A 57,671-nucleotide genomic window follows, 5' to 3' on the forward strand; every position below is an offset into this window, starting at 1 on the left:
CAGCCTCAACAACCAGGCCGGCCAGATCCAGCACGCCGGCACCGGCCTTTTCCGCGTCAACACCGCCAGCCTCTCCGGCAGCCAGGGCGACATCCAGGGCATGGGCACCGCCGACTGGGCGTTCGGCAAGGTCGACGGCCTGGGCCGCGTGCAACTCAACGAAGTCCTCACCTACAAGAGCGACCAAGGGCTGACCCTCAAGGCCGGCGACCGCATGGCCAGCGGCAAGGGCTTGGTCCTCAACGTGGCCAGCCTGGACAACGGCGGCGAACTGCTCAGCGACGGTGACATCAGCATCACCACCGGCGACCTGACCAACAGCGGCCGCGTCTCGGCCCTGCAAACCCTCACCGTCGGCGCCAACAACCTCAGCCAGAACGGCGGCCGCCTGGCCGCCACCAATGCTCGCCTGACCCTGGGCGGCACCCTGGACAACCTCGGCTTCCTCACTGCCCGCCAGCAACTGGATATCGCCGCCGCGCAAATCAACAACCGTGGCACCCTCGGTGCCCAGGGCGCGGTGAACCTCACGGCGGTCAACGGCATTACCAATGCTGCCGATACGCTGCTGTTCAGCGGCGGCGACATGACCTTGCGCAGCAATGGCTTCAGCAACAGCTATGGCGACGTCTACAGCAAAGGCAACTTGAGCTTCGCCGCACGGGATGGCGGGCGCGCCGTGCTGTTCAGCAACCGTTCCGGCACCGTGGAAAGCGAAGGCTCCATCGGCATCAATGCAGGCTTCATCGAAAACGCCAAAGACGAATTCGAACTCGGCCAGACGCTGACCACCGGCAGCCTGTATTGGGTCTGTGGCCAGCACTGCGACGAGAGCGACAACTGGGAACGTGGCGAGATCACCATCTACGAGACGTACCTTGAGGCGGCGACCAAGGATTCGGTCGCGGCGCGCCTGGTGGCTGGCAAAAACATGCTGCTGCAAGGCGACAACGTGCAGAACCGCTACAGCCTGATGGCTGCCAATGGCGACCTGAGCATCACCGCCGGTGACCTGCTCAACCAGGGCGCCGCCACGCGCACGGGCCAGCGCAAGCTTGTCATCAGCACGCCAGGGCACGTTCCCGACGATCTGTTCGAACGCATGCGATATGTCGACGTGCCCGCGTTCAATGCGGCCACGGCGGCTGGCAATTTCGACAAGGCGCGCTTCGAAGAACTGAAAAGCCGCTCACCCAATAGCCGGCCTTTCGCCTACGCAAGTGACGTCACCACCTGGACCAACAACGGCGGCCCCGGCTACGACGCCACCCTGCAAGCGGGCGGCACGGTCAACCTCAACGTCGCCCGCACCCTGCAAAACGGCACGCTGCACAACAACACCCTGGCCCAGTTGACCGGCACCCTCGGCGACGACCAGACCGGTATCCCCGTCGGCGGCATCAACATCAACCTGAGCAAACACGCCAACGACCCGAGCGCCCAGGCGCCAGGCAGCGTGTTACCCGTCGTGGGCGTGGCCCCCGGCGGCGGCTTCGTGCCCGTGGACTACACCGGCACCGCTTTCGCCCCGGTCGATCCCACCACCTCGCCCACCTTCCAGTTGCCCAAGGGCGAGTACGGCCTGTTCGTCAAGAGCGCCGACCCCACCAGCCACTACCTGATCGAGACCAACCCCGAGTTCGCCTCCGTATCCGGCTTCCTCAGCTCCGACTACATGCTCGGCAAGCTCGGCTACACCTCCGACGACGCCTGGCGCCGCCTCGGTGACGGCCAGTACGAAACCCGCCTGATCCGCGATGCTGTACTCGCGCAAACCGGCCAACGCTTCCTCGCCGGCGGCCTGTACAGCGACGCCGACCAATTCCGCTACCTGATGGACAACGGCCTTGCCAGCAAAGACGCCCTGCGCCTGAGCCTCGGCGTGGCCCTCACCGACCAGCAAGTCGGCGCCCTGACCCACGACATTGTGTGGATGGAAAACCGCGTCATCGAAGGCCAGACCGTGCTCGTGCCGGTGCTGTACCTGGCCCAGGCCGACTCGCGCAACGTGCGCGGCAACAGCCTTATCCAGGGCCGCGACCTCAACCTGGTCACCGGCGGCGACCTGATCAACGTCGGCACCCTGCGCGCCAGCAACAACCTCTCCGCCATCAGCAGCGGCAGTATCTACACTGGCGGCTTGGTCGAAGCTGGCAACAACCTCAACCTGCTGGCCCAAGACAGCATCCGCAACGCCATGGCCGGCGAAATCCGCGGCAAGCAAGTCAGCCTCACGGCGCTCAAAGGCGATATCACCAACGACACCACCGCCATCCAGGTTCGTGACGGCGTCGGTATGCGCACCCTCACCGACACCAGCGTCGGCACCATCGTCGCCCGCGAAAACCTCGCCATCGACGCCGGCCGCGACCTCACCAATCGAGGCGCCCTGACCGCTGGCAACGACGCCAACCTAACCGCCGGCCGTGACCTCAACCTCATCGCCGCCAGCGACACCAGCGTCAAACACGAGACCCGCGACGGCGGCGAGAAATCCAGCATCACCACCGACGTCAAAAACCTCGCCGCCAGCGTCACGGCGGGGGGCAACCTCAACCTGCAGGCCGGGCAAGACGTCAACATCATCGGCAGCACCGCCACCGCCGGCAAAGACCTCAACATCGCCGCCGGCCGCGACCTCAACGTCGCCTCGGTCAGCGACATGCACAACGTCGAGGGCAAGGAAAAACACGGCAAAAAACGCATCAAGACCGCAGACGACCAAACTACCCAGGTGGCAAGCGTGCTGACGGCGGGTGGGGATTTTGTCAGCCAGGCGGGGCGTGACACCACGATCGTGGCGAGCAGGATCAGTGCGGGGAATGAGGCTTATCTGTATAGCGGGGATAAGTTGAACCTGCTGGCGGCGCAGAACAGCACCTACAGCCTTTACGACATGAAGGAGAAGGGGGGCTGGGGCGCGAAGAAGACCAAGCGTGATGAGGTGACCCACGTTACAAATGTGGGGACTGAGATCAAGACTGGTGGTGATCTGGTACTCAAAAGTGGAGGCGACCAGACCTATCAACTTGCCAAGCTTCAGAGCGGCCGGGACATCACTTTGGATAGCGGTGGCGCGATTACCTTTGAGGCGGTCAAGGATCTACATCAAGAAAGCCATGAAAAAAGCAAGAACAGCCTGGTTTGGACCAGCGCCAAAGGCAAAGGAAATACTGACGAAACGTTGCGCCAGAGCCAGCTGATTGCGCAGGGACAAGTGGTTATTAAAGCCGTAGATGGCTTGAAGATTGACGTCACGCATGTTGATCAGCAAACGGTTAGTCAGGCCATTGATGCAATGGTGAAGGCAGATCCGCAGTTGGCTTGGCTGAAAGAGGCTGAGAAACGTGGGGACGTAGACTGGCGCAGGGTTCAGGAGGTTCACGATAGCTTCAAGTACGACAACTCCGGCCTCGGCGGAGGCGCTGCGTTAGTTATTGCAATCATCGTTACATATTTCACTTGGGGAGCGGGGGCTGGCCTTGTGGGCGCCGCTTCCACGACCACAACCGGACTTGCTGCTAACTCTGTTGTCACCGCCGTGGCAGTAAAAGGTGCGACAAGCACTATAAATAATCGGGGTAATATTTCAGACATTGCCAAAGATGTTACCTCTGGAGATAGTATTAAAGGGTACGCAATTGCGGGGCTGAGCGGCGCAATTGCTAAATTCGCGGGCGTTACGGGTAGCCTTACAGCTTCAGATTTAGGGCGGCAACTTGCTGTTAATTCTGCCTTGAGGACAGTCACGAGCGGCGGCAGTTTTACAAAAAATGTTGGTCAAGCAGCAATCGATCTGACAGCCAGCGTTCTTTCTGGAGTGATTTATGAACATGTGGGCACAGAGTTAAGCGGTACGGGCCTAAGTACAAAAGTTGCTGTACATGCGATAGTTGGTGGGTTGATAGCAGAAGCCGCTGGAGGAGATTTTACAGCGGGTGCCATCGCGGCAGGTGCGAACAAAGCACTAATACAGACATTCGGCGCTGAAATGTTTCCTGGCGAGGCACATGACCGCGTGCTAGCGATGACCTCGCAACTAATAGGAATGACAGCGGCAGCAGGGTTAGGTGGCGATGCCAAGGATCAGGAGGTTGCTGGGTGGGTAGCACAGCAAGGTACAGTTTATAACTATCTTGAACATTCGGATGTGAAGTCTTTTGCGTCAGATATGAAAGGCTGTGGAAAAAATGGAATATGCCAGGAAAACAGATGGAATAATGAACGCTATAATGAAGAGAGTATTTATAATACGGAGAATGCGCTCAGTATCACCAGCTCCATGTTGGCAAAAGATAAACTCCCGGGCGTAATTGTTGCGCTTGATGAATTGATGTCGATTGATTGCCAAACTACGGTATGTGAAGGGTATAAAACCGAACTCATTAGTCGTTCTGTCCTCGTGGCAGGGCATCTGGCGAAACAGATTGCCGACTGGGGGCCGTCAATGGATCGGCTAGCTTTGTTAAGTGGAGGTGCAACTGGTGGTGGTAAGGTTGAGCCTAGGTCCCGGTTGCCGGGAGAGGTCGATCCCGCTGGATTGGTCCAGCTTGAGAAAGCAATAAAATATTTGAAAGATACAAAAGGACCTTCTTCAGGCTTGGTGTTCGGAGATACGAAAGTTGTAGGCACCGGCAAGCCTGCTGCAAATGATGCGAGCTTCAGTGTTCCCAAAGGGTACACGCAGGGGGCAGACGGCGTGGTGACAGGCCCCGGTGGAGGAATTTACAAAGCCACCGGAACGCTTGATAGCAGCGGCAATCAGATCTATCTGGGTGGCAACGGCAACTACTACACGCTTACAGCAGAGAGCTCAACGCGAATCGTTTCACCCAATCCGTCGCTAGAAATTGGAGCAACGGGAAGAATTGGAGAGGAAGCATTGAAACCTCTAGGGGGCCAATCTCAGGTAACCTTCCAAACAACACAGGGCGCTCGTGTTGTTGATCAACTAGCTCCAGGTAGCATTGCTCATGAATCTAAGGTCGGATACACATCGCTTGATGCAAATACAGCGTTGCAAGTTGCTAAGGACGCTGAGTTATTGAGACGCGGCTTGGTCAATGGGGTAACATGGAACTTCTTCAAAAGTCCCGTTACAGGCCGTGTTGGACCCGCAGCGGCACTAGAAAAAGCGCTGTCCGAAGCGGGTATTAAGATAAAGGTGCATTAACCATGAACTTCACAACAGCCTATTCGCCAGTTACAACAGCATTTGTATCTATGAGCGCCAAAGATAGAGATGCTTTTTATAAATGGTTCATGCTTAACAAACCTTACTGTTTGGATGAGTTGATCCACACCGTTTGGCAGACCCCTGGATATGAAGGCTGGAGTGCGGATTTCTCACCTGAGTCGCTGGGTTTGTTAGGTGAGTGGCTTTTTTTCATAATTACTACAAAACGTCATTCCCTAAGAGAACATCACGTTGAGAAGAATTTTCTAAGTGGCGTGGATAAAGTCGAAGCTGACCTTTTGTCAGATCAAGAAAAGTCATTGGCTGTTATGGTTGGTATGTATTACGGGGATGTTGCCGTTAGAAATAATCCAGAGCTCAGTTGGGTTCAATTAAAAGGCAGCAAAAAAGAGGCAGATTATGGCCAGCCTGTCATATCTGGTCCAGGCTTACTACCTACAAATCCTGTAAGAATTTCTAATGCATTCGCATGCGGGATTGCCGATGGATCCAGAAGTGGAAGCCGACTTCGAGAGACATACGAGTATTGGATGACTTTGGTAAAGAGGTATAATGCGTAATTGAGATCATAGTGAATTTTAATTTTAGAGCGACATCGCGTCAGGTTCCTTTGTTTTTGGTTTGATATCTTTTTGAAAATTGTAGGGGTTGGGAATAGGGGTCAGACCACATTTTTGCGCTGGGACCTTCGCGGGACAGGGAGCTAATGGTGCGCGAGGCAATGTCTCTTTTAGAATTAAGGGCAATGATGTCGTTGTGACCAAGCCGAATGGTACGTTTGTGACGATTTTGAAAGATGGCGTCAACCAAAATCCATCAGTAAAAAGTGCGCTGGAAGTGAAGGTTAGATGATGAAAGATTCTTCGTTGAAGGCGTGGCTTATACTTGCCATCGGAAGAATAGGGGTCAGACCACATTTTTGGAAGGGAATAGGGGTCAGACCATAAGGGAATAGGGGTCAGACCACATTTTTGCGTTTTTTAGAGTTCAGCAGAGTTGCTCTTTAAAAATATGATTTATTTTTTGTAATTATTCTATTTGGTTGGCCAGGAATAGTGGTCTGACCCCTATTTTTCTATTTTTCTTCGATTTTGTCACATTGCCGGATGGGACTATCAAGGTCAGCCGCCCAAATGTGAATGAGCAATTTTCAACCCATCTGGGGCTTAGCGGGGGGGGGGGAAGTTAAATATGCCGGGTCTATACGCTTTGGTAATAATGACGGTCCAGAGCGAGGAAAAATAACAAGATGGGATAATAGCTCCGGTCATTATCAGCCACCTGCTACCCTAAAGGCTAACTCTGGGTTACCGGAAAACTCATTTAATCCAAGGAAATAGTTTGGTATGGATTCAAGATTGATATCACTCTGTAAAGAGTTGGCGAAAATGACTTCTGATCAGGCGGCAGCTTGGATATTGAGCCGGTACCCGCTTGCTTCAGATAATTGGGGTGAAGCTTTATTACTCCTTCCTCATAGATCTTGGAAAAAACCAGAGCAGAAACGTTTAGCGGATTATTATTTTAAGAAAATTCCGTTCTCTAGCGCTAGAGGATATGAAGCGTTCGCGTCAATTATGTCAGTTAAGTTAATGGTTGCATGCATTAACGATGCTTTGCCCAAAGATCCTAGCAGGCTCGAGTTATTGTTTTATCATCTTGTCCCAGTGCTTAAGCGTTTTGCAAAGAATGATGCAGATCGAAAAATTATTGAGGCTTTCCTTTCGGCTTTTTCGATAAGTTTGCCAAAACATAATTGAGAACAAAAAATGCGGTTTGTTTGATCTGGCTAGAGAAGTGAAAAAAGGGAGCGGGAAAAAAGAGAGCAGATTTATTTGAGTTAGGGGAATAGGGGAATAGGGGGCAGACCACGTTTTTGCGTTTTTTAGAGTTCAGCAGAGTTGCTCTTTAAAAATATGATTTATTTTTTGTAATTATTCTATTTGGTTGGCCTGTTGATGGGCAGCTAAGCTGTAAACTCTTATCCAGTTAGGAGGTTATATGGCTCGCCGTCCTAGGGTTTTACTGCCGGGTATCCCGTTGCATATAATACAGCGGGGAAACAATCGGTCTGCGTGTTTTTATTCAGATGAAGACTACATTTTTTACATTGATACATTAGCCGTGCTTGCTCAATTGTACGGCTGTAAAATTCACGCATTGTGCTTGATGACAAATCACGTTCATTTGTTGTTGACTCCCACCTGCTGCGCAGGGGCTGGCCTACTTATGCAGGGGCTGGGGCAGCGCTATGTTCAATATGTCAATCGAACATATCAACGAACGGGCACATTGTGGGAAGGCCGTTTCCGCTCCTGTTTGGTTCAACAAGAAAACTATGTTTTAGCTTGCTATCGATATATCGAAATGAATCCGGTAAGAGCGGGTATGGTTACTCATCCGGGCGACTATCGCTGGACCAGCTATAGGGCAAACGCACAGGGCGAGCTATCAGGCTTTATAAGTCCGCATGCGGTTTATAGCGAGTTAGGTAGCGGCACCGCGCAGCGAGCCGAAGCTTACCGATCTATATTCAAGGATCGGCTTTCATCTGGATTGATAGAACAAATTCGATCTTCTACCAACGGCAATTACGTTTTGGGCGATCAGAAGTTTGCGTCCGAGATCGCGGAGATATTAGGTAAAAGAGTTTCACCGGGTGCGTCAGGACGCCCGAAAAGTGTGAGTTAAAAGAATAGAAGAATAGTGGTCTGACCCCTATTTTTCTAGAGTTCAGCAGAGTTGCTCTTTAAAAATATGATTTATTTTTTGTAATTATTCTATTTGGTTGGCCAAGAATAGTGGTCTGACCCCTATTTCTCGTTTTGGGCGATCAGAAGTTTGCGTCCGAGATCGCGGAGATATTAGGTAAAAGAGTTTCACCGGGTGCGTCAGGACGCCCGAAAAGTGTGAGTTAAAAGAATAGAAGAATAGTGGTCTGACCCCTATTTTTCTAGAGTTCAGCAGAGTTGCTCTTTAAAAATATGATTTATTTTTTGTAATTATTCTATTTGGTTGGCCAAGAATAGTGGTCTGACCCCTATTTCTGAAATGTTTTATAGGCTTTTTGGATGGTGCAGCATCTTGGAAGATGGCAACTATGCGCCGCCGGGGCAGTTTTGGGATGATGAATAAGTTGAAGAAAAGGGGACTGAAGAAAAGGGACAAGAAAAGAGGGCAGATTTATCTAGGTTAGAGTTTAAAGGCTGTCTAGTCCTGAAACAGGTGTAAACCTATTTCAGGACTAGACAGTCCCCTTTTTTCGTTGATTCGTGACAAAAACATTGGAAGGGATTAAGTCAGAAGCAGTAATCGTAGGTAGTGAAGTTAATAAATGGCTTGCGAAGGACTGAAATGAGATATTACTTAATGCGACAAGATGTAACTGTTTGCGATAGGTGGGTGCTTGGAGATGTACATCATGTAGATAACTGGTATTTCAGTGATCCTCCAGTTAATTTTATGGAGCCAGGCATATATACTCTCGATGTAAGATTCGACGGTAAAGAAGTTGATTATTCCCTTGCTGGATACGCCAGTGTTCCTGTTTTAAGCGAGAGCGCAAAAAACTCGCTCGCCGGTTTGCCAGAGATAGACGAACCTTATCAATGTGTCGTTTTTGAGCCGGTTAAGATAAATAATAAAGTGGTTTGCCAGAGCTATTTTTTGATGATTATAGAAACGCAAGTCGATTGCGTGGATGAAAAGCGCTCTCGCTATAAAAAGTTTGAGGTAGATGATCCTGTTAGGCCAGATATGGCCGGCAACTATCGTGCTTTCTACAATTTGGTGGTTGACCCGGGCAGGGTCGGATCAAGTCATATATTTAGACTTAAAAAATATTTGGGTGCGGTCATAGTAAGTGAAGAGGTGAAACGGCGACTTATGGCGGCTGGTGTTGTCGGCGTACTGTTTGATTCTGTTAATGGTGATCAAGAAACCGTTACCTAGTTGGTCAGGTAGTTGGGGGAAGGCGGCGAATTTGTTTAATTCGTGGTGGTAGTGCAAAGACCATTGATTAAATCTGTCCCCTTTTGTTTTCTTGCAGAATGCTTTCGAGCTAATGACTGATTTGAAAAACCAAGGGCAGAAAAGAAAATGGAATACACACTTGAAATTCGTGAACTCATCAACCATATCACTTCTGCTGAACTGTACGAGGGTGATTACGGAAGCCGCCTGGTTGACCATGAATCTATACTGAGTGGGGTTGATGCAGCGGACCGCGACAGTGTTCCTGTAGACTATCTGGCTTTTCTAGGCACCTTTGGGTTTGGCGATTTAGACAGCGCGCTTTATATCGAAGACGGTCCGGCTAAATACGCTGCTATCGCCGGATGTGAGGTGGATGCTTATAGCCGGATGTATGTGTTTGCGGCTACTTCCAGTGGTGTGCTTTATGCTTTTGATGTAGGTAATAATTGGTCGATAGTAGAGATTGATTCGGAAATCGATGAGGTGGCGGTGTTGGCCGATAACTTTTCAAGCTTCATCCGTAATCAGCTGATTGTGGTGAAAGGTTATGTCGATTGGCGCGCGGAGCAATAAGACGCTGTCAGGTGGGGAGATGTGATTAAAAAGGGACGGATTTATTTAGTTTGCGCTGATCACGCACAAAGCGGGCGACACAAAGGCCGCCCGATTTTCACTCAGGACGGATCGGCGTTAAGCCTGCGACTGATGACATCCAGCAAATCACACCCATCGCGTAGCGGAATGGCCAGCAAGTGGGCGAAGTCTGAAAGCACTACGGCATCGCTGCTGAGTTGTTCGCGGAAGGCCAGGTTTTCCAGCAGTTGGGTGACGGCCCGAATGCGGTGCACGGCGGCGTCGTGAAGGACGTCGAGAGGTGCCTGGGTGTCGATGATCAGCGCTGGGACGGTGCAGTCGTGGCCGGTTAGGGGCATGTATCTATTCATGGGTACAACCTCGGTCAGTAAGTGAGGCTGTCACCTGTCGTCGCCAAACGAATGGGTGACAGCTGTACGCAGGTTGGCGAACCGGGACCGAGTTCCGGCAGACCCGAAGGTCTCCCGCGCACAGCTGCCATAAAGCAGCAATGCGGGTACGGAAGCCCCTGCAAGCAAGCAGAAAGCTTTCGCATACGGTCAACGGATCGCCAAATCCGATCGCCCTGTTGAGCGACCGCCGGACTATAAGCCCCTCACCCAAAACCGCGCAAGGCATCACCGCAATGGCACCCCCCGTCACGCAATGGCATCCATCGTGAAGCGTCTTCCCCTTGGGCTTTGAACATTTCGTATATCCCAGTGTCTTTACCCCGCCCACCCGCAATCGGTCGGGCTGCATGGACTGCAGCGTTTTCAATAACATTAAGGATTAATGTGAACCTCTCCCCTTTACGGCCCCCTTTCTGCCACCGCTCGCGGTGCATTGGCTCGCGCCCGGAATTTGCAGGGGCGCCCGGGGGGCCTCATTCGGATCGATTGATCCTTTCGCACAGCACACCTACTACCGCCGGGCGTATTGGCGGCTTTGACTGTAGTTCATGGAGTTTGAAATGAAGCGTAAGCAGTTCCAGAAAAGCCTGTTGGCAATCATGGTCGGCGCCATCAGCACGCAGGTGCTGGCAGTCGAGTTCGACCTGGGGCAGGGTAAGAATATTTGGGCCAGTGAGTCGTTCAATGAGCCGGTGACCATCACCGGTCAGTTTTCCCGCGTGGTCGACACCAACACCACCGACCCCGCCGGCCTGGGATTTGCCAATACCCAAATTCAAGGTTCGCTGATCAATCGCGCAGACATCACGCTGGACTCGCAAGGCCGCACCATCCGTGCGATCGCCATCGACCCGATGTTCTGGACCGGCCCGAGCGGTTTGGCCCCGAGCACTGTCACCGGGGATGTGGTTCAGGCAGGCAACGTGCTGATGCGCAACGGCGCCTATGAAGGGCTTGAGATCGGCCCCACCACCATTGGTGGCAGCCTTATCAACTCAGGCACCATTCGCTCCACGCCTCCGGTGGGTACCGTGACGACGCCCGGCTACCTGGGCGGCGGTGAAGGTATTTACCTGCACGGCACCACCATTGCGGGTGACGTATCCAACACCGGTGTGATCGACATGGCCGGCCCGGGCGCGATTGGGTTGATCCTTGACGTCAACGGCGACACGCCGACCACCATCGGCGGCAAAATCCTCAACTCGGGCTCGATTACCGCCACAGGCGAAGGCGCTTGGGGTGTGGAAGTGGAAACCGACACCAGCCCCCTGCGTATTGAAAACAGTGGCCTGATTTCCGCCAATGGCGATGAGGCCAAAGGGCTGTTTCTCTACGGCGGCACCTTTGATTACATCCTCAACACCGGCACCATTGAAGCCAAGGGCGCGTCTGCCAATGCCTTCGATCTTTCCGGCGCCAGCTTTGCGCAGAACAGCGCCACGGGCGCACGCGGCATCGTCAACCGCGGCCTCATCGCGGCGGACGGTACTGCGATCCATGTGGATACGGCCGAGCAGGTTGCGAGCTTTGAAATCAACCAGCAAGCCGGCGAGATCCGCAGCAACAGCGGTATCGCCGTCGACGCCAACAACCTTGCCAGCCTGAACTGGACCGGTGGCAAAATCACCGGCGATCTGCTCAACCTCAGCGCCGTCAACATCGGCGGTCAGGCAGGTTTCAGCGGTAGCCGTATCATCGCCCCGGTGTCGGTCAACTCGGGTTCGCTGAACCTCTCCGCACCTGGCACCACCATCACCGGCGATCTCAATGTGGCCAGTGGCGCGGGCATTGATATGCACCTGGCCGACAGTGTGGTGCCGACCACGCCGTACCTCACCGTTAACGGCACCGCCAACCTGGCCCAGGCTTCCAAGCTGACAGTCAGCGCCAACCCGGGCGACTTCGCGGCGCCTAAAGCCGGCACGCAATACACCTTGCTGCAAGCCACCAGCGTGCAGAACAACGGTGTGGCCGTCGCCAGCGCGTCGTCGTTGCTGAACGTGCTCAGCTACTCGGCCGATGCGCAGACGGTCAAGGCCGTGGTGGCGGTGAAAAGCGATCAGCAGGTGCAGCAGGAGTTGGCGGGTGTGAGTGCGGGTGCGTCGGCTGCAACCGCAGTCAACGTGTTGAAAAACGATGTGCTCGGCCAGCTCAACCAGAACGACCCGGTGTTCCAGAGCCTGGCCAACGCCGGGACTGCACAACAACTGGCGCAGCTCGCCGACCAGCTCACGCCCGACGTCAACCGTGGCGCTCTCGACGTGGCCCTGTCGGGGCAAACCGTGGTCAACGGTGCGATCTTCAACCGCCTCACCGACCAGCGTGAAAGCCATCAGGTCGGCGGTGTGTGGGTGCAGGGCCTGAGCAGCAACATGGACCAGGACGGCCGTGGCGGCAACAACGGTTACTCGGCCAATAGCAGCGGTATGGCGGTAGGTGTGGACGGTCGCTTGAACGACACCACCACCCTGGGCGTGGCGTACAGTTACCTCAATTCCAACATTCATTCGGACCTGGGCAACAAGACCGACGTCGAAGGCCACGCGCTGTCGCTGTACGGCAACTGGGCGCTGCAGAACTGGTTCGTGGATGGCAGCCTCAGCTACGGCCATAACGAGAACGACAGCAAGCGCCACGTCGCGGGCACTACGGCCAAGGGCAGCTACGACAGCAATGTGTTGTCGGCCAGCGTGATCGGCGGCTACAGCTTCAAGCCGACCCAGGCGGTGGTGATCGAGCCGCGGGTGGCTGCACGTTATGCCAACGTGCGCATGGATGGGTTTACCGAGAAAGGTTCGTCGGCGGCCTTGAGCACGGCTTCGCAGCGTTATGAAGTAGGTGAGTTGGGCGCTGGTGTGCGTTTGGCGGCCAACCTGCCGCTGAGCGCCGGTACGTTGCAACCGGAAGCGACCTTGATGGCCTATCACGATTTGATGGGTGACCGCGTGGCGCAAACCTCCAACTTCGTGGCCGGTGGTTCGGCGTTTACCGTCACCGGTGCGTCGGTGGCGCGTGACAGCTACGAGGCCAGTGTGGGTGTGAATTACAAAGTGTCGGACTTCACCGTCGGCGCCAGCTACACCCGCCAGGCACGTAGCGGTTTCGATGCGGACGGCGTGATGCTCAAGGCGCGCTACGCCTTCTAAGCAACACCGCAAAACAAAGTGTGGGAGGGGGCTTGCTCCCGATAGCTGTGAATCAGTCAATGATGTGTTGGCTGACTCACCGCCATCGGGGGCAAGCCCCCTCCCACATTAGATTTGTGTGGATCCGCAGCGTTCGGCACGGGGCAACTTGCGCTGGCTCAGCCCGCTTACGTAGGGCGCGACGCTCTGATACCAGTGTGGGAGGGGGCTTGCTCCCCGATAGCTGTGAATCAGTCAATGATGTGTTGGCTGACTCACCGCCATCGGGGGCAAGCCCCCTCCCACATTAGATTTGTGTGAATCCGCAGCGTTCGGCTCGGGGCAACTTGCGCTGGCTCAGCCCGCCTACGTAGGGCGTGACGCTCTGATACCAGTGTGGGAGGGGGCTTGCTCCCGATAGCGGTGGTCCAGCCAATGGATATGTTGGCTGACTCACCGCCATCGGGGGCAAGCCCCCTCCCACATTGGGTTTGTGTGAATCCGCAGCGTTCGGCTCGGGGCAACTTGCGCCGGCTCAGCCCGCTTACGTAGGGCGTGACGCTCTGATACCAGTGTGGGAGGGGGCTTGCTCCCGATAGCGGTGGACCAGCCAATGGATATGTTGACTGACTCACCGCCATCGGGGGCAAGCCCCCTCCCACATTGGGTTTGTGTGAATCCGTAGCGTTCGGGTCGGGGCAACTTGCGCTGGCTCAGCCCGCTTACGTAGGGCGTGACGCTCTGATATCAGTGTGGGAGGGGGCTTGCTCCCGATAGCGGTAGTCCAGCCAATGGATATGTTGACTGACTCACCGCCATCGGGGGCAAGCCCCCTCCCACATTGGGTTTGTGTGAATCCGCAGCGTTCGGGTCGGGGCAACTTGCGCTGGCTCAGCCCGCCTACGTAGGGCGTGACGCTCTGATATCTGTGTGGGAGGGGGCTTGCTCCCGATAGCGGTGGACCAGCCAATGGATATGTTGACTGACTCGCCACCATCGGGAGCGCGCGCCCTCTCACATTGGGTTTGTGTTGGATTTCACTACTCGGGCCGAAACATCTTGAGAACCGCTCTCAACCCCGTAAAATGCCGCAGCCGTTGCATCACAGTCTTTCAGGGAAGAATTCAGGCCAGCGTATTGTCAGGCTGCCTAACTCCTTGGAAAACCCGGCAACGCTGATTTCCTCACCCAAGGAGCACCCTGTGAAGACACTGTCCAAAATCCTGCTGTCGGGCCTCACCGCCGCGGCGCTGTTGACCGTGGCCGGTTGCGCCACCGAGAGCAACCGCGCGATGCCGGTGGAGCAAGTCGCCAGCGCCCACGTGGCCTATTCCGGCGTACGTGTGCCGATTGCCGTGGGCAAGTTCGACAACCGCTCCAGCTACATGCGCGGCATCTTCTCCGATGGTGTCGACCGTCTCGGCGGCCAGGCCAAGACCATCCTCATCACCCACTTGCAGCAGACCAATCGCTTCAGCGTGCTGGACCGCGACAACATGGGCGAGATCTCCCAGGAAGCCAAGATCAAAGGCACCGCGCAGAAGCTCAAGGGCGCTGACTACGTGGTAACCGGCGATGTGACCGAGTTCGGCCGCAAAGAAACCGGCGACCGCCAGCTGTTCGGCATCCTCGGCCGTGGCAAGACCCAAGTGGCCTACGCCAAAGTCGCGTTGAACATCGTCAACATCAACACCTCCGAAGTGGTGTATTCCACCCAGGGCGCCGGTGAGTACGCGCTGTCCAACCGTGAAGTGGTCGGCTTCGGCGGCACCGCCAGCTACGACTCCACCCTCAATGGCAAGGTCCTCGACCTGGCCATGCGCGAAGCGATCAACCGCCTGGTGGACGGCATCAACGCCGGCGCCTGGAACCCGCGCAACTGATCAGCAGCACCTCAAGGAGCAGTACACGGATGAGCAAGGCAGTTAAGTTGGCGCTGATGCTGACAGCAATCGCGACGGTAGCCGGGTGCCAGACGGCGCCCCAGCCCCTGTATCAATGGGAGAGCTACCAGCCGCAGGTTTACGAGTACTTCAAGGGCGAGCCCAAGGAAGCGCAGGTGGAAGCATTGGAGCGCGACTTGCAGAAGATCAACGCCAGTGGCCGCAAGGCCCCACCGGGTTACCACGCGCACCTGGGCATGCTGTACATGAACATGGGCAAGGATGACCAGATGGTGCAGGAGTTTCGCACCGAGAAGGCCCTGTTCCCTGAGTCCGCTGCGTACATGGACTTTCTGCTGAAAAACGCCAAAGCCGGAGTGGCCACCAAATGAGCCTGTTAAAACTTACCGGCGCCTTGCTGGCCCTGGCGTTGCTCGGCGGTTGTGCGGCGCCCAAGACGGTCGACTACTCGGCGTACAAACAGGCGCGGCCCAAGTCGATCCTGGTACTGCCGCCGATCAACGAGTCGCCGGAAGTGCAGGCGTCCTACAGCCTGGTGTCGCAAGTCACCTACCCGTTGGCCGAAGCCGGCTACTACGTGCTGCCGATTGCCCTGGTGGACGAAACCTTCCGCCAGAACGGCCTGACCACCGCCAATGATATCCAGGCGGTACTGCCCGCCAAGCTGCATGACATCTTCGGTGCCGACGCGGCGCTGTACATCACTGTCAGCGAGTACGGCACCAAGTACATGCTGATCTCCAGCGACACCTCGGTGACGGCCTCGGCCAAACTGGTGGACCTGCGCACCGGCACCACCTTGTGGACCGGTACTGCACGGGCCTCCAGCGAGGAGGGCAACAACAACGGCGGCGGTCTGGTGGGCATGTTGATCACGGCGGCGGTCAAGCAGGTGATCAACAGCTCTACCGATGCGGCGCATCCGATTGCCGGTATCACCAGTGCACGCCTGCTGTCGGCAGGGCAACGCACCGGGCTGCTGTACGGCCCGCGTAACCCCAAGTACGGCACGGACTGATCAGCGGCAACCGGTAAACCGCGTCACCTCTGACGACGGTGCTGTTGGATCAAGTCGGTGCGGGTGGCCGTGCCCATGGAGTCGCGCTGCCCGTTTACGCTGGTGCCGATGGAGCCGTTGTGCAAGGCAACGATCTCGCCCGTATCGACGCTGATCAGCGGTGAGCCAGAGGTGCCGGGTTTCTTGAAGGCGTCGTGGTAGACCGTGCCCTGATAACGGCTGTCCTGGTCGTATCCCTTGAGCGTGGTGGGTTGGCCCTTGGCATTTAGAAATGAAATGCCGAGGGCCTCTTGCCCATGGTTGGGCATAAAGACTTTCTGCCCAGGCGATGCTTGGGGGCCGGAGGCCAACTTGAGCGGCCGGAACTGCTCGGCCAAGGCTTTTTTCTCGCCGGCGGGCAAATCGACACGCAGCTCGGCGTAGTCCAACCGCGCGTCGCCACTGAGCGGCTTGGGGTCCAGCGGTACTTTGCGCTCTACCTTCATCCGCCCGCTACTGTCTTGTTCATAACCCAGCCAAAGCTCGAGCTTGCTGCCCTTGGCCAGCGCGTCGCGCACATGTTGGTTGGTCAGCACGCTGTTGCCATCGTTGATCAGCGAGCCGGTACCCAACGAACGGGTATGCACGCGTTCGTAGCCCCATGAGTCCCGTGTGACGCTCACTTCGCGAATATTGCCCACGGCCCTGGCCGCTGCATGCATCGGTGTGCCCTTAAGGGATGCGTTGGCGTGGTTCTGCAAGGAGAACGGCGCCTGTTGCGGCGCGGCTGTTGGCGTGGGGTGGGGCTTGTACGGTGCGACATCCGCTGGCGACGGCGGTCGTGGGGTTGGCGGTTGAGGCGTAACCCGGGCGGGTGGGGTTGGCATACGGTTCGGCTGCGAGGCTCGGCTGGTCACGTCGTCTGGCTTGATTGGCCCTTGGCTCTTGATATACAGGCCGGCTTGGCCCGAGCCGTTCAGGTCAATGGCCAGGCTGTGCTGGCGCGTGTTCGGGTCATAACCGAGCAACGCCTCGCCCGGCCGACCGCTGAAACGACGCACAAACTGCAGGTCCTTGATACCGGCGGCCTGCAGCGCTGCAGACACATCGATCTTGTCCTGCCCGCTGGTGAAATCGGTGATCAGGTCGGGGCGCTGTTGGGTCGACTCGCTGGCGTTGTTATACACAAAGGTATCCTTGCCCAGCCCACCGGTAAGGGTGTCCTGGCCCGGGCCACCGGTCAGGCGGTTATCGGCGTGGTTGCCGATAAGTCGATCAGCGCCCGTGCCGCCGATGGCATTTTCCAGGGTCACGCCTTTGGCAATGGAGACGTTGCCTTTCATGCCGCCGACATCGGAGAAGTGTTCAGCCTTCAAGTTGATGGTCTGGTCCTGATGAAACCGCGAGAAATCCAGAGTGTCGTTGCCGCCCCCATCCCACACGCTGAACACGGGCGCGTCGTCCGCTGAGTTGAGGCTGAGGAAGTCACGCCCGGTATTGGAGTTGAAGCCGTACACCGTGTCGGTGTCGCGGGTTTTGTAATTGGCGCCGTAGAGCTTTTGGATGGCCGTGATGTCGTCCATCAGCGGCGCGCTGGCATAGTGGGTTTGGCCGTTCTTGTTATGGTCATGGCCCAGGTGACCAGCCCACCAGTAACTCATCAGGCTGTAGGCGCGATTGTCCTCGGCATAGCGGGCGTTTTCAGCGTAGCTGCCGCCATTGTTGTATTTGCCGGGGTGCATCAGCCCCAGGGTATGGCCGATCTCATGGGCCAGCAGATAGCGGCTGAAACTACCCTGAGTGAAGGGGCGATTCATGCCATCGGACGCGAACCAGGCCTGTGTGCCATCGCTGTAGATGCCTGGATAAGACGCACGGCCCGAATGGCCGGTCTGGTTCGGGTCATTGCCCAGTAACAGTTGCCCTTTGGCCTCTGGTGCATTCTCAGTGAAGGTGATATTGGCGACATCCGCCCAAGACTGCATGGCGCGCCTGGCCTGCTCTTTTTGCGACGGGGAGAACTCGTTAGCGCCGGTGGGCGTGTTGTAGGTGGCTTGCGCGGGTGTGAAAAAACGGTAGCCGATAGGTGTGATGCCGTCTTTGTCTCGCTCTTTCCAACGATAGCCCGTTCGGGTGATCTGCTCTGCCGCTTGCTCGGTGGTGTAGGAGGGCTTGCCTGAAACGGCCCCGGTATAGCTGGGCCGCTCAGCGAATGAGGGCGGCTGATAGCGGTGTGCGAGGGTGTTTACGGAGTTCATCGTGGTTTCTCTGAATTAAAAGCCTCCAAAGCACTCAAGAAACAGACGGTTCTGACAGGGAGGCGGACCCTCGATATGTGGTGGGTGGTGATGGCAGGTTCAGTTGGTTGTGTCTCGAAAGATGACGCAGCGAGCTGACGGCGCAATATCCGTGTTTAACCCGTAGGGAGGTTGGGCTACGTCTGATCGGTTGAACGGATCATTCATTCACGAGGTTCAGCCCATGTCCCGCTCTCTGCTTTTGCTGCGTCCCGCTGCCCAAGGCTTTGCCGTTACCCTGCTGGTGATGCTGGCCGGGTGTGGACTGTCGTCGTCCCCGGATGTCGCCAAGCCTGTTGAACCGGCGCCCATCGCCGAGCTGCAAAGCGCGCCGGCCCAGGGCGCTATGGTCAAACGCATGGCGATGCCGGCACCGATGAGGGTGCGGGAAATGGCGACGATGGACTACCGCAGCGAACCTCGCGAGCAATACGCCAACCTGCCGGACAACCCGGTGCATCGCGTCGCCGAGACCCCGGTTTCCACTTTCAGCGTCGACGTCGACACTGGCAGCTACGCCAACGTCAGGCGTTTCCTCAATCAAGGTCGCCTGCCGCCCGAAGGCGCTGTGAGACTGGAGGAAATGGTCAATTACTTCCCTTACACCTACGCGCTGCCCACCGATGGTTCACCCTTTGGCGTCACCACCGAGCTCGCCGCCACGCCCTGGAACCCGCGCACAAAATTGTTGCGCATCGGCATCAAGGCCTCCGACCGCGACGTGGCGGACCTGGCGCCGGCCAACCTGGTGTTCCTGGTGGACGTGTCTGGCTCCATGGACCGTCGCGAAGGATTGCCGTTGGTGAAAAGCACGTTGAAATTGCTGGTGGACCAACTGCGCGATCAGGACCGCGTGTCATTGGTGGTCTATGCCGGTGAATCCCGCGTGGTGCTCAAGCCCACCTCCGGGCGTAACAAAAACACGATCCGCAACGCCATCGACCAACTTACCGCCGGTGGCTCCACCGCAGGCGCCTCCGGCATCGAGCTGGCCTATCAGATGGCCCGCGAAGGTTTTATCGACAAGGGCATCAACCGCATCCTGCTGGCCACCGATGGCGACTTCAACGTGGGCACCAGCGACTTCGACAGCCTCAAGCAAATGGCGGTCGAGCAGCGTAAAAGCGGCGTGTCCCTGACCACCCTGGGCTTTGGTGTGGATAACTACAACGAACACCTGATGGAACAACTGGCCGATGCGGGCGATGGCAATTACGCCTATATCGACAACCTGCGTGAAGCGCGCAAGGTGCTGGTGGAGCAACTCAGCTCGACCCTGGCCGTGGTCGCCCGGGATGTGAAGTTGCAGGTGGAATTCAACCCCGCCCAGGTCAGCGAATACCGCCTGCTGGGCTATGAAAACCGTGCCTTGAAGCGTGAGGATTTCAACAACGACAAGGTCGATGCCGGTGAAATCGGCGCAGGGCATACGCTGACTGCGCTGTACGAAATCGTCCCCAAGGGCGAGAAGGGCTGGTTGGAGCCTTCGCGCTATGCCGCCGCGCCTGCGATTGAAGGTAAATCCGACGAGCTGGCGATGCTACGGGTGCGCTATAAACCTGCTGCGGGAGGCAACAGTCAATTGATCGAGCACCCCATCGCCAACCAGCCCACCCCAGCCAGCGAAGACCTGCGCTTCTCAGCCGCCGTGGCCGCGTTCGCCCAACAGCTCAAGGGCGATGGCCGCTACACTGGCAACATGAGTTTGCAGGACACCGCCAAACTTGCCCGCTCGGCCCGCGGCGATGACCCGTTCGGCCTGCGCAACGAATTTGTGCAACTGGTGGAGTTGGCCCAAAGCCTCAAACCCTGATCCGGCCCGCAACAATGTGCAAATGGGGGAGGGTGCAAGCCCTAATGCCGAACGAAATGCTCAAAGCAGCGAAGATCAAATGTGGGAGGGGGCTTGCCCCCGATGGCGGTGTGTCAGCCAGCCTATTTTATCCTGACCCACCGCTATCAAGGGCAAGCCCCTCCCACAGTTAGATCAGCTTCGACTGAAAGAAGGAGTTCACTATTAGATGGCCGTTCCAGACGATTCACCCAGCGACGAATCGCTGCTGGCCCGCTACCGAACCGGTGACGCTGGCGCATTCGAAGCCCTGTACACGCACCACCGCCAGGGCCTGTACCGCTTTCTCATGTCCCTGTGCAACAAGGCCGAACTGGCCGAGGAAATCTACCAGGACACCTGGCTAAGCCTGATCCGCAGCAACACCCAGCCACAGGGCCGGGCGAGTTTTCGTACGTGGTTGTTCCAGATCGCCCGCAACCGCCTGATCGACCACTGGCGCAAGCACGGCATCCACAACCCCCTGCACGACAGCTACGATGAGCAACTGCACGCCCAACCCGACAGCAGCGCCGGCCCCGAGCAACAGCTGAGCCTGAGCCGCGACCAGGCGCGCCTCGACGCCGCCCTGCAAGACTTGCCCGAAGACCAGCGCGAAGTCTTCCTGCTGCGCCTGCACGGCGAGCTCGAAGTACCGCAGATCGCCACCCTCACCGGCGCCCCGCTGGAAACCGTAAAAAGCCGCCTGCGCTACGCCCAGCAGAAACTGCGCCGCCTGTTGGCCGAGGAGATACCCGCATGAACGACTCCCGACACGACCCAGACACCGACGACGGGCTGATCCAGCACTTTCGTCAACACAGCAGCGGCGAGCCGCCGGCGTCACTGGACACCTTCATCCTCAACGCCGCCCGCCGCGAAGCCCCGGCGCCGCAGCCGAGCCTGTGGCAGCGCTGGCTGCAAGCCTGCCAACGCCCGCGCTGGCAGATGGCATTCGCCACCGTCGCCGGCTTGGCGCTGATGATCGGCGTTGTCATGCGCTCCCCCGTGCCGCAGCCCGAGATCTCCACCGCGACATTCTCCGCGCCGCGCCACGAAGAAGCCGCTCACCCGGCCCCCCAAGCCTTTTCCGCACCTGCGCCAATGGCCCGGATGGCGACGGCACCCAGGGCTGAAAGTGCCCCGGCCCAGGCTGAAATCGCTGAAGTAATGGCGGCCCCGCCAGCGGCCAAACTCAGCAAGCCTGCGCCGGGTGCATTGCCCTCCTTGGAGCAGGAGTTGCAGGCCATCGTGAAGCTGCGCGAGGCGGGAGATACCAAGGCCGCCGATGAAAAGCTGCTGGCGCTGCATAAGCGCTTTCCAAACGAAGATTTGCCGGCGCGGTTGCAGGCGTTGCAGAAGCGCTGAACCTGCGAAAAAAGCCCCAGGTCTTTTGGCCTGGGGCGTCTTCATGCGTAGGGGGCGCTTGCATTGTCTAGCTGGGTATATGTCAAAGTCTGCCAGATGCGCGATTTACCCATCTGTGTGAAATAGAACATTTTTGGGCTGAAAAAAACACAGGGGCAAATACGCATATACTGTGCACGATGATGGTAATAGTTGTCTGATGTTGTGGCATGAGGTCTGTTGAGCGTCGATGAATAAAACTGATCTACTGAACTATTTGAAAGAGACCAGTTACGCGATGACCCAAAGTGATATGGGCGAAGCTATTCTTCTCCACTTCGAACTGGTAACGCAAAGCTATAGAAAAAAGCCGTTTTTCTACAAGACGTTGTTGAAATACGACAGGTACATGGTCGCGCTCTCTTTATTAAGCTTCAGTTATGAAGATGGTCGCGTTCCCTTGTCTAAAGTCAAGGCCTTCTGTCAGGAGCGAGGCTATCTTTCGCGCAATAGCCTGGATGCCTATTTTTCTTTTTTTTTCATCTCCGGGTATATGCATGTTCACCTGCACAACGAAGATGGAAGGCAGCGTATTTTCGGACCGACACAAACGGCATTGTGTGAAACCGCGAGTATGCTCAAGGCGTATCTGTTGCCGTCGCAAATGATCGTGCCTTATTTGGGCCGCCAGGTGAACGCCTTAAATTCCGAAGATCTATTGCGCTATTTCTTCAGAGGCTTTTCCAAGTTGCTTGAAGCCGACTTGATGCTTGACAAACTAATGCCCGAGACAATGTGGCTCGTCAATCGAGCCGGGGGGCATCTACCCATGCTCGCGCTTTACACAGATGCAATGAGGAACGGTTCGTTACACTCTAATCAGAAAGTCTCATCCTATGTTGAGCTTTCGAAACGTTTGAGTGTTTCAAAGACGCATTTGATACGTATGGTTAAAGAAGGCGAGGTGAAAGGTTATTTTAAGTGTCACAAACATTCGGTAGAGCTGCGCCCGGTGTTTCTGGAACTGGCGCGTAAGATCATGTCAGTGCATTTTTCTGTCGTGTGCATAAGCATTGAATTGGGCATGGATATGAAAGCCGAAAAATACGCATGCTAAGGCTTTCGGCGTTCGGTGAACCGTCAGGCCTTTAGATGTTTGCAGATGACGGGTGACTGTGGCGGTGTAGTTGATGGGCGGCCTCAAAGATTGACGAGCATATTCGATGGTCTTGGGAAAGGAGTTTATCAATGCCGGCGATTTTCAAGATTAGACCGAGAATGCGAACGCTGTTATCACCAGCAGTCATAAAAATTGAGTTGGTAGGTATATTGGCGTGGCTGGGGGCGCTTTTCATTGATTCGGTATCTGCACTGAATGTGATACACCTGTTGATCACGCTTTGCTTGTTGAGCGTTTGGTACGTTCATCGCGTGATACGCAGTTTTTTAATGTGGAGGGTGATGGGCGGTCTTTACATTTTTGTTCTTTCAGTCGGGTTTGCCTACGTGATTCGCTCGCATATGGAGCTGCGAATATTTGCCTTGCCGTTGGCAGTGATCATTGTACTCAGCAGCGCTATCTTATTTATAACCGTTGGTGATTATTTGCTGTCCAGCGTGCAGGTCTGGCTATTGATGTGGACCCATATTGATATCGATATATACCGCGGTCAAGAGTTGTACTTACTGTTGTTTTGCCTCTCGTCTGTGTCGATTGGCTTTACCCTGAGTTTTACTTATTTGAGAAATTTGCGCTCGGTGTTATTGGTAGAGAGTGAGATCAGGACGCTCGCCGAGACTGACTTTCTCACGTCTTTGCTGAATCGTCGCGCCTTTATGGAACTCTTCCAAAAGCTATTGGCGGATGGGCGGTACGGCTATTTCATCATGTTAGATATCGACGGCTTTAAACTGAAGAATGATCAGTACGGTCATGATGTCGGCGACAAGATCCTGTGCGCCATGGCCAACTGCCTGAAATCAACACCGGGCAGTTACTGTGTCGGACGAATCGGTGGTGAAGAGTTCGGGGTCCTGGTGTTGGACGGCGACGATTCGATGGTTCAGGAATACGCGTTGCGTTTATTGGGTGCTATCCGGGCCAGTGTGGCGCCCCCGCATCATTACACCTGCAGTGCAGGAATAGCGCGATTCTCGGAAACCTCCGACATGTCGGCGGTGCTCAAGTGCGCCGATAAAAATATGTACAGGGCCAAACATAACGGCAAGGATCGCGTGTTTCAGGATGGCGAACAGGTTGGCGCACTCATGCTTCCTCTTTTTGCGCAATAACCTTCAAACGTGGGTGTGATCATGAATATCGAGATTAACTATATTGAATCGCCGCCTTGCTACGTCTTGACGATGGGTGAACTGACTCTGATGTTTGAAACGCGTGACGAGGCGGAAGAGTTTGTTCGGTTCCTGCGCGGCTACGACGATGAAGAAGAAATCGTCAAGGATTAGATGGCTTCATCTGGGCGTGGAAATGGTTTAGCAACTGTTTTTTGTCGGGAGTGATCAGCGCTTTATCACTGAAGCCTCCTCGCCAATAGGTCGGTGCATCTTTTAAATAACCTGAGCACATGCAATGAAGTGGATAAAAAATGCGAAGCTTGCAACCAAGCTGTTGATGTCCTTCGTTTTGGTTGCGCTGATTACGTTGGTGGTCGGGGGCATTGGCTGGAGTGGCGTCAAGAAGTTGGGTTTTGCACTCAATCTTACCTTTTCAGACACCTTGGTTTCGGCTTCCAGCGTGTCCGAGGCGAAAGGCTTGATCATGACGCACAACCGCAATCTTTATCGTTTGTTGACGTTTGCGGCATCGGGAGCCGACAGAGCGGATGTGGAAGCGGTAGCGCGAGCATTGAATGACACCCAGCAACAGGTCGATAAGGTCTTCCACCACTATCGCTCAACCCCAATGGGCACTGAAGAGCGCCTGGCAGGTGAGGCATTCGAGAAACTCTGGGCAGCTTATCTGGTAAGCGCCAAACAGGTCATTGAGGCCATTAATCAAGAAAATTTTTCATCGGCCAGAAACCTGTTGAGCAATGAAAATGTACGCGCCATGAGTAACGCCCGCGAGCAGCTGGACGTTATCTTGGGCATCAACAGGGTTGAAGTAGACAAGCAAGCGCAAGCCGTTAACGCCACGATCAGTGAGTCGACGACTCAGTTGTTCGTGGGCGTATTGCTGTCCTTCATGATCGCCATTGCGTTGGGGGTGTGCATTACACGCAGTATCACCCGTCCGATCGCCTCGGCGGTCATCAGTGCCGAGCGGGTTGCTCGTGGCGATCTGACTGAAATGATCCGCACCCATCGTGAAGATGAAGTGGGGCAGTTGCTTAACGCGCTGAGCGCAATGCAACGGAGCCTGAAAAAGACGCTACAGGAAATCGCGAGTGCCTCGGATCAATTGGCTGCCGCTGCAGAAGAGCTGAGCGCCGTGACCGATGAAAGTACCCAAGGCTTGATTCGCCAGAACGATGAAATTCAGCAGGCGGCGACGGCGGTCAACCAGATGACCGTGGCTGTGGAAGAAGTGGCGCGCAATGCTATTTCCACATCGCAGGCTTCTGAAGAAACGCGCAGCGAGGCAGTAAAGGGGCACGCTCACGTCGATGATGCGGTGGTCGGGATCACGCGAATGGTCAGCGAGATTGAAGGCTCGGCCGGTAAAGTCGAATCCCTCGCCGGGCAAGTTCGCGACATCGGCAAGGTGATTGACGTTATACGCAGCGTCGCAGAGCAGACAAATTTATTGGCATTGAACGCTGCGATCGAAGCGGCCAGGGCCGGAGAGCAGGGCAGGGGATTTGCCGTGGTTGCTGATGAAGTACGCGCTTTGGCCCATCGCACCCAGTCATCGACCGTTGAAATCGAAGGGATGATCAATGCCGTACAGCAATGCGCGGATGAGGCCGTTGCCGCAATGGGCGATAGTCGGTCCTTGGCTACGCAGACGCAGCGCTTGGCCGCACAGGCCGGGGAAGTGCTGCAAAGAATTTCGCTCGGCGTCGCGCAAATCAATGACCGCAATATCGTGATAGCCAGCGCCTCTGAAGAACAGGCCCAGGTAGCGCGTGAGGTTGATCGTAACTTGACGAACATCCAGGACTTGTCCGCGCAAACAGCTGCTGGCGCGAATCAGACCAATGCCTCCAGCCATGATCTTTCGAGACTGGCGCTGTCGTTCAATGATCTGGTATCCAAGTTCAAGCTCTGAATGAAGGCCTGCTCTGTGTCGGCAGGGGTGGGTTCTCTAGGTTTTATAACCCGCCGTGGGCCTTGTACCAGGCCACCGTGTCAGTGAGGGTCTGTTCCAGCACGCGAAAGCTCAGGCCCAGCTCTTCTTCACTTTTGCGGTGGTCAAAGCAGGTACGGTGCTCCTCTCGTATCAACAGCCGCAACGTCGCCATGCTCAGCAAGATGGGCTTGCCGGTCAGGTAGGCGTAGGCCTCTTGCACCGCTGCCAACAGGTAGAGCGCAGGCAGCGGCAGTTGCCGGGACGGTGTCTTGACCCCGGCGATACGCCCCAGCACTGGAATCAGCTGGCGCATGGTCAAGTTGCGGCCGGCCGCGAGATAACGTTCGCCCCGTCGCCCACTTTGTGCGGCGGCAATATGCGCCCAGGCCACATCGCGGGCATCGACCAGGGAAAAGGTGCCGGGGATCAGCCCCGGCAGCTTGCCGTTGGCGACGTCCTTGACCAGTTGCCCGGAAGAGGTCGGCCCACGGTCGCCCGGCCCCCACATCCAACCGGGCAACACCATGCAGGCGTGCATCTGCGGATGGCTGTCGAGAAATCTCAGCACCTCCCGCTCAGCCAGGATCTTGCTGCGATAGTAGTCATCCGCATCGGCTTCGGCCCGCAGGCACGTCTCGTCGATGGGCGTGCCGGGGGCACCGTCGAGCACGGCAATCGATGACGTGTGCACAAACCGTCGTACACCGGCGTCATAGGCATGCTCAAGCAGTGCTCGCGTACCGACGACATTGATCTTTTCCAGCGCTTCCCAATGGCTGCCGCCCTTGTAGTTATCGCGAAAGAACGCTGCGCAGTGAAACACCGTATCGCAGCCTTGCAGGGCAGCCGCGAAGGCGCCCACATCGGCCATGTCCCCCACCACCAGCTCCACGCTTGGCAAATCGCTGAACTGCTGCTCGCCCTTGGCCGGCGAACGGACAAGGGCTTTGACCGCGTAGCCACGTGCGACCAGCTCCCGTACCAGGTTGTTGCCCAGCAAGCCGGTTGCACCCGTCACAAAGGTACTGCGCAAGCGGTTGGGGTTCGTCTTCATACAGGCCATTCCATTCGTTTAAAGGCCTGTAGATATACCGGTGAGACCGCGCCTGAAAAACGGCGACTGCTGCATAATGGCTTTGCACATCAGCAGACCAGGGAAGCTCATAGATATGGCGTTGCAGGCAAATTGGGACGATCTTCGCCTGCTGTTGGCGGTTTCGCGGCGTGGCAGCTTTTTGCAGGCGGGGCAGATGCTCGGTGTGGCGGCATCTACCGTTGCCCGCCGCCTCACCCAACTGGAAACCGCCCTGGGCGAGCCGCTGGTGGAACGCGGCGTGGAAGGCTGCCGGCTCACCTCCCGAGGCCAAGCCCTGGTGGACGTCGCCCTCGCGGCCGAATCCGGCCTGCGACGCCAGACCGCGGTCGACGGCGCGCAGGCAACGCTAAACGGCACGGTGCTGGTCAGCGCCGGCGAAGGGTTTTCAGCGAGCGTACTGGAAGCCGCCAGCCGCTTTACAGCGCTGCACCCAGGCTGCTCCGTGGAATTGCAGACCACCACCGACTTTCACAAGATCGTACGAGGCGTCGCCGATATCGCCGTACGCACAGCCCACCTGGGTGAACCATCCCTGATCTATCGAGGGCTCGGCAAGCTCGCCTATGGCGTCTTCGCAACCGCCGAATACCTGGAACGGTTCCCCGCGCTAACCCCCGCCACCGCAGCCAACATCGCCTTGCTGCCACCCCTGGACCTACTACCGCAAATGCGCGCCGCAAAAGCCGCCGGGCTCGACCATGCGCCGATCAGCGTGAGCTCGTTTGCCGTGCAGCTTGAGTCGGTGAAGCGAGGGATGGGTGTGGCGGTGTTGCCCCGAATTCTGGCAGCGGGGTTGAGTGAGGTTTTCCCGGAGATAGCACTGCCGCCGATGGAGGTTTATCTGGTTACACGGCCACAGGCGTTGAAGCAGGTGCATATTCAGGGTTTTTTTGGGGTGTTGGAGGGGGTGTTGCGCGATGAAATCTCTAGCCTGGATAAGTAGCGTTCCAGGAATTCATCGTGGGAAGGCAGGCGTGACCCATCCCACTGCCTGACTTCAGCGCCTGTCTCGCCTTTATCAAGCGGCCCGTTGTCAGCCAGTCCGTTACTTGTGGTAAGAGCTAATACGTGTACACGTCTTGCTGGTGACTTTCGGCAGCCGATGTGCCGCTGCAGGCCGTGCCGCTTGGATAATGCAGTGTTCCTTATGACCATCTCCGTAAACCATCACTGCCGAGGTGGTAGAGGTACCATCTTCGTTCAAATACGTTGTGACATTTTCACTGCTCTCTGGGCGTTTATCAGGGCCGCCATAGGGGTCAGGGATCACAGGGGACTCGGCCGCATAGGCAGCCTGGGCGAGCAATAGAAATGTGAATGTGCAGATGAATTTCACAATAAGTCCTTCGACAGGGTTGGCGGTTCGGTAAATACGATTTGGGGCTGCTATGCAGCTTAGACCGCGAAACCTCTTAGGAAATTTTTGCCACTTTCTCGGCTTGCCTCTCAGACACCGAAAAACGAAAAGAAAAAGGGGATATTTTTATTTTTACAGCGAAAAAGGGACAGAAATCCCGTACAGCTCATACCGAAGGCCTGAGCGAGTAACTCCCAACACCTCGCCTCATCACCGCCCAAATCCAAAAAACAAAAAAGCCCCAAATCTCTCGACCTGGGGCTTTTTCTTTTCATATCTGGTGCACCCGGCGGGATTCGAACCCACGACCCCTGCCTTCGGAGGGCAGTACTCTATCCAGCTGAGCTACGGATGCTTGTGCGGGCGACATCATACCCATGTCGACCTGATGCGTCCATGCTGGTCTTTGGGCGTTTAAGCGTAGGAATTCGCCGCGTGCAGGCCCTGGGCCGGGTGTCAGCGATCAGTGCGGTGAAACCAAGCGCAACTATGCTGATCATAAGATTTAGTCAGATGTGCCGTTTTCGTTCTTTTTTTCGAACATCCTATTGCCCTATACCCCCATTGATCCTAGGATTCGTTTGAGATTTCAAACGCTCTGTCTCCCGTGCGCTGTATTTTTCTCCCGCGCGCTGGGGCTGATTTCCCTGACGGCAGCCCACAAGGCGCCTTTCAACAACTCTAATTCGCTCCGCGTGCGCGCGGTGCTGTTAAGGAAAGCCGACATGCAGCTCAAAGATACCCAGTTGTTCCGCCAGCAAGCCTTTATCGATGGCGCTTGGGTCGATGCGGACAACGGTCAGACCATCAAGGTCAACAACCCGGCCACGGGTGAAATTCTCGGCAGCGTGCCGAAGATGGGCGCCGCGGAAACCCGCCGCGCCATCGAAGCCGCCGACAAGGCCCTGCCGGCCTGGCGTGCCCTCACCGCCAAGGAGCGCGCCAACAAGCTGCGCCGTTGGTTCGAACTGTTGATCGAAAACCAGGACGACCTCGGCCGCCTGATGACCCTCGAGCAAGGCAAGCCGCTGGCCGAAGCCAAGGGCGAAATCGTCTATGCCGCGTCCTTTATCGAGTGGTTTGCCGAAGAAGCCAAGCGCATCTACGGCGATGTGATCCCCGGCCACCAACCCGACAAGCGCCTGATTGTGATCAAGCAGCCTATCGGCGTGACCGCGGCGATCACTCCGTGGAACTTCCCGGCCGCCATGATCACCCGTAAAGCCGGCCCGGCCCTGGCTGCCGGCTGCACCATGGTGATCAAGCCAGCCTCGCAAACCCCATTCTCGGCCTTGGCTCTGGTTGAGCTGGCCCACCGCGCCGGTATCCCGAAAGGCGTGCTCAGCGTGGTCACCGGCAGCGCCGGCGACATTGGCGGCGAGCTGACCAGCAACCCGATCGTGCGCAAATTGTCCTTCACCGGCTCGACCGAAATCGGTCGCCAGCTGATGGCCGAATGCGCCAAGGACATCAAGAAAGTCTCCCTGGAGCTGGGCGGTAACGCACCGTTCATCGTGTTCGACGACGCCGACCTGGATAAGGCCGTCGAAGGCGCGATCATCTCCAAGTACCGCAACAACGGCCAGACCTGCGTCTGCGCCAACCGCCTGTACATCCAGGATTCGGTATACGACGCCTTCGCTGAAAAGCTCAAGGTGGCCGTGGCCAAATTGAAGATCGGTAACGGTCTGGAAGAAGGCACCACCACGGGCCCGCTGATCGACGAAAAAGCCGTGGCCAAGGTTCAGGAGCACATCGCTGATGCCCTGGGCAAAGGCGCCAAGCTGCTGGCCGGTGGCAAGGCGATGGAAGGCAATTTCTTCGAGCCGACCATTCTGGTCGATGTGCCGAAAGACGCCGCTGTCGCCAAGGAAGAAACCTTCGGCCCGCTGGCGCCGCTGTTCCGCTTCAAAGACGAAGCCGATGTGATCGCCATGGCCAACGACACCGAGTTCGGCCTGGCCTCGTACTTCTACGCCCGCGACCTGGGCCGGGTGTTCCGTGTGGCCGAGGCCCTGGAATACGGCATGGTCGGCGTCAACACCGGGTTGATCTCCAATGAAGTGGCGCCGTTCGGCGGCATCAAGGCCTCGGGCCTGGGCCGTGAAGGCTCCAAGTACGGGATCGAGGATTACCTGGAAATCAAATACCTCTGCCTGGGCATCTGACCGGCAAGAGCTTGCAGCAAACGCAGAGGGCACGAGAGCGCTGCCCCTTTGCGTGTTTCACATCGTTATTCGTAGTGGCCGGGAAAGCTGTGGCAGTCGATCATCGCATGCTGCCGTAGTTGCCTCCCCGCCACGTATGCCTTGGACCACGCCACCCGATGAGTGGCGAATGAGGACTTTATGAGCAAGACCAACGCTTCCCTGATGAAACGCCGCGAAGCCGCTGTACCCCGCGGTGTTGGCCAGATTCACCCGATCTTCGCCGAATCCGCGAAGAACGCCACGGTGACCGACGTAGAAGGTCGCGAGTTCATCGACTTCGCCGGCGGTATCGCCGTGCTCAACACCGGTCACGTGCACCCGAAAATCATCGCCGCCGTGACCGAGCAACTGAACAAGCTGACCCACACCTGCTTCCAGGTGCTGGCCTACGAGCCCTACGTAGAGGTGTGTGAGAAAGTCGCTGCCAAGGTGCCAGGCGATTTCGCCAAGAAAACCCTGCTGGTCACCACCGGTTCCGAAGCGGTCGAGAACGCCGTGAAGATCGCCCGCGCCGCTACTGGCCGTGCCGGCGTGATTGCCTTCACCGGCGCCTACCACGGTCGCACCATGATGACCCTGGGCCTGACCGGTAAAGTCGTGCCGTACTCGGCTGGCATGGGCCTGATGCCAGGCGGCGTGTTCCGTGCGCTGTACCCCAACGAACTGCACGGTGTGAGCGTCGACGACTCCATCGCCAGCATCGAACGCATCTTCAAGAACGATGCCGAACCGCGTGATATCGCCGCCATTATCATCGAGCCGGTGCAGGGCGAAGGCGGCTTCTACGTCGCGCCGAAAGCCTTCATGAAGCGCCTGCGCGAACTGTGCGACCAGCACGGCATCCTGCTGATCGCCGATGAAGTGCAAACCGGTGCCGGCCGTACCGGTACCTTCTTCGCCATGGAACAGATGGGCGTGGCCGCCGACCTGACCACCTTTGCCAAATCCATCGCTGGCGGCTTCCCGCTGGCCGGTGTGTGCGGCAAGGCCGAATACATGGACGCCATCGCCCCGGGCGGCCTGGGCGGCACCTACGCCGGCAGCCCGATTGCTTGCGCGGCGGCCCTGGCCGTGATGGAAGTGTTCGAAGAAGAGCACCTGCTGGACCGCTGCAAGGCGGTCGGCGAGCGCCTGGTGACGGGGCTCAAGGCCATCCAGGCCAAGTACCCGGTGATCGGTGATGTGCGTGCCCTGGGCGCGATGATCGCAGTCGAGCTGTTTGAAGAGGGCGACAGCCACAAGCCTAACGCGGCGGCCGTTGCCGCGGTGGTGGCGAAGGCGCGTGACAAGGGCCTGATCCTGCTGTCCTGCGGTACCTACGGCAACGTGTTGCGCGTCCTGGTGCCGCTGACCTCGCCGGACGAGCAGTTGGACAAGGGCTTGGCCATCATCGAGGAGTGCTTCTCCGAGCTGTAAGCTCAGCGTCTGCATCGATATGAAAAAACCCGCTTCGGCGGGTTTTTTTATGCTCACTGCGGCACATTCAGGCCTCGTTCATTGTACGCAGGCGCCTGCATTGTCTAAGGTGCAAGCATTGCCGATGGAGCGTGCTGGATGACTGCTGTTGATTTACCTGCTGTACCCCGAGTGCTGATTGCCGAAGCGGACCCTTGGTCGCGGGACCTGCTCAAGCAAGTGTTGTTGAATGTGCGTTGTGATGCGCGGCTGGATGTGTGCGCCGATGGGCAGCAGGCCGCCACGCTGTTGCGGGAAAAAACCTATGACCTGATCCTTGCGGACTGGGAGCTTGCGGGCGTCGATGGCTTGAGCCTGCTGCGCAGTGTGCGCCAGCAGCGCCGCTCTCCCGCACTGCCGTTCATCCTGCTGAGCAGCCGCAATGACAGCGCCAGCGTACGCGAAGCCTTGCCCCTGGCGCCGACTGCGTACCTGACCCACCCGCTGAACATGGAGGGCCTGACCCAGCGCCTGCAAGACCTGCTGCTTAACGAAGGCGAAAGCGTGTATTGCGAGATTCCGGCGCTGGCGCCAGGCATGACCTTGCCAGCATTCCTGGAGCGGCGCCGAGAGGTCTGCGATGGCGCGCCGTTGCGTGTGGATGTTAAAACCGCGGTGCAACGCAGCCTGGGGCCCGAGGGTCTGGACCTGCAGCAGCTCGAAGAGCAGGTGCGTATGGACCCGCAAATCACCGCCGTGTTGATCGCCGCCGCCAACAGTGCCGGGTATCACGGCACGCCGGTGCAGACCCTGCACGCGGCCCTGAACAAGTTGGTACCCGGGCAAAGCATGAACCTCATCCTGGGCCTGGCGCTCAAGCACAACGTCGTGCTGGGTGACCCTGGGCTGTTGGCTTACGCCGAGCGGCACTGGCAGTTGTCTGAGGACAGCGCCGAGTACGCCCGACGCCTGGCGCGCATGCTGGAACTGGATCACCAGCGCTGCTATAGCGCCTGCATCCTGCATCGGTTGGGCGACCTGGCCTTGTTGCGCTGCCTGGAAGACTGGCGCCAGGCTGGCGGCGCCCTGGATGACGAAGCGATCGGCGAAGCCCTCGATACTTTTGGCGCCGCCTACGGCTCGGCGTTGCGCACGCGCTGGCGCTTGCCGTTGGAGTTGCGCCAATTGATCGCGGCCACCTATTCACTGGAAGGCGGTGTGTATTCACGCGAAGCCTTGGTGGTGAACCTGGCGACACAGATGGCGCGCTTGACCGAGCATGAAGGGCTGCAAGAGCTTGCCAGCAGCAAGACCGCACGGCTGCTCAAAGTGGGCTTGTCCGAACTGACAAGAGTACGCAAAGCCTGACAGACAATGAGATCCAAATGTGGGAGGGGGGCTTGTCCACGATAGCGGTGGGCCAGTCAAGTATTGTTAAGCTGGTACACCGCCATCGGGAGCAAGCCCCCTCCCACATTTTGACCGAGTCTAGCCTGCGATAACGCGGTGCTTGCCCAGGCGCTTGGCCTTATACATCGCCGCATCCGCGCGGACGAATGGAGTATGCAAACCCTGACAGCCAATGAGATCCAAATGTGGGAGGGGGCTTGCCCCCGATAGCGGTGGGCCAGACAAGTATTGTTAACCTGATACACCGCCATCGGGAGCAAGCCCCCTCCCACATTTTGACCGAGTCTAGCCTGCAATAACGCGGTGCTTGCGCAGGCGCTTGGCTTCATACATCGCCGCATCCGCCTGGGCGAATAGCAGTATGCAAAACCTGACAGACAATGAGACCAAATGTGGGAGGGGGCTTGCCCCCGATAGCGGTGGGTCAGTCCAGCATTGCTAAGCTGATACACCGCCATCGGGAGCAAGCCCCCTCCCACATTTTGACCGAGTCTAGCCTGCGATAACGCGGTGCTTGCCCAGGCGCTTGGCCTTATACATCGCCGCATCCGCCTGGGCGAATAGCAGTATGCAAAACCTGACAGCCAATGAGATCCAAATGTGGGGGGGGCTTGCCCCCGATAGCGGTGGGCCAGACAAGTATTGTTAACCTGATACACCGCCATCGGGAGCAAGCCCCCTCCCACATTTTGACCGAGTCTAGCCTGCAATAACGCGGTGCTTGCGCAGGCGCTTGGCCTTATACATCGCCGCATTCGCGCGGACGAATGGAGTATGCAAACCCTGACAGCCAATGAGGTCCAAATGTGGGAGGGGGCTTGCCCCCGATAGCGGTGGGTCAGTCCAGCATTGCTAAGCTGATACACCGCCATCGGGAGCAAGCCCCCTCCCACATTTTGACCGAGTCTAGCCTGCGATAACGCGGTGCTTGCCCAGGCGCTTGGCCTTATACATCGCCGCATCCGCGCGGACGAATGGAGTATGCAAACCCTGACAGCCAATGAGGTCCAAATGTGGGAGGGGGCTTGCCCCCGATGCGGTGGGCCAGTCAAGTATTGTTAACCTGATACACCGCCATCGGGAGCAAGCCCCCTCCCACATTTTGACCGAGTCTAGCCTGCGATAACGCGGTGCTTGCCCAGGCGCTTGGCCTTATACATCGCCGCATCCGCGCGGACGAATGGAGTATGCAAACCCTGACAGCCAATGAGGTCCAAATGTGGGAGGGGGCTTGCCCCCGATAGCGGTGGGTCAGACAAGTATTGTTAACCTGATACACCGCCATCGGGAGCAAGCCCCCTCCCACATTTTGACCGAGTCTAGCCTGCAATAACGCGGTGCTTGCCCAGGTGCTTGGCCTTATACATCGCCGCATCCGCGCGGACGAATGGAGTATGCAAACCCTGACAGCCAATGAGATCCAAATGTGGGAGGGGGCTTGCCCCCGATAGCGGTGGGCCAGACAAGTATTGTTAACCTGATACACCGCCATCGGGAGCAAGCCCCCTCCCACATTTGAACCGAGTCTAGCCCGCGATAACGCGGTTCTTGCCCAGGCGTTTGGCCTCATACATCGCTGCATCCGCGCGGGCGAACAGGCTGTCGAGGGTGGAGTCATCCTCGCGCAAGCTGGCCAGGCCCTGGCTGACGGTCACGTTGAATTCGCGGCCCTCATAGCTGAACAACAACGCCTGGATCTCCTTGCCCAGCCGTTCGGCCACTTGCAGGGCCATCTCCGGTGCGCAACCGGGCAGTACGGCGGCGAATTCTTCGCCGCCAATGCGCCCGAACAGGTCGCCACGGCGCAGTACCCCTCGACCGCTCTCGGCAATGCGCCGCAGCACCTGATCGCCCTCCAGGTGGCCGTAGGTGTCGTTGATGTCCTTGAAGTCATCGATGTCCAGCAACAGGAACGCCAGCGCCGTGCCCTGCACGCAGGCGTTGTCGAACGCCTGGTTGGCGCATTCGAAGAAGTGCCGGCGGTTGCTGCTTTGGGTCAGCACGTCGGTGGTGGCGAGGCGGTGCAGTTCCAGCTCCAGCAGCTTCTTCTCGGTGATGTCTTCGGCCATGCCGACCACGATCAGCGGCTCGCCAGGCACCACCTGCTGGTTGATGTAGCACTTGTCGCACAGCCAGCGGATTTGCCCGTCGGCGGTGATGATGCGGTACTCGCGGTCTTCCACGGCGCCCTGTTCCAGCACGCGGGCCAGGCTGTGTTCGGCGTAGTCGAGGTCTTCGGGGTGAACACTGTTGCGCCATTCCCGGTGATCGGCCAGCAGCAAGCCGGCTGAACGGCCAAAGATGCGCTCGTAGGCCGGGCTCACATACAGCACGCGGCGCGTTTCCCAGTCGATGGCCCATAGCACCGCGTTCACGCTGACCAGCAGTGAACTGAGCAGTTGCTCACGCTCACTCAGTCGCTCGACTTCGCCCTGGGCATGCATCAACGCCAACAGGGTCGCCGCCGCGGCCGGGCGCGGCGGCTCGGCAGTGGGCACATCGGGCAGGCAGGGCTTTTCGTGAACCATCGGTACAACTCTCTCTGGGCGCGCCGCAGGATGGAACAGCGGTACTACAAGGGGTCACCATGATGGCGAAGTGTTCTTTGAGAGAGGGGATTTGCGGTGAAGTTCCATGATCGTGACCGATTGGCGGTGCCCGGAAAATGGCGCCAAAAAGCCAGTGCGTGGGAGGGCGAGCCCTCCCACACTACCGTCACACCGCCGCAGGACGCAGCGAATAGGTCTTCAATTGGTGGGCAAAATCGCGCAGGGATTGGATACCGCTGGCCTCTGCCTCATGCACCCACTCCTTGATCGCAGCCAGCATATCGTGGCCATTGGTGCTGGTCTTGAGCCAGATCTGCTGGAGCGCCAGGCGCTTTTCGTAGATCACCGTCAGCGCATGGCTGTGCTCCAGCATGCTCTGGATGCGCAGGTGGTGGCGGTCATCGAGCAAGCTGGTTTCCCGCGACAACAGGCGCTTGGCCCGGTGGAACTGGTGGCGTACCGAATGATCGACCTTCTCCAGCTCCTGCTTGACCAGCGGGCCAATCACCAACTTGCGGTATTGGGCCATGATCTGGAAGCGGTTGTTGAGGATCGCCATGGCGGTGTCCATGTCCAGGCTGCCCTTGCCTTCGACGCGGTGGGCGATGGGCGCCACGCGCTGCACCTTGGCCAGGCGCAGGAAGCTGAACACCTTGATCCAGGCCCAGCCCAGGTCGAACTCCCACTTCTTCACCGACAGCTTGGCCGAGTTGGGATAGGTGTGGTGGTTGTTATGCAGCTCTTCGCCGCCGACGATGATGCCCCACGGCACCAGGTTGGTGGCGGCGTCACGGCATTCGAAGTTGCGATAGCCCACAGCATGGCCCAGGCCGTTGATCACGCCGGCGGCCCAGAACGGAATCCACATCATCTGGATCGCCCAGATGGTGATGCCGATGGTGCCGAACAGCAGCACGTCGATTACGCCCATGATCGCCACGCCCAGCAGCGGGTAGGGGGTATAGAGCTTGCGCTCGAGCCAGTCGTCCGGGCAGTTCTTGCCGTAGATGCGCAGGGTCTCGGGGTTTTCCGCCTCGGCGCGGTACAGCTCGGCACCTTTGCGCAGCACGGTGGAAAGGCCCTTGATCACCGGGCTGTGCGGGTCATCGACGGTTTCGCATTTGGCGTGGTGCTTGCGGTGGATGGCGGTCCACTCGCGGGTGTTCTGCGCCGTGGTCAGCCACAGCCAGAAGCGGAAGAAGTGTTTAAGGCCCGCATTGAGCTCCAGGGAGCGATGGGCGGAATAGCGGTGTAGATAGACGGTGACCGCAATGATGGTCACGTGGGTCATCAACAGAGTGACTGCCACCAGTTGCCAGGCTGACAGATCAAGAAAACCGTTGTACCACATAGGCTGTATGGCCCTCAGATAAAGAAAAAAACAGCATCCGCATTATCACTTCCTTTGCAGATAAAACCAGTGGCTGTTTCAGATAAGGCTTACAAGGTGTTTCCTCATCTATAATCCTGATACTTTGTAGGGCGATTCTGGTTATTTAGTAAGGATTACTAAACATATGCTGTATTCATACCGAGGTGCCCTACGTGGGGGGCTGGTATACCTGCTGGTTTCCGTTGTTTGGCTCCAGCTCAGCACTACGCATTGATCAACTTTATCGATGAGCCGTGGGAGCTGGGGCGCTGGCTGCAGATGCGCGGTTATGTGTGGGTCAGCCTCAGCGCGTTGGTCATCTACTGGATCGGCCGGCGTTTTGCTCGTGCCCATGCATTGCAGCAACCCCTGAAAGAAAACCGCGAGCGCCTGCGCCTGGCCGCTGCGGTGTTCGATTGCACCCGCGAAGGGGTGCTGGTCACCGATACCCAAGGGCTGATAGTGCACGTCAACCGGGCGTTCATGGAGATCACCGGTTATCGCCGCGAAGACGTCATGGGCCAGCGACCAAGCCTTTTCAAATCCGGCCGCCATTCGTCGAATTTCTACCAGCAAATGTTCCAGACGCTGGAGCGCACGGGCGAATGGAGCGGCGAAATCTGGAACCGACGCAAAAGCGGCGAAATTTACCCACAGTGGCAAACCATTCGCGTCATCCACGATGACCAGGGCAAGGTCAGCCACTACGTCGCGGTGTTCTCGGATATCAGTGCCATCAAGGACTCCGAGCACGAACTGGCACACCTGGCTCACCATGACCCGCTCACCGACCTGCCCAACCGCCTGCTGTTCACCGACCGTGCCGAGCAGGCCCTGGCCTCGGCGCAGGTGCACAAGCGTGGTTGCGCCTTGTTGCTGATGGACCTGGACCACTTCAAGATCATCAACGACAGCCTGGGTCATAATGTCGGCGACCAAGTGCTCAAGCTGGTCGCCGAGCGCTTGCGCGGCTTGTTTGGGCCCGGTGTGACCCTGGCGCGCCTGGGCGGCGACGAGTTCGCCGTGCTGGCGGAGAGTTGTCCACAGGTGCTGCAGGCCGCAGCCTTGGCACAGCGCATGCTGAATGCCATGAAGGATCCCTTCATTTTTGACGGCAACCAGCTGTTTATCAGCGCCAGCATTGGCATCAGCCTGTTTCCCAGCGACGCCCTGAGCGCCGAGCAATTGCTACGCAACGCCGACTCCGCCTTGTTCAAGGCCAAGAACGCCGGCCGCGAGGGCTACGCCCTGTACACCGAAGAACTCACCGCCCACGCACAGAACCGCGTGGAGATCGCCAGCGAGCTGCGTCGCGCTCTCGACCAGCAGGAGCTGCGCGTCTATTACCAGCCGGTGCACGACCTGAACGACAGCCGCCTGGTGGGCGTCGAAGCGCTGGTGCGCTGGGAACACCCGGAACGTGGCCTGATACCGCCGGGCGAATTCATCCCCATCGCCGAACGCACCGGCCTGATTGCCGACATTGATGGGTGGGTACTGGACCAGGCCTGTCGCCAGATGTGCCAGTGGCTGGCCGACGGTGCGCCGCTGAGTTTTATTGCGGTGAATGTCTCCAGCCGCTTGTTCGCCCGGCGCGAGCTGTACGAGCAAGTTGCCCAGGTGCTGCACGCCACCGGCCTGGATCCGGCCTTCCTTGAGTTGGAAGTCACCGAAAGCGCAGTGATGGACGACCCGGAAGTCGCCCTGGAGCAACTGCATCGCCTGCGCGAACTGGGCCTGCGCCTGGCGATCGACGACTTTGGCACCGGCTACTCCTCGTTGCTGCGGCTCAAGCGCCTGCCAGTGCAGAAACTCAAGATCGACCAAGGTTTTGTCGCGGGTTTGCCCTGGGATGAAGACGATGCTGCGATTGTGCGCGTGGTGATCGCCCTGGCGAAAAGCATGGGCATGCAGGTGCATGCCGAAGGTATCGAACAGGTGGAGCAGGCGCGCTTCCTGCTGGACCAGCAGTGCGATATGGGCCAAGGCTACTGGTTTGGGCGACCGATGCCAGCCGACGCTATCGATTGGACCCGAGCACCCCCAATCCAGCCTTGAAATGCGCTCAAAATGTGGGAGGGGGCTTGCTCCCGATAGCGGAGTATCAGGTTAGAAAAACTTGGCTGGCCCACCGCTATCGGGAGCAAGCCCCTCCCACATTTGGATCGCAACCACACGCAACCCCACGTCCTGTCAGAAAATTCTTTCTGGTTATATAAACATTCTTAAATAGTATTTTTAAGAATATCCGCGCTTATCTACTATCGCCCTCACGCCGCAAGCAGTGCCGCCACTGCCAGGCACTATTCATTTCAGGAGCGAGACCATGAGCGCATCTCTACGTAGCGTCGACGGCCAGGACGAAGCAACCATTTTGCGTGAGATCCAGAGCGCCCTGCGCGATCTGCGGTTTGGCGCAGTGGAAATCACCGTGCACAACGCTCAAGTGGTACAGATCGAACGCAAGGAAAAATTCCGCCTGCAGAACCCGGGTAACAAACCGAGCTGAGCAAGAACGGCGATAGACCCGCAACTATAAGAAAAGCCAACACTCAAGAATTTTCAGGAGCTTCTATGTCGTCGATTCGCCGTTATGCCTTGGCCGCGCTGGCCAGTGCTGTGTTTGCCGGTTCCGCCGTTGCCAAGGACTACGAGCTGCTCAACGTTTCGTACGACCCGACCCGTGAGCTGTACCAGGACTACAACGCCGAGTTCACCAGCTTCTGGAAGCAGTCCCACCCCGGCGACAACGTCAAGATCCAGCAATCCCACGGCGGTTCCGGCAAGCAGGGCCGGGCGGTGATCGACGGCCTGCGCGCCGACGTGGTGACCCTGGCCCTGGCCGGCGACATCGACGAAATCGCCAAGCTGGGCAAGACCCTGCCGGAAAACTGGCAGACCCGCCTGCCGGACGCCAGCACCCCGTACACGTCGACCATCGTGTTCCTGGTGCGCAAGGGCAACCCCAAGGGCATCAAGGACTGGGGCGACCTGATCAAGAAAGACGTGTCGGTGATCACGCCAAACCCGAAAACCTCCGGCGGTGCACGCTGGAACTTCCTTGCCGCCTGGGCCTACGGCCTCAAAACCGGTGGCAGCGAAGCCAAGGCCCAGGAATACGTGAAAGAGCTGTTCAAGCACGTCCCGGTACTGGACACCGGCGCGCGCGGATCTACCATTACCTTCGTCAACAACGGTCAGGGCGACGTGTTGCTGGCCTGGGAAAACGAGGCGTTCCTGGCGTTGAAAGAAGACGGCGGCGCCGACAAGTTCGACATCGTAGTGCCGTCCCTGTCGATTCTCGCGGAGCCACCGGTGGCCGTAGTCGACAAGAACGCCGAGAAAAAGGGTAATACCGAGATCGCCACCGCGTACCTCAACCACCTGTACAGCCCGGCTGGCCAGGAGATTGCGGCGAAGAACTTCTACCGACCACGGGATGAGAAAGTCGCCGCCAAGTATGCCCAGCAGTTCCCGAAACTGGACCTGGTGACGATCGACAAGGACTTCGGCGGCTGGAAAACGGCCCAACCGAAATTCTTCAATGATGGTGGTGTGTTCGACCAGATCTACACGGCGCAGTAAGCCAAAGTACCTGTAGGAGCCCCGCTTTTCTGTGGGAGCTGGCTTGCCAGCGATAGCATCACCGCGGTGTATCAGTTACACCGCAGTGTCTGCATCGCAGGCAAGCCAGCTCCCACAGAAAGCGCGCTCCTACAGTGGTGTTTACCCTTTAACCAAGGACTCTTATGTCGCGTCGTATTTCCCCCGTCATACCCGGCTTCGGGCTGACGCTGGGCTACACCGTCGTGTACCTCAGCCTGATCGTACTCATCCCGCTGGCGGCGATGTTTGTACACGCCGCTCAACTCACCTGGGATCAGTTCTGGAACATCATTTCCGCACCGCGCGTGCTGGCGGCGTTGAAGCTGAGCTTCAGCACCGCGCTGTACGCCGCGCTGATCAACGGCGTGATCGGTACGCTGCTGGCCTGGGTGCTGGTGCGCTACACCTTCCCCGGTCGCAAGATCATCGATGCGATGATCGACCTGCCGTTCGCCCTGCCCACGGCCGTGGCTGGTATCGCGCTGACCGCGCTGTACACGCCTAACGGTTTGGTCGGCCAGTTTGCCGCCGACCTGGGTTTCAAGATCGCCTACACCCCCCTGGGCATCACCCTGGCGCTGACCTTCGTCACCTTGCCCTTCGTGGTGCGCACGGTGCAGCCGGTGCTGGCCGACATCCCCCGGGAGATCGAAGAGGCCGCCGCGTGCCTCGGCGCCAAGCCGCTGCAAGTGTTCCGCTACATCCTTGTGCCTGCGTTGTTGCCCGCGTGGCTGACTGGCTTCGCCCTGGCGTTTGCCCGGGGCGTGGGTGAGTACGGCTCGGTGATCTTCATCGCCGGCAACATGCCGATGAAGACCGAGATCCTGCCGCTGCTGATCATGGTCAAGCTCGACCAGTACGACTACCGCGGCGCCACCTCCATTGGTGTGCTGATGCTGGTGGTTTCCTTCATTCTGCTGCTGCTGATCAACTTGTTGCAGCGGCGCATCGAACGTCCATAAGGAGGCGCGGAACATGTCCCAATCGTCTATTTCCGCCGCGTCCTCGGCCAATGCCGCCCGGCGTGGCAGTGCGGTGTCGCGACGCATCCTGATCGGTCTAGGCTGGCTGGTGTTCGTACTGTTTCTGCTGTTGCCGTTGCTGATCGTGGTAACTCAGGGCTTGAAGAATGGCCTGGGTGCATTCTTCACTGCGATCCTCGAACCCGACGCGCTGTCGGCGTTGAAGCTCACGGTAATTGCCGTGGCGATTTCGGTGCCGCTCAACCTGGTGTTCGGTGTCAGCGCCGCCTGGTGTGTGAGCAAGTACTCGTTCCGTGGCAAGAGCATCCTGGTGACGCTGATCGACCTGCCGTTCTCGGTCTCGCCGGTGATCGCGGGTCTGGTCTACGTGCTGATGTTCGGCGCCCAGGGCTTCTTCGGCCCATGGTTGCAGGACCATGACATCCAGATCGTGTTCGCCTTGCCCGGCATCGTGCTGGCAACCATCTTCGTCACCGTGCCGTTCGTGGCCCGTGAGTTGATCCCGCTGATGCAGGAGCAGGGCACCCAGGAAGAGGAGGCGGCGCGCCTGCTCGGTGCCAATGGCTGGCAGATGTTCTGGCATGTCACCGTGCCCAACATCAAATGGGGCCTGATCTATGGCGTGGTGCTGTGTACCGCGCGGGCCATGGGCGAGTTCGGCGCGGTGTCGGTGGTGTCCGGCCACATTCGTGGGGTGACCAATACCCTGCCGCTGCATGTCGAGATTCTCTACAACGAATATAACCATGTTGCCGCGTTTGCGGTGGCCAGCCTGTTGCTGATCCTGGCGCTCTTCATCCTGCTGCTCAAGCAGTGGAGCGAGAACCGAATCAACCGCCTGCGCAACAGCGCTGGTGAGGAATAAGTCATGTCGATCGAAGTCCGTAATGTCAGCAAGAACTTCAACGCCTTCAAGGCCCTGGACAGCATCAACCTGGATATCCAGAGTGGCGAGCTGGTGGCGTTGCTGGGCCCGTCCGGCTGCGGCAAGACCACCTTGCTGCGCATCATCGCCGGCCTGGAAACCCCGGATGCCGGCAGCATCGTGTTCCATGGCGAAGACGTCTCCGGCCACGATGTGCGGGACCGCAACGTCGGTTTTGTGTTCCAGCACTACGCCTTGTTCCGCCATATGACCGTGTTCGACAACGTCGCCTTCGGCCTGCGCATGAAACCGAAAAACCAGCGCCCGAGCGAAAGCCAGATCGCGGCCAAGGTGCATGAATTGCTGAACATGGTGCAGCTCGATTGGTTGTCCGACCGCTACCCGGAACAACTCTCCGGTGGCCAGCGCCAACGTATCGCCCTGGCCCGCGCCCTGGCGGTGGAGCCCAAAGTGCTGCTGCTGGACGAACCTTTCGGCGCCCTCGACGCCAAGGTGCGTAAAGAGCTGCGCCGCTGGCTGGCGCGGCTGCACGAAGACATCAACCTGACCTCGGTGTTTGTGACCCACGACCAGGAAGAGGCCATGGAAGTCGCCGACCGTATCGTGGTGATGAACAAGGGTGTGATCGAGCAGATCGGCTCACCGGGGGAGGTCTACGAAAACCCGGCCAGCGATTTTGTCTATCACTTCCTGGGTGATTCGAACCGCCTGCACCTGGGCGAGGATAAGCACCTGCTGTTCCGCCCCCATGAAGTGTCGCTGTCGCGGCATGAGCTGGAGGATCACCATGCGGCGCAAGTGCGGGATATTCGGCCGTTGGGCGCCACGACGCGGGTGACGCTCAAGGTCGAAGGCCAAAGCGAGTTGATCGAGGCCGAAGTGGTCAAAGACCATGACAGCCTCACCGGTTTAACCCGTGGCGAAACCCTGTTCTTCAAACCCAAGGTCTGGCAAAAAGCCTAAACTCAATACAGAACCCAATGTGGGAGGGGGCTTGCTCCCGATAGCGGTGTGTCAGCCAAAAATTTCTAAGCTGATATACCGCCATCGGGAGCAAGTCGAATCGTCGCACCGCCCCTCCCACATTTAGACTTCACTTGGCTTGAGATCGCGGCGTCCCACCGGGCCTGAACGTTGTTCAATCTGCTTTTGCAGGTCCTGCCGCAACCCCACCAGAAACGCCAACTCCGCCACCACAAACAACGGCCCCACGATCAGCCCCGATACATCATCCACAAACGCCGGCTTCCTGCCTTCGTAGTAATGCCCGACAAACTGAATCACCCAACCCACTACGAACATACCGATGCCACTGCTCAGCCATACCGTCGTGCTCTGCGCCGCCAGCCCATGCCCGGCCCACACCGACAGGCCCATCAGCACCGTCATCAGCACGCCCAGGGCCAGTTCCAGGCGCAGGTAGAACCACGCCGAGAACAACGCCAGGATCACCGCTGGCGAGACCCACAGGCCACCCACCGCCCATTCGGGGCGTGACAACAGCACGGCCACGGCAACCACGATCAATGGGATACCGATAAAGTGGCTGACAATATTGCGCGGGTCGCGGTGGTACGCGGCGTATTGACTGAGGTGGTCGACGAGGCTTTTCATTGTTGTTCCTCCTGTAGGATGTTTGATCATGCCCTGTCAGTCGGTGCCTAACTGTCAACTGGGCGACAATCTTCGGGGTTTCCCATGGACACAGGTACATGGCACGCGCACTTGGCCCGCGGCCATTGGTTCAAACACTTGCCGCCAGACTTGCAGCGTAGCCTGCTGGGCGCGGCGCGCGTGCGCTCATTGACGGCGGGGCAGTTTCTGTTCAAGCGCGGCGACCCGCCGTGTGGGCTGTACGCGGTGCTGGAAGGGGCGGTGCGTATCAGCGCGGTCAGCGCCCAGGGCAAGGAAGCGGTGTTGAGCCTGGTGGAAACACCGCACTGGTTCGGCGAAATCTGCCTGTTCGACAACCTGCCACGTACCCACGACGCCCTGGCCACAGGCGCGTGCACACTATTGCAGGTGCCGCAGGCGGCGATGCTCGACATTCTCGAACAGCAGCCAATGTTCTGGCGCGATATGGCCCTGCTGATGAGCCATAAGCTGCGCTTGTCATTGATCAATATCGAACAGATCAGCCTGATGCCCGCATCGGTGCGCCTGGCCCATCGGTTGCTGATGATTGCCCAGGGCTACGGTGAAATAGAGCCTCCGCGCCGCGTGTTGCAACTGCCCCAGGAGGATCTGGCGGCGATGCTCGGCCTGTCGCGCCAGACCATCAACAGTCTGCTCAAGGCGCTGGAGCAACAGGGCATCATTGGCTTGAGTTACGGCGCCATCGAGATACTCGACCTCAACCGGCTGCGCCTGGCCGCAGGCCTATGAACCGCGATACGTGGAGAAACCGTAAGGGCTGAGCAACAGCGGGATGTGGTAATGCTGGTCGGCCTGTTTGACTTGGAAAATCACCGGCACCTCGGGGAAGAACGTCTCGCGATTGGCCTTCTTGTAGTAGTCACCCGTCTTGAATACCACGCGATATTCGCCCGGCGTCATGCTGCGGTCGGCGGGAAACAGTTCGGCGATGCGCCCCTGCTGGTTGGTGACGCCTTTGGACAGCGCCTGCCACTGATCGCCCACCTGTTGTTCCAGGGTGACGCTGACACCGGCCGAAGGCAGGCCATTTTCCAGGTTGAGCACGTGTACGCTCAGCGGGTTGCCGGCGGCCAGGGCCAGATTGCACAGGCCACTCAGGCTGAGGGCGACGAGGGTCATGCTTAGGGTTTTCATCGAAAAGTCCTTTTGATAGCGATCAAGTCAGGGGGTGATTTTCAAGCCCAGTTGCTCGGCAGCCTGGACGGCGCAGGCTTCGTCCTGCGCAGCGCCACCGGCACCGGCGATGCCCAGCGCGCCGACCAGTTCGGCGTCAGCGAACAGCGGTATGCCGCCGCCGAGCAACAGCAACTCGGGCAAGCTGTTAAGGTTGGCGGCCTCGGGATTGTTGCGTGCACGCTCGGCGAATAGCCGGGTCGGGGTTTTAGTCGACAGCGCGGTGTACGCCTTGCGTTGGCTGGCGAGGCTGTTGTGCGGGCCGACACCGTCAGCCCGCAGGCCCAGCAACAGGTTGCCGCCGCGATCGAGTACCGTCAGAGCAGCCGCGCAATGGGCCAGGCTGGCGTCGGCCAGTTGGCGTGCGGTGCGCAGATCCAGCTCGGCGTGGCGTGGCAGTTGGGGCATGGCCTGGGCCGCGGTGGCCACGGCGAGGCTGAGGAACAAAGCGGTGCGATACATGCGAAGGGCTCCAGAAGGCAGGCCATCACGGTAGCCAGTGGACGCGGACAAAAGCCGCACAATTGGATGACAGGTTTGTAATCAAACCCAGGGGTAAGACATGCAGGTGTTGTTAGTGGAAGACCAGCCGCAACTGGCCCAGCGCATGGCGCAGGGCCTGAGCGAGGCCGGCTTTTCAGTGGAAGTCGCGGCCAACGGCATGGCGGCGCAGCGGTTCGTGGAAGGCGCCGAATACGATCTGGTGATCCTGGACGTGATGCTACCGGGCTTGAACGCCTGGACATTGCAGCAGGCGATCCGGCAAAAGGGCGACACGCCGGTGCTCTACCTGACCACGCCGGGCGGCATTGAAGACCGGTTGCGGGGGTTGGAACTGCATGAGGATGACTACCTGCTCAAGCCGTTTGACGCCAAGGTGTTGGTGGCGCGAGTGAGGAAGTTGTTACGCCGGGATCGTGGGCGTTGATGGCCTGGGCGACCGCTATCGGGGGGCAAGCCCCTCCCACATTCGACCGCGTTCACAGTTCAGTGTGGGAGGGGGCTTGCCCCCGATGAGGCCATCACAGCCACTGAAAACCTTCCTACCGCAATCCATCCCGAAACTGCCCCGGCGTCACCCCCGTCCAGCGCTTGAATGCCCGGTTGAAACTGCTGGTATCGGCAAACCCCAGCAAATGGCTGATCTCGGCCAACGAACACTGCGGATCCCTGAGGTGTAACAACGCCAGGTTCTCCCGGCACTCATTGAGCAGCGCATCAAACCGACAGCCTTCATCCGCCAGGTGCCGCTGCAAGCTGCGCAAACTCAGGTGCAAGGCCTGGGCAACGCGTTCGGCACTCGGCTCGCCATCGGGCAATTGCGCCTCGATGACGGCGCGCACCTTGCGCTCCCAGGTCAACGGTTGCAGTTGGGCGAGGGTACGCTTGAGCACGGTTTCGTTGTGTTCGGCCAACTCCGGGTTGGCATCGTCAAGATGACTGTCGAAGTCGTGGGCGGCGAACTCCAGGCGGTCTTCGTCGGCGGCAAAAAACACTGGCGAGCGAAACACCTTGTGCCATGGCTCGGGGTCGACAGGCTGCGGACGCCGTAGATAAACGGCCAGCGGCGCATAGTCACGCCCCAGGCGGTTGCGGCAAGTGCGCACGTAGATTGCCGCGAAGGCGTCGATGGCCTCCAGCGCCGGCGCGGGGCTGCCTTGGGGTTGGAGCAGGCGAAAGTGGTACGCGTCGCCATGGCGGCTCAGCTCCAGGCTCAGGGCATCACTGACCACTTGGTGATAGCGCACGATACGCTCGAACACCTCGCGCAAGCTGCCGCTGGCCACCAGGGCATAACCCAGCGCATGAAATGTCGTGGGGCTGACAAAGCGCGACACCCGCAAGCCAATTGCCGGATCGGCGCTGGCCTGCACCGCCAGTTGCCACAGGCGCGTGGTTGCCGACAACGGATAGCGTGCGTTGGGGTCGTCCATCTGCTGCGGGTCGAGGCCGGCCTCGGCGCACAGCGCGGCGCTGTCCAGGCCCAGGGCGTCGAGCTGCTTGCGCAGGGCGCGGGTCCAACTGGCGAGGGAAGTGGGTTCGGTCATGGCGATTGGCGCTTGCGGTCAACAGGTTGGCGTCCGAGGCTAGCGTCCTGCCCGATCGCTTAGGGCAGGATGGACACATCAATGTACAAGAGGATGGAAGCATGGACGGTACTTCTGCAAGTCCCCAACAGATGAACGCACAACAACGTTCAGCGCATATCCGTGAGGTGGTGCTGGCCGAGGGCGCCCGATTGCGCCAGCGTCACCCCTGGCTGCTGCATCAGGACGCCCTGGGCGCCGGCATCCTGGCGTTTGCCTTGCTCGGCATGCTCGGCTCGGCGGCGCTCTATATCAGTGGTTACCTGGCCTGGTGGGCGTGCCTGCTGCTCAACGCGTTCTTCGCTTCACTGACCCACGAGTTGGAGCACGACCTGATCCACAGCATGTACTTTCGCAAGCAGCGCCTGCCCCACAACCTGATGATGGGGCTGGTGTGGCTGGCGCGGCCCAGCACGATCAACCCGCGGATACGCCGGCATCTGCACCTCAACCATCACAAGGTCTCCGGCACTGAGGCGGATATGGAAGAACGCGCCATTACCAATGGCGAGCCCTGGGGATTTGCGCGCTTGCTGATGGTGGGCGACAACATGATGTCGGCCTTGATCCGCATGCTGCGGGCCAAGACCTGGGCCCATAAACTCAGCATCCTCAAGCGTGTGGTGCTGGTGTACGCCCCGCTGGCGCTGCTGCATTGGGGCGCGTGGTACGTCTTCCTGGGCTTTCATGCCGCCAACGGCATCGCCAGCCTGTTGGGCGCGCCGATCATGTGGTCGGCCGGCACCTTGCAGATGATGCAGGTGATCGACATCGCTGCGGTGGTGATCATCGGTCCCAATGTGTTGCGCACGTTCTGCCTGCATTTTGTCAGCTCCAACATGCACTACTACGGCGATGTGGAACCGGGCAACGTGATCCAGCAGACCCAGGTCTTGAACCCCTGGTGGCTGTGGCCGTTGCAGGCGTTCTGCTTCAACTTCGGCAGCACCCATGGCATCCATCACTTTGTGGTGAAGGAGCCGTTTTACATCCGCCAGATGACCACCAGGGTGGCGCATAAGGTCATGGCTGAGATGGGCGTGCGCTTCAATGATTTCGGCACCTTCGCCCGAGCCAATCGGTTTGAGCGCCAGGAACAGCCGGACGCCAAACTCGCTTTGAGCAAGCAATGAACGCCAGGGGCAGGTCGCGGATCTGTGCGCGCACGGGCGGCTGATAGTGGTCGTCGCTGGTCAGCTCATGCAGCAGTTCTTCGCGTAACTGGTGGAATTCGAAACTGCTGCGCTGGCGCGGATGGGGCAGGGCGATCTCTACCACCTGCTTGATGCGCCCGGGCCGGGGCTCCATCACTACCACGCGGTCGGCGAGGAAAATCGCTTCTTCCACGTCATGGGTGACCAGCACCGTGGTGATCTTGGCGCGGGCGCGAATGGCCAGGAGTTCGTCCTGCATCTGCTGGCGGGTCAGTGCGTCGAGGGCGCCGAAGGGTTCGTCCAGCAACAGGATGCGCGGGCTGGCCACCAGGCCACGGGCAATTGCCACTCGTTGGGCCATGCCGCCGGAGAGTTGGTGGGGGTAGGCGCGGGTGAAATCAGTCAGGCCCACCAGCTCGATGAAATCGCTGATGCGTCGGTTACGCTCGGCCTCGTCCAGGGGCTCGTTGACCAGGCCCAGGCCGATGTTTGCGCCACGGTCAGCCAGGGAAACAGGCGATGCTCCTGGAACACGATGCCGCGTTCGCCGCCGATACCGCTGACGGCCTTGCCATCGACCTGGATCTGGCCGCGAAACTGCGTATCGAGCCCCACCAGCAGGCGCAGCAAGGTGGACTTGCCACAACCGCTGGCGCCGACAATCGCGACAAACTCGCCTTCGGCAATCTCCAGGTTGAATTCGCGGATGGCTTCCAGTTCGAAGCCGTCGACGTCGAAGCTCTTGCCCACATGGTTAAAGCTGACAATAGGTGCGTTCATGCGTGTCTCCAGCGGGTGGCGCGGGTTTCGATGCGTTGGCCGATCAAGTTGAGGAGGGCGCCGGTGAAGCCGACCAGAAGCATGCCGCCCATGATCAGGTCCATGCGCAGCAGTTGTTGGGCGCCGATCATCAGGCTGCCGATGCCGCCATTGGACGGCATGAAATATTCGGCGCCGATGGTGCCCATCCAGGCATAGATCAGGCTCAGGCGCAGGCCGGCGAAAATACCCGCCGCTGCGCCCGGCAGTACCAGGCGACGCAGGCGTTGCCACAGGTTCAGGCGCAGCACTTGGGCGGCTTCGCGCAGTTGCGGCGACAGGTTGAGCACGCTGCGCTGGGTGGCGATAAACAACGGGAAGAACGCGGCGAGGGCGATAAACACCCACTTGGCCAGTTCACCCAGGCCGAACCAGGCGGTGAGCAGTGGCACCCAGGCGAAAATCGCAATCTGGCGCAGCGCCGCCAAGGTCGGGCCGAGTAGTCGCTCACTGCGCCGCGACAACCCTAGCCACAGGCCCAGGGCAAAGCCCAGGCTACCGCCGAGCAGCAAGCCGCCCACTGCTCGAACGAGGCTTTTGCCTAAGGCCGCACTCAGGCTGCCATCCAGCACACCGGCCACGGTGGTTTGCAGCACCGCCCAGGGGCTGACCAGGATATTCGGGTCGACCCAGCCCTGTTGCGTCGCCAGCTGCCACAGCGCCAGCAACAGCAGCGGCAACAGCCAGGGTTGCAGGCGTTGCCAGCCTTCATAGCGCGGCCCGCGCCGGATCTGCGCCGTGGCCGGATGGGGCCAGTGCACCCATTTGCGATCCAGCCAGCCGATGCCGCGATCCATCACCACGCCCAGCACGCCGATGACCACGATGCACACGAAGACGATATCGAGCATGAACAACTGGCGTGCCCATACCATCAGGTAGCCGATGCCTTCGCTGGAGGCCAGCAACTCCACGGCAAGCAGCGACGTCCAGCCCGCCGCCAGGGCCAGGCGCACCCCGGCCATGAACGCCGGCAACGCGGCGGGCAGGATCAGGCGGCGAATCAGCAAGTGGGTGGGCAAGCGCAGCACACGGGCGGCTTCGCGCAGGTTGGGCTGGGCGTCGCGCACGCCCACCAGGGTATGCAGGGTCACGGGCACCACGATGGCCTTGATCAGCACCACCAGTTTCAGAGTTTCGCCAATGCCGAAAAACACCATGAACAGCGGGATCCACGCCAGGGTCGGCACTTGCGACAACGCGCTGAACGTAGGGAATACCAGGCGCTCGGCGCGGGCGCTGAACCCCAGGCTCGCGCCCAATAGCGCACCGGCGCCGATACCGGCCAGCAGGCCCCAGAACAAACGTTGCAAGCTGATTGCCAGATGGCTCCACAACTCGCCGCCGGCCAGCTCCACGGCGCTGCTCCACACCAGGGCAGGGGTTGGCAGGATCTGCTCGCTCATCCAGTGATTGCGGCTGGCCAGCCACCACAGGGCAAACAGCCCGAGCGGCAGCAGCCAGGGCAACAGGTGTTCGCTCAGTTGCGGCCAGCGCTGCACGGCGCCTTTGGACGGGGCTGCCAGAGGTAGGCTCAAAAGTGAAATCCGGGCCATGAAAGACCTCCGCTGGTGCCAAATACGTTATGTGATTTCGATCTTACAAAAACGTGATCAAGATGATTGCGAGATAAGAGAAATCATTTAAAGCCTCAGCCCTCCAGGCATCCAATGCATTCGAAGAATATTTTCGATGCTGTTCATGCATAACGCCTTGAAGCCTGCGTATTGGCTTGCATAGTCCTAAAAGCTATTAAATTGTGAATTTATAGTATTTAAAGTTTTGTACGGCTTGTGCCTACTTTCTGCTCCCCAGGCGACCGTCGCCCACCAGGAGCTGTGCTTATGAAATTGCCCTTCAAACATCTGATCAGCCTGTTGGCCGGCACCGCCCTGGCCGGGCTGGTTCAGGCCGCTGACCTCAAGGAAATCCGCATCGCCGTGCCCGACCTCAGCGCCGGCAGCCAGCACAGTGGCGGTGGTATTACGGACGTGTTGCGTGAACAGCAGATCTTTGAAAAAGCCTTTGCCGACCAAGGCATCCAGATCCAGTGGAATTACTTCAAGGGTGCGGGACCTGTGATCAACGAAGCCTTCGCCAACGGCCAGGTGGACCTCGCCTACCTGGGCGACCTGGCGGCGATCATTGGCCGTTCCAATGGCCTGGATACGCGGCTGCTCAGCGCCACAGCCCGTGGGGTCAAGCACTACCTCGGCGTGGTGCCCGGTTCAGGTATCAAGACCTTGCAAGACCTTAAGGGCAAGCGCGTGGCGGTGTTTCGCGGCACGGCCAGCCAGTTGTCGTTCGACAGCGCATTGGCCAGCCAGGGCTTGAGTGAAAAGGACTTGAAGGTCATTAACCTGGACTTCAATGCCGCCAGCGCTGCCCTGGCTGCCAAGCAGATTGACGCCACCTGGGGAGGCTCCACCCTGACGGCGCTGCAAGCCAAAGGCCTGGCGGAAATACCGCTGACCACCAAAGACCTCGGCGATGCCGGCAGTATCCAGGCCGTGCTGGTGGGCAGCGCCAAATTTGTCGACCAACACCCCGACGCCGTGGCCAAGTTGCTCAAGGCCCAGCAGCAGGCGGTGCAGTGGTTGACCGATGACAACAACAAACAGGCGTATATCGCGCTTGTGTCGGGGCTGGCCAGTTATCCGCCGGTGATCCTGACCAATGATTTGAAAGACCAGAAACTCAGCGAGATTTTCCCCTCGACCCTGGACCCGGTGTTCCTGGGCAAATTGCAGGATTCAGTGGATTTGGCCTCGAAGGAGAAGCTGATCCGTCGCTCGTTTCAGGTGAGTGATTGGGTGGCGCCTGGATTGGCGGCGGCTGGGCTTTGAGCTTATCGGTGCCTGGGCGATTGCTATCGGGGGCAAGCCCCCTCCCACACTGAACTGTGAACGCGGTCAAATGTGGGAGGGGGCTTGCCCCCGATAGGGCCCTTCAAACCGCCACACTCACCTCCTGCCTGTCCACCTCCACCAACGTCTCAATCATCGCCTTCGCCGCCGGCGACAACCGCGACCCAGTGCGACTGACAATCCCGCAACGCGCGCTCATGGTCTCCATATTCTGCGGCAGGTTGCGCCAGTGCAGCAGCACCAGCGAACCGCTGGCCACATCCTCGGCAAAGGCTTCCTCGGTGCCGACGCCGATGGCGTTGGACTGCAGCACGATCTTCACCAGCGCCGGGAAGTGTTCGGTCTGGATGCTCGGGGAGAAATCCATGCGCCCGCTGAGGTTCGCCAGCAGTTTGCGAATGCCTTGGGAGATCAACGGCGAGGCCAGCGGATAGTCGAACATGTCGTTGGTCGACAGGCTGTCCTTGGCCAGCAGCGGGTGCCCAGGGCGGCAGAAAAAGACGCCGCGTTTGGGCGTCAGTGCGCGGGTCTGGAAATTCGGGTCGGCCTCGAACTGACGGATGTCGGCGATAAAGAATTCGATCTCTTCACGGCTCAGGCTGCGGCTGAGGGTTTCCCAGTTGTCCACCTGGAAGCTGGTGCGGATTTTCGGGTGGGCGTTGATAAATCGCGCCACCGCATCCGGCACCAACTTCACCGCGGGCGCCGGGCCGCAACCGAAGCGCAGGTCGCCGGCGTCGAGCTTGGTCATGCGCGTCACTTCACTGCTCAGCAGCGCCGCGCCGTGCACCAGGCTCAGGGCGTGTTGCAACACCACCTGGCCTTCCGGCGTAGGGCGCAGGTCCTTGTGGCCGCGGTCTACCAACACGCAGCCGAACTCCTGTTCCAGCCCCTGGATGCTGCGGCTGAACGCCGGTTGGGTGATGCCCATGGCGTCCGCTGCACGCACGAAACTGCGGTGTTCGTTAAGGGCGATGAAGTAGCGCAGTTGGCGAAGATCCATATGCTTTCCCGGCATTTTAAAAATAGGTCGAAGGCATTTGCGACCGAGCAAGCTGAGGTTTTAAATGCAAGCTCTTATTCCGTCAACGAAGCATTGATTCATTTGCTAGATCTAAATTGCATATGAATAGAGCGTTGCTGGAAAGCATCTCCACCGTCAGCAAGCACATGAGGGTCATCACAATGAGCAACGCCGCATTAGCTGTTCAACCCATCGCCCACGCGCTCGACATCCACCCGGTGGCCGGGCGTATCGGCGCCGAGATCCGTGGCATCAAACTCTCTGGTGACCTGGATGCCACCACTGTCGAGGCCATCCAGCAGGCACTGGTGCAGTACAAAGTGATCTTCTTCCGTGAGCAAACCCACCTCGACGACCAGAGCCAGGAAGCCTTCGCCCACCTGCTCGGTGAGCCGATTGCACACCCGACGGTGCCGGTGCGCGACGGCACGCGCTTTCTGATGGAATTGGATGGCACCCGTGGACAGCGCGCCAACTCCTGGCATACCGACGTGACTTTCGTCGATGCCTACCCAAAAGCTTCCATCCTGCGTTCGGTGCTGGCGCCAGCGTCCGGCGGCGACACCGTCTGGGCCAATACCGCCGCCGCTTACAACGACCTCAGCGTCGAGCTGCGTGCGTTGGCTGACCACCTATGGGCGGTGCACAGCAACGAGTACGACTACGCCGCACGCAAGCCGGATGTAGCGGTAGAGAAGCTGGAGGAATACCGCAAGGTCTTCACTTCGACAGTGTACGAAACCGAACACCCGGTGGTACGCGTGCACCCGGTCAGCGGTGAGAAAACCTTGCTGCTGGGGCACTTCGTCAAGCGCCTGAAAGGCTATTCCCAGGCGGAGTCGACCCAGTTGTTTAACCTGTTGCAAGGCCACGTCACGCGCCTGGAAAACACCGTACGCTGGCGCTGGAATACCGGTGACGTGGCGATCTGGGACAACCGCGCCACCCAGCATTACGCGGTGGACGACTATGGCACCCAGGAGCGCATCGTGCGTCGGGTCACGCTCAAGGGTGATGTGCCGGTGGGTGTGCAGGGGCAGCGCAGCCAGACCACCAAAGGAGTCTAATCTGACACAGATTCAAATGTGGGAGGGGGCTTGCTCCCGATAGCGGAGTGTCAGTCACAGCATCTTTGACTGGCCCACTGCTATCGGGAGCAAGCCCCCTCCCACATTTAGTCCTGTACCGTTCTACCAGACCCCGATCTGCACCACTTTTTCCGCCTCCGGCTCACCATAGCGAAACCATTGGCCACGCACTTCGATCTCGCTGTGGCTGATGGTGGTACGCCGCTTCAACCCACGCAGCCATTCGAACAGATAACCCAAGTGAGTCTCGCGCACCTGGGCATAGGCGGGATCGCTGCCCAGGTCATTGATCTCCTGCGGGTCGTTTTCCAGGTCGAACAGTTGCGGTCGGAAGCCATCATAGGCCAGGTATTTCCAGCGTTCGCTGCGCACCATGGTCATGCGGCAACGGTCGATGGGCTGCGCCAGGCGTTCCCGGGCCGGGGCCTGGAAGGCGTAGTCGTATTCGGCAATGGCGTAGTGGCGCCAGGTGGGTTGCTCGCCCTGCAACAGCGGGATCAGCGAGCGGCCTTCGAGGCGATGGTCGGCGGCGGGCAGGCCCAGGGCGTCGAGGAAGGTGGGCAGGGCGTCGATGGTTTCTACCAGGCGTGCGTCCACGCTTCCACGGCTGATATCGGCACTGGCCCGCGGGTCGCGCACGATCAATGGCACGCCCACGGCGGGCTCCAGCAAAAACTCTTTTTCACCGAGGTAATGATCGCCGAGGAAGTCACCATGGTCGCTGGTAAACACGATCAGCGTGTCGTCCCAGCGGCCAGTGCTTTGCATGAAATCAAACAGGCGCCCGAGTTGATCGTCGATCTGTTTGATCAGGCCCATGTAGGTGGGAATCACCGTGAGGCGCACTGCGTCGCGGGAGAAATTCAGGCTCTCCTGGTGTTGGCGGAATGCCTGGTACACCGGGTGATCGCTGGTTTGCCCAGGTTGAATGGGCGCCTGGATATGCTCGGCACCGTACAGCGCGTGATACGGCGCCGGCGCGATGTAGGGCCAGTGCGGCTTGATATACGACAGGTGCAGGCACCATGGCTGTTCTGCTTGTTCGCTGATGAAGTCGATGGCGCGGTCGGTGGTGTAGACGGTTTCCGAATGTTCCTCGGCCACCCGTGCAGGTTTGCCGGCGTTGCGCATATGCCAGCCGCTGAGGATCTCACCGTCTTCGCCTTGGGCGGCATTGGCCCATTCATGCCAGGGGTTGCGACCACCGTAGCCTTGTTCGCGCAAGTAGTGGGTGTAGGGCGCCGACTCGCGTTTGTCGTCGAACAATGGGCTGTCAGGGTAGATGCCGTCGTGGCGCAGGTACGCGTCAAAGCCCACCTCATTGAGCGGCTCGGCCTGGGCGCTGTCGGGGTCGATATGCAGGCGGTGCAGCGCCTCCAGGTTCGGCGTGGCGTGGGTCTTGCCCACCAGTGCGGTGCGGATGCCGTGGGGGCGCAGGTAGTCGCCAATTGTCAGCTCTTCCAGCGGCAGCGGCACAGCGTTCCAGGCCACTTGATGGCTGCTGACATACCGCCCGGTGTATGCCGACATGCGTGACGGGCCGCAGATGGTGCCCTGGGTATAGGCACGGCTGAAACGCACACCTGCGGCGGCCAGGCGGTCGATATTGGGGGTGTGCAAATGGGCGTGGCCGTAGCACGACAGGTAATCACGGCGCAGTTGGTCGCACATGATGTAGAGCACGTTGCGTACAGGTTTGGGGTCAGACATGGGAATTTACCGAACGGAGGACAGGTGGGTTTTTTCGCCGTTCGGAGGGCGCGCTGGCAAGTGCATTTGGGGACTGGGTTCCATGCAGTGAATGCATGGGTATTGCTACCGGCGCTTTCGCGAGCATGCCCGCGAAGGCGCCGGTTCAGACAGCGATATTCTCCAGTGTGCAGATGTCTTCATCCATCTCATCAATCTGCTTGATCTGCTCAATCATCGCCTGCGCCAACGGCGACAACCGGTACCCCGCACGGCTGACAATCCCATAGCGGGTGTAACGCTCCTCAAGGTTTTCATCCAGCCCCTCAATCCTCAGGCACACCAGCTCACCCCGCGCCATGTGCAGTACATCGCTGTTGGCGCTGACGATGCCGATGGCGTCCGAACGCAACACCACGCCCATCAGGCTATAGCCGTTTTCACACTCCACATTGGGTTGATAATCGGGCCGGCCGCTGAGGTCGACGATGACTTTGCGCAGGTTCGGCGGGCGGATGGTCACGGCCAGCGGGTAGCTCATCAGCTCGGCGGCGCTGACGCTGTCGCGCCCGGCCAAGGGGTGGCCGGCGCGGCAGCAAAAATACCAGCGGCGTGGGCGCAGGCGGTGGGTGTGGTAGTCGGGGTTGGCTTCGAAGTGGCGGGTGTCGGCAACGAAAAATTCGAACTCTTCGCTGAGCAGGCGCTTGTCCAGGCTTTGCCAGTCGTCCACCTGGAACTGCACGCGGGCCTTGGGGTAGCGCCCGATAAAACTGCCGATGGCGCGGGGGATCAAGCCACCTGCCGGCGCCGGGCCGCAGCCGAAGCGCAGTTCACCGGCTTCCAGGCCGTTGAACTGGTTGATCTCGTTGGCCAGTTGCTGGGCGCCGCTGACCAGCCGCCGCGCATGTTCGAGCAACACCTGGCCCTGCTTGGTGGGCGCCAGGTCCTTGCGGCCACGGTCCACCAATTGGCAGCCGGCACTGTGTTCCAAGGCTTGGATGCTGCGGCTGAACGCCGACTGCGACAGGTTCACGACCATCGCAGCGGCGACAAAACTGCGTTGTTCAGCGAGGGCAATGAAGTGGCGAAGCTGGCGCAGATCGATATGCATTTTTCACATTGAAAATATCCGGGAAATGCATTGGCTATGCATTAGGTGGACTCCTTATAAAGGCTATCTCTTATGCAGTAAATGTACGTTAAAACATAAATAAATAACCTTTAGGAATATCTGCCGATGGATATCTCCGGATTCTGGAGCCGCTTATGAGTCTGTTCAAGTCCTTGCCTCTGGCTGTGTTAGTGGTCGGTAGCAGCAGTTGGTCGCCGACCCAGG

Annotated in this window: 45 protein-coding genes, 1 tRNA gene and 2 pseudogenes (2 of these 48 cut by a window edge); 33 read left to right on the forward strand and 15 right to left on the reverse strand. The window is 58.8% G+C overall.

Annotated features, from left to right (window positions below; genetic code table 11):
* The 6 genes from BLU48_RS29255 to BLU48_RS29275 all read left to right on the forward strand — a co-directional run.
* Positions 1-5,173 carry the 3' portion of a two-partner secretion domain-containing protein gene (locus BLU48_RS29255; protein ID WP_231989004.1) on the forward strand. Its footprint begins 2,933 nt before the window's first position, so the window shows 5,173 of its 8,106 coding nt (coding positions 2,934-8,106); its start codon lies off the left edge, out of view; it ends in the stop codon at positions 5,171-5,173.
* 2 nt (positions 5,174-5,175) lie between these two features.
* Complete coding sequence (locus BLU48_RS31925) at positions 5,176-5,757, forward strand: hypothetical protein (RefSeq protein WP_124355982.1); 582 nt, start codon at positions 5,176-5,178, stop codon at positions 5,755-5,757.
* 828 nt (positions 5,758-6,585) lie between these two features.
* Positions 6,586-6,957: a hypothetical protein gene (locus BLU48_RS29260; protein WP_231989005.1), complete on the forward strand. Its 372-nt coding sequence runs from the start codon at positions 6,586-6,588 to the stop codon at positions 6,955-6,957.
* Positions 6,958-7,198: 241 nt separating this feature from the next.
* Complete coding sequence (locus BLU48_RS29265) at positions 7,199-7,888, forward strand: transposase (RefSeq protein ID WP_080889067.1); 690 nt, start codon at positions 7,199-7,201, stop codon at positions 7,886-7,888.
* A gap of 663 nt (positions 7,889-8,551) precedes the next feature.
* Positions 8,552-9,148, forward strand: a complete 597-nt coding sequence (locus BLU48_RS29270) for an imm11 family protein (protein ID WP_057025557.1) — start codon at positions 8,552-8,554, stop codon at positions 9,146-9,148.
* A gap of 147 nt (positions 9,149-9,295) precedes the next feature.
* The gene (locus tag BLU48_RS29275) at positions 9,296-9,745 is read left to right on the forward strand and encodes an SMI1/KNR4 family protein (protein WP_046070342.1); all 450 of its coding nucleotides are present in this window, start codon (positions 9,296-9,298) and stop codon (positions 9,743-9,745) included.
* 101 nt (positions 9,746-9,846) lie between these two features.
* On the opposite strand, the gene BLU48_RS29280 is transcribed toward BLU48_RS29275, so the two are convergent.
* A complete protein-coding gene (locus BLU48_RS29280) occupies positions 9,847-10,104 on the reverse strand; it encodes a hypothetical protein (protein WP_005783616.1) in 258 nt (85 codons plus the stop codon).
* Positions 10,105-10,718: 614 nt separating this feature from the next.
* Between BLU48_RS29280 and BLU48_RS29285 the strand changes: the two genes are divergently transcribed.
* The 4 genes from BLU48_RS29285 (at position 10,719) to BLU48_RS29300 (ending at position 16,208) form a co-directional block, all read left to right on the forward strand.
* Positions 10,719-13,307, forward strand: coding sequence for an autotransporter family protein (locus BLU48_RS29285; RefSeq protein ID WP_057025556.1), 2,589 nt, complete (start codon positions 10,719-10,721; stop codon positions 13,305-13,307).
* Positions 13,308-14,488: 1,181 nt separating this feature from the next.
* Positions 14,489-15,169 carry a CsgG/HfaB family protein gene (locus tag BLU48_RS29290; protein WP_057025555.1) on the forward strand — a complete coding sequence of 227 codons (681 nt, stop codon included), beginning with the start codon at positions 14,489-14,491 and terminating at the stop codon, positions 15,167-15,169.
* A 29-nt stretch (positions 15,170-15,198) separates the two neighbouring features.
* Complete coding sequence (locus BLU48_RS29295) at positions 15,199-15,561, forward strand: DUF4810 domain-containing protein (protein ID WP_046070345.1); 363 nt, start codon at positions 15,199-15,201, stop codon at positions 15,559-15,561.
* Complete coding sequence (locus BLU48_RS29300; protein WP_046070346.1) at positions 15,558-16,208, forward strand: DUF799 domain-containing protein; 651 nt, start codon at positions 15,558-15,560, stop codon at positions 16,206-16,208. The genes BLU48_RS29295 and BLU48_RS29300 overlap by 4 nt, the downstream gene beginning before the upstream one ends.
* A 23-nt stretch (positions 16,209-16,231) precedes the next feature.
* Here the strand turns inward: BLU48_RS29300 and BLU48_RS29305 are convergent, their stop codons facing one another.
* The gene (locus tag BLU48_RS29305; protein WP_057025554.1) at positions 16,232-18,445 is read right to left on the reverse strand and encodes a M10 family metallopeptidase C-terminal domain-containing protein; all 2,214 of its coding nucleotides are present in this window, start codon (positions 18,443-18,445) and stop codon (positions 16,232-16,234) included.
* A 223-nt stretch (positions 18,446-18,668) separates the two neighbouring features.
* Between BLU48_RS29305 and BLU48_RS29310 the strand changes: the two genes are divergently transcribed.
* From BLU48_RS29310 to BLU48_RS32810, 7 genes are all read left to right on the forward strand, one after another.
* Entirely contained in the window at positions 18,669-20,297 is a 1,629-nt protein-coding gene (locus BLU48_RS29310; RefSeq protein WP_057025553.1) for a vWA domain-containing protein, read from the forward strand.
* 208 nt (positions 20,298-20,505) lie between these two features.
* Entirely contained in the window at positions 20,506-21,078 is a 573-nt protein-coding gene (locus BLU48_RS29315) for an RNA polymerase sigma factor (RefSeq protein ID WP_057025552.1), read from the forward strand.
* A complete protein-coding gene (locus BLU48_RS29320; protein WP_057025551.1) occupies positions 21,075-21,683 on the forward strand; it encodes a hypothetical protein in 609 nt (202 codons plus the stop codon). The genes BLU48_RS29315 and BLU48_RS29320 overlap by 4 nt, the downstream gene beginning before the upstream one ends.
* A gap of 229 nt (positions 21,684-21,912) precedes the next feature.
* The gene (locus BLU48_RS29325) at positions 21,913-22,779 is read left to right on the forward strand and encodes a hypothetical protein (protein WP_057025550.1); all 867 of its coding nucleotides are present in this window, start codon (positions 21,913-21,915) and stop codon (positions 22,777-22,779) included.
* A gap of 131 nt (positions 22,780-22,910) precedes the next feature.
* Positions 22,911-23,954, forward strand: coding sequence for a GGDEF domain-containing protein (locus tag BLU48_RS29330; protein ID WP_057025549.1), 1,044 nt, complete (start codon positions 22,911-22,913; stop codon positions 23,952-23,954).
* Between the two features lie 21 nt (positions 23,955-23,975).
* Complete coding sequence (locus BLU48_RS31930) at positions 23,976-24,128, forward strand: hypothetical protein (RefSeq protein ID WP_156422424.1); 153 nt, start codon at positions 23,976-23,978, stop codon at positions 24,126-24,128.
* Positions 24,129-24,252: 124 nt separating this feature from the next.
* The gene (locus tag BLU48_RS32810) at positions 24,253-25,893 is read left to right on the forward strand and encodes a methyl-accepting chemotaxis protein (protein WP_057025548.1); all 1,641 of its coding nucleotides are present in this window, start codon (positions 24,253-24,255) and stop codon (positions 25,891-25,893) included.
* Positions 25,894-25,936: 43 nt separating this feature from the next.
* Here the strand turns inward: BLU48_RS32810 and BLU48_RS29340 are convergent, their stop codons facing one another.
* Positions 25,937-26,968 carry an SDR family oxidoreductase gene (locus BLU48_RS29340; RefSeq protein ID WP_057025547.1) on the reverse strand — a complete coding sequence of 344 codons (1,032 nt, stop codon included), beginning with the start codon at positions 26,966-26,968 and terminating at the stop codon, positions 25,937-25,939.
* A gap of 115 nt (positions 26,969-27,083) precedes the next feature.
* Here BLU48_RS29340 and BLU48_RS29345 point away from each other — a divergent pair, with 115 nt between their 5' ends.
* A complete protein-coding gene (locus BLU48_RS29345) occupies positions 27,084-27,953 on the forward strand; it encodes a LysR family transcriptional regulator (protein WP_057025546.1) in 870 nt (289 codons plus the stop codon).
* 692 nt (positions 27,954-28,645) lie between these two features.
* Here the strand turns inward: BLU48_RS29345 and BLU48_RS29350 are convergent.
* A tRNA-Arg gene (locus BLU48_RS29350) sits at positions 28,646-28,722 on the reverse strand.
* 370 nt (positions 28,723-29,092) lie between these two features.
* On the opposite strand from BLU48_RS29350, the gene gabD reads away from it, so the two are divergent.
* The 3 genes from gabD (at position 29,093) to BLU48_RS29365 (ending at position 33,340) form a co-directional block, all read left to right on the forward strand.
* Positions 29,093-30,535: an NADP-dependent succinate-semialdehyde dehydrogenase gene (gene gabD / locus BLU48_RS29355; protein ID WP_043049124.1), complete on the forward strand. Its 1,443-nt coding sequence runs from the start codon at positions 29,093-29,095 to the stop codon at positions 30,533-30,535.
* Between the two features lie 180 nt (positions 30,536-30,715).
* The gene (gabT, locus tag BLU48_RS29360; protein WP_057025545.1) at positions 30,716-31,993 is read left to right on the forward strand and encodes a 4-aminobutyrate--2-oxoglutarate transaminase; all 1,278 of its coding nucleotides are present in this window, start codon (positions 30,716-30,718) and stop codon (positions 31,991-31,993) included.
* 138 nt (positions 31,994-32,131) lie between these two features.
* Positions 32,132-33,340, forward strand: coding sequence for an HDOD domain-containing protein (locus BLU48_RS29365; RefSeq protein ID WP_057025544.1), 1,209 nt, complete (start codon positions 32,132-32,134; stop codon positions 33,338-33,340).
* 1,568 nt (positions 33,341-34,908) lie between these two features.
* On the opposite strand, the gene BLU48_RS29370 is transcribed toward BLU48_RS29365, so the two are convergent.
* Together BLU48_RS29370 and desA are read right to left on the reverse strand one after the other, a co-directional pair.
* Positions 34,909-35,910, reverse strand: coding sequence for a GGDEF domain-containing protein (locus tag BLU48_RS29370; protein ID WP_043050816.1), 1,002 nt, complete (start codon positions 35,908-35,910; stop codon positions 34,909-34,911).
* 187 nt (positions 35,911-36,097) lie between these two features.
* Entirely contained in the window at positions 36,098-37,282 is a 1,185-nt protein-coding gene (gene desA / locus BLU48_RS29375; protein WP_057024810.1) for a delta-9 fatty acid desaturase DesA, read from the reverse strand.
* 166 nt (positions 37,283-37,448) lie between these two features.
* Here desA and dibA point away from each other — a divergent pair.
* The 6 genes and pseudogenes from dibA (at position 37,449) to BLU48_RS29405 (ending at position 43,741) form a co-directional block, all read left to right on the forward strand.
* Positions 37,449-39,361, forward strand: a pseudogene (gene dibA, locus BLU48_RS29380) (phosphodiesterase DibA).
* A gap of 268 nt (positions 39,362-39,629) precedes the next feature.
* Complete coding sequence (oscA, locus tag BLU48_RS29385) at positions 39,630-39,812, forward strand: sulfur starvation response protein OscA (protein WP_007941032.1); 183 nt, start codon at positions 39,630-39,632, stop codon at positions 39,810-39,812.
* 65 nt (positions 39,813-39,877) lie between these two features.
* Positions 39,878-40,888, forward strand: a complete 1,011-nt coding sequence (locus tag BLU48_RS29390) for a sulfate ABC transporter substrate-binding protein (protein WP_034117176.1) — start codon at positions 39,878-39,880, stop codon at positions 40,886-40,888.
* 164 nt (positions 40,889-41,052) lie between these two features.
* Positions 41,053-41,871: a sulfate ABC transporter permease subunit CysT gene (gene cysT, locus BLU48_RS29395; RefSeq protein WP_057010500.1), complete on the forward strand. Its 819-nt coding sequence runs from the start codon at positions 41,053-41,055 to the stop codon at positions 41,869-41,871.
* Between the two features lie 13 nt (positions 41,872-41,884).
* Positions 41,885-42,757 (forward strand): sulfate ABC transporter permease subunit CysW, encoded by an 873-nt coding sequence (cysW, locus tag BLU48_RS29400; protein ID WP_043050822.1) that lies wholly within the window; start codon positions 41,885-41,887, stop codon positions 42,755-42,757.
* Between the two features lie 3 nt (positions 42,758-42,760).
* Positions 42,761-43,741, forward strand: a complete 981-nt coding sequence (locus BLU48_RS29405) for a sulfate/molybdate ABC transporter ATP-binding protein (protein WP_057024809.1) — start codon at positions 42,761-42,763, stop codon at positions 43,739-43,741.
* A 123-nt stretch (positions 43,742-43,864) separates the two neighbouring features.
* Here BLU48_RS29405 and BLU48_RS29410 read toward each other — a convergent pair whose 3' ends face one another.
* Positions 43,865-44,392, reverse strand: a complete 528-nt coding sequence (locus BLU48_RS29410; protein ID WP_057024808.1) for an Mpo1 family 2-hydroxy fatty acid dioxygenase — start codon at positions 44,390-44,392, stop codon at positions 43,865-43,867.
* A gap of 84 nt (positions 44,393-44,476) precedes the next feature.
* On the opposite strand from BLU48_RS29410, the gene BLU48_RS29415 reads away from it, so the two are divergent.
* Positions 44,477-45,163, forward strand: a complete 687-nt coding sequence (locus BLU48_RS29415; protein WP_057024807.1) for a Crp/Fnr family transcriptional regulator — start codon at positions 44,477-44,479, stop codon at positions 45,161-45,163.
* Here BLU48_RS29415 and uraH read toward each other — a convergent pair.
* Positions 45,158-45,568 carry a hydroxyisourate hydrolase gene (gene uraH / locus BLU48_RS29420; RefSeq protein WP_057024806.1) on the reverse strand — a complete coding sequence of 137 codons (411 nt, stop codon included), beginning with the start codon at positions 45,566-45,568 and terminating at the stop codon, positions 45,158-45,160. The genes BLU48_RS29415 and uraH overlap by 6 nt on opposite strands.
* Positions 45,569-45,595: 27 nt before the next feature.
* A complete protein-coding gene (locus BLU48_RS29425; RefSeq protein ID WP_057024805.1) occupies positions 45,596-46,069 on the reverse strand; it encodes a GlcG/HbpS family heme-binding protein in 474 nt (157 codons plus the stop codon).
* A 100-nt stretch (positions 46,070-46,169) separates the two neighbouring features.
* Between BLU48_RS29425 and BLU48_RS29430 the strand changes: the two genes are divergently transcribed.
* Positions 46,170-46,535 (forward strand): response regulator transcription factor, encoded by a 366-nt coding sequence (locus BLU48_RS29430; RefSeq protein ID WP_057024804.1) that lies wholly within the window; start codon positions 46,170-46,172, stop codon positions 46,533-46,535.
* Positions 46,536-46,650: 115 nt separating this feature from the next.
* On the opposite strand, the gene BLU48_RS29435 is transcribed toward BLU48_RS29430, so the two are convergent.
* Positions 46,651-47,655: an AraC family transcriptional regulator gene (locus tag BLU48_RS29435; protein ID WP_057024803.1), complete on the reverse strand. Its 1,005-nt coding sequence runs from the start codon at positions 47,653-47,655 to the stop codon at positions 46,651-46,653.
* A 101-nt stretch (positions 47,656-47,756) separates the two neighbouring features.
* Between BLU48_RS29435 and BLU48_RS29440 the strand changes: the two genes are divergently transcribed.
* The gene (locus tag BLU48_RS29440; RefSeq protein WP_057024802.1) at positions 47,757-48,827 is read left to right on the forward strand and encodes a fatty acid desaturase; all 1,071 of its coding nucleotides are present in this window, start codon (positions 47,757-47,759) and stop codon (positions 48,825-48,827) included.
* Here BLU48_RS29440 and BLU48_RS29445 read toward each other — a convergent pair.
* Positions 48,817-49,628 (reverse strand): annotated as a pseudogene (locus BLU48_RS29445) (ABC transporter ATP-binding protein); the annotation flags it as partial. The gene BLU48_RS29440 and the pseudogene BLU48_RS29445 overlap by 11 nt on opposite strands.
* Complete coding sequence (locus tag BLU48_RS29450) at positions 49,625-51,223, reverse strand: ABC transporter permease (protein WP_057024801.1); 1,599 nt, start codon at positions 51,221-51,223, stop codon at positions 49,625-49,627. The pseudogene BLU48_RS29445 and the gene BLU48_RS29450, both read right to left, overlap by 4 nt.
* A gap of 288 nt (positions 51,224-51,511) precedes the next feature.
* Between BLU48_RS29450 and BLU48_RS29455 the strand changes: the two genes are divergently transcribed.
* A complete protein-coding gene (locus BLU48_RS29455) occupies positions 51,512-52,513 on the forward strand; it encodes an ABC transporter substrate-binding protein (RefSeq protein ID WP_057024800.1) in 1,002 nt (333 codons plus the stop codon).
* Between the two features lie 103 nt (positions 52,514-52,616).
* Here the strand turns inward: BLU48_RS29455 and BLU48_RS29460 are convergent, their stop codons facing one another.
* On the reverse strand, positions 52,617-53,537 hold the full coding sequence (locus BLU48_RS29460; protein WP_056847238.1) for a LysR family transcriptional regulator: 921 nt from the start codon (positions 53,535-53,537) through the stop codon (positions 52,617-52,619).
* 182 nt (positions 53,538-53,719) lie between these two features.
* Here BLU48_RS29460 and BLU48_RS29465 point away from each other — a divergent pair, with 182 nt between their 5' ends.
* Positions 53,720-54,625, forward strand: a complete 906-nt coding sequence (locus BLU48_RS29465; RefSeq protein WP_057024799.1) for a TauD/TfdA dioxygenase family protein — start codon at positions 53,720-53,722, stop codon at positions 54,623-54,625.
* 123 nt (positions 54,626-54,748) lie between these two features.
* Here the strand turns inward: BLU48_RS29465 and BLU48_RS29470 are convergent, their stop codons facing one another.
* Together BLU48_RS29470 and BLU48_RS29475 are read right to left on the reverse strand one after the other, a co-directional pair.
* Positions 54,749-56,356, reverse strand: a complete 1,608-nt coding sequence (locus BLU48_RS29470; RefSeq protein WP_057024798.1) for an alkaline phosphatase family protein — start codon at positions 56,354-56,356, stop codon at positions 54,749-54,751.
* 145 nt (positions 56,357-56,501) lie between these two features.
* Positions 56,502-57,446, reverse strand: a complete 945-nt coding sequence (locus tag BLU48_RS29475; protein WP_057024797.1) for a LysR family transcriptional regulator — start codon at positions 57,444-57,446, stop codon at positions 56,502-56,504.
* 155 nt (positions 57,447-57,601) lie between these two features.
* On the opposite strand from BLU48_RS29475, the gene BLU48_RS29480 reads away from it, so the two are divergent.
* Positions 57,602-57,671, forward strand: partial view of a TonB-dependent receptor gene (locus tag BLU48_RS29480; RefSeq protein WP_057024796.1) — the beginning only. Its footprint extends 2,246 nt past the window's final position; 70 of the gene's 2,316 nt are visible here — the first part of the coding sequence; its start codon is at positions 57,602-57,604; its stop codon lies off the right edge, out of view.

The sequence above is a fragment of the Pseudomonas synxantha genome, from assembly GCF_900105675.1.
GTDB lineage: Bacteria > Pseudomonadota > Gammaproteobacteria > Pseudomonadales > Pseudomonadaceae > Aquipseudomonas > Aquipseudomonas synxantha.

Coding starts and splice junctions, on each gene's coding strand:
- BLU48_RS31925 (WP_124355982.1), top strand. CDS start 5,176: ATGAACTTCACAACAGCCTATTCGCCAGTTACAACAGCATTTGTATCT.
- BLU48_RS29260 (WP_231989005.1), top strand. CDS start 6,586: ATGACTTCTGATCAGGCGGCAGCTTGGATATTGAGCCGGTACCCGCTT.
- BLU48_RS29265 (WP_080889067.1), top strand. CDS start 7,199: ATGGCTCGCCGTCCTAGGGTTTTACTGCCGGGTATCCCGTTGCATATA.
- BLU48_RS29270 (WP_057025557.1), top strand. CDS start 8,552: ATGAGATATTACTTAATGCGACAAGATGTAACTGTTTGCGATAGGTGG.
- BLU48_RS29275 (WP_046070342.1), top strand. CDS start 9,296: ATGGAATACACACTTGAAATTCGTGAACTCATCAACCATATCACTTCT.
- BLU48_RS29280 (WP_005783616.1), bottom strand. CDS start 10,104: ATGCCCCTAACCGGCCACGACTGCACCGTCCCAGCGCTGATCATCGAC.
- BLU48_RS29285 (WP_057025556.1), top strand. CDS start 10,719: ATGAAGCGTAAGCAGTTCCAGAAAAGCCTGTTGGCAATCATGGTCGGC.
- BLU48_RS29295 (WP_046070345.1), top strand. CDS start 15,199: ATGAGCAAGGCAGTTAAGTTGGCGCTGATGCTGACAGCAATCGCGACG.
- BLU48_RS29300 (WP_046070346.1), top strand. CDS start 15,558: ATGAGCCTGTTAAAACTTACCGGCGCCTTGCTGGCCCTGGCGTTGCTC.
- BLU48_RS29305 (WP_057025554.1), bottom strand. CDS start 18,445: ATGAACTCCGTAAACACCCTCGCACACCGCTATCAGCCGCCCTCATTC.
- BLU48_RS29310 (WP_057025553.1), top strand. CDS start 18,669: ATGTCCCGCTCTCTGCTTTTGCTGCGTCCCGCTGCCCAAGGCTTTGCC.
- BLU48_RS29315 (WP_057025552.1), top strand. CDS start 20,506: ATGGCCGTTCCAGACGATTCACCCAGCGACGAATCGCTGCTGGCCCGC.
- BLU48_RS29320 (WP_057025551.1), top strand. CDS start 21,075: ATGAACGACTCCCGACACGACCCAGACACCGACGACGGGCTGATCCAG.
- BLU48_RS29325 (WP_057025550.1), top strand. CDS start 21,913: ATGAATAAAACTGATCTACTGAACTATTTGAAAGAGACCAGTTACGCG.
- BLU48_RS29330 (WP_057025549.1), top strand. CDS start 22,911: ATGCCGGCGATTTTCAAGATTAGACCGAGAATGCGAACGCTGTTATCA.
- BLU48_RS31930 (WP_156422424.1), top strand. CDS start 23,976: ATGAATATCGAGATTAACTATATTGAATCGCCGCCTTGCTACGTCTTG.
- BLU48_RS32810 (WP_057025548.1), top strand. CDS start 24,253: ATGAAGTGGATAAAAAATGCGAAGCTTGCAACCAAGCTGTTGATGTCC.
- BLU48_RS29340 (WP_057025547.1), bottom strand. CDS start 26,968: ATGAAGACGAACCCCAACCGCTTGCGCAGTACCTTTGTGACGGGTGCA.
- BLU48_RS29345 (WP_057025546.1), top strand. CDS start 27,084: ATGGCGTTGCAGGCAAATTGGGACGATCTTCGCCTGCTGTTGGCGGTT.
- gabD (WP_043049124.1), top strand. CDS start 29,093: ATGCAGCTCAAAGATACCCAGTTGTTCCGCCAGCAAGCCTTTATCGAT.
- gabT (WP_057025545.1), top strand. CDS start 30,716: ATGAGCAAGACCAACGCTTCCCTGATGAAACGCCGCGAAGCCGCTGTA.
- BLU48_RS29365 (WP_057025544.1), top strand. CDS start 32,132: ATGACTGCTGTTGATTTACCTGCTGTACCCCGAGTGCTGATTGCCGAA.
- BLU48_RS29370 (WP_043050816.1), bottom strand. CDS start 35,910: ATGGTTCACGAAAAGCCCTGCCTGCCCGATGTGCCCACTGCCGAGCCG.
- desA (WP_057024810.1), bottom strand. CDS start 37,282: ATGTGGTACAACGGTTTTCTTGATCTGTCAGCCTGGCAACTGGTGGCA.
- oscA (WP_007941032.1), top strand. CDS start 39,630: ATGAGCGCATCTCTACGTAGCGTCGACGGCCAGGACGAAGCAACCATT.
- BLU48_RS29390 (WP_034117176.1), top strand. CDS start 39,878: ATGTCGTCGATTCGCCGTTATGCCTTGGCCGCGCTGGCCAGTGCTGTG.
- cysT (WP_057010500.1), top strand. CDS start 41,053: ATGTCGCGTCGTATTTCCCCCGTCATACCCGGCTTCGGGCTGACGCTG.
- cysW (WP_043050822.1), top strand. CDS start 41,885: ATGTCCCAATCGTCTATTTCCGCCGCGTCCTCGGCCAATGCCGCCCGG.
- BLU48_RS29405 (WP_057024809.1), top strand. CDS start 42,761: ATGTCGATCGAAGTCCGTAATGTCAGCAAGAACTTCAACGCCTTCAAG.
- BLU48_RS29410 (WP_057024808.1), bottom strand. CDS start 44,392: ATGAAAAGCCTCGTCGACCACCTCAGTCAATACGCCGCGTACCACCGC.
- BLU48_RS29415 (WP_057024807.1), top strand. CDS start 44,477: ATGGACACAGGTACATGGCACGCGCACTTGGCCCGCGGCCATTGGTTC.
- uraH (WP_057024806.1), bottom strand. CDS start 45,568: ATGAAAACCCTAAGCATGACCCTCGTCGCCCTCAGCCTGAGTGGCCTG.
- BLU48_RS29425 (WP_057024805.1), bottom strand. CDS start 46,069: ATGTATCGCACCGCTTTGTTCCTCAGCCTCGCCGTGGCCACCGCGGCC.
- BLU48_RS29430 (WP_057024804.1), top strand. CDS start 46,170: ATGCAGGTGTTGTTAGTGGAAGACCAGCCGCAACTGGCCCAGCGCATG.
- BLU48_RS29435 (WP_057024803.1), bottom strand. CDS start 47,655: ATGACCGAACCCACTTCCCTCGCCAGTTGGACCCGCGCCCTGCGCAAG.
- BLU48_RS29440 (WP_057024802.1), top strand. CDS start 47,757: ATGGACGGTACTTCTGCAAGTCCCCAACAGATGAACGCACAACAACGT.
- BLU48_RS29450 (WP_057024801.1), bottom strand. CDS start 51,223: ATGGCCCGGATTTCACTTTTGAGCCTACCTCTGGCAGCCCCGTCCAAA.
- BLU48_RS29455 (WP_057024800.1), top strand. CDS start 51,512: ATGAAATTGCCCTTCAAACATCTGATCAGCCTGTTGGCCGGCACCGCC.
- BLU48_RS29460 (WP_056847238.1), bottom strand. CDS start 53,537: ATGGATCTTCGCCAACTGCGCTACTTCATCGCCCTTAACGAACACCGC.
- BLU48_RS29465 (WP_057024799.1), top strand. CDS start 53,720: ATGAGCAACGCCGCATTAGCTGTTCAACCCATCGCCCACGCGCTCGAC.
- BLU48_RS29470 (WP_057024798.1), bottom strand. CDS start 56,356: ATGTCTGACCCCAAACCTGTACGCAACGTGCTCTACATCATGTGCGAC.
- BLU48_RS29475 (WP_057024797.1), bottom strand. CDS start 57,446: ATGCATATCGATCTGCGCCAGCTTCGCCACTTCATTGCCCTCGCTGAA.